37 protein-coding genes are annotated in these 49732 nt (G+C 33.8%); 19 read left to right on the top strand and 18 right to left on the bottom strand.

Annotation, left to right across the window (positions count from 1 at the left end; all coding sequences use genetic code 11):
• Positions 1 to 140: 140 nt before the first annotated feature.
• From DXU93_RS14390 to dinB, 3 genes are all read right to left on the bottom strand, one after another.
• Positions 141 to 1409 (bottom strand): T9SS type A sorting domain-containing protein, encoded by a 1269-nt coding sequence (locus tag DXU93_RS14390; protein ID WP_116882005.1) that lies wholly within the window; start codon positions 1407 to 1409, stop codon positions 141 to 143.
• 111 nt (positions 1410 to 1520) lie between these two features.
• The gene (locus DXU93_RS14395) at positions 1521 to 4478 is read right to left on the bottom strand and encodes a DNA polymerase III subunit alpha (RefSeq protein WP_116882039.1); all 2958 of its coding nucleotides are present in this window, start codon (positions 4476 to 4478) and stop codon (positions 1521 to 1523) included.
• 164 nt (positions 4479 to 4642) lie between these two features.
• Entirely contained in the window at positions 4643 to 5791 is a 1149-nt protein-coding gene (gene dinB / locus DXU93_RS14400; protein WP_116882006.1) for a DNA polymerase IV, read from the bottom strand.
• 567 nt (positions 5792 to 6358) lie between these two features.
• On the opposite strand from dinB, the gene DXU93_RS14405 reads away from it, so the two are divergent.
• The gene (locus DXU93_RS14405) at positions 6359 to 7405 is read left to right on the top strand and encodes an IS110 family RNA-guided transposase (protein ID WP_116882007.1); all 1047 of its coding nucleotides are present in this window, start codon (positions 6359 to 6361) and stop codon (positions 7403 to 7405) included.
• 132 nt (positions 7406 to 7537) lie between these two features.
• Here the strand turns inward: DXU93_RS14405 and DXU93_RS14410 are convergent, their stop codons facing one another.
• Positions 7538 to 7990, bottom strand: a complete 453-nt coding sequence (locus DXU93_RS14410; protein WP_116882008.1) for an Lrp/AsnC family transcriptional regulator — start codon at positions 7988 to 7990, stop codon at positions 7538 to 7540.
• Positions 7991 to 8138: 148 nt separating this feature from the next.
• Between DXU93_RS14410 and DXU93_RS14415 the strand changes: the two genes are divergently transcribed.
• Genes DXU93_RS14415 through DXU93_RS14425 form a run of 3 tightly spaced genes read left to right on the top strand, consistent with a single transcriptional unit; the run spans position 8139 to position 11343 of the window.
• Positions 8139 to 9533, top strand: a complete 1395-nt coding sequence (locus tag DXU93_RS14415) for a type III PLP-dependent enzyme domain-containing protein (RefSeq protein ID WP_116882009.1) — start codon at positions 8139 to 8141, stop codon at positions 9531 to 9533.
• Positions 9530 to 10375 (top strand): agmatinase, encoded by an 846-nt coding sequence (speB, locus tag DXU93_RS14420; protein WP_116882010.1) that lies wholly within the window; start codon positions 9530 to 9532, stop codon positions 10373 to 10375. The genes DXU93_RS14415 and speB overlap by 4 nt, the downstream gene beginning before the upstream one ends.
• Complete coding sequence (locus DXU93_RS14425; protein ID WP_116882011.1) at positions 10375 to 11343, top strand: deoxyhypusine synthase family protein; 969 nt, start codon at positions 10375 to 10377, stop codon at positions 11341 to 11343. The genes speB and DXU93_RS14425 overlap by 1 nt, the downstream gene beginning before the upstream one ends.
• Positions 11344 to 11438: 95 nt before the next feature.
• Here DXU93_RS14425 and DXU93_RS14430 read toward each other — a convergent pair whose 3' ends face one another.
• Together DXU93_RS14430 and DXU93_RS14435 are read right to left on the bottom strand one after the other, a co-directional pair.
• Complete coding sequence (locus tag DXU93_RS14430; RefSeq protein WP_116882012.1) at positions 11439 to 13550, bottom strand: M16 family metallopeptidase; 2112 nt, start codon at positions 13548 to 13550, stop codon at positions 11439 to 11441.
• A 36-nt stretch (positions 13551 to 13586) separates the two neighbouring features.
• Positions 13587 to 15053, bottom strand: coding sequence for a M16 family metallopeptidase (locus DXU93_RS14435; RefSeq protein WP_317126923.1), 1467 nt, complete (start codon positions 15051 to 15053; stop codon positions 13587 to 13589).
• 165 nt (positions 15054 to 15218) lie between these two features.
• Here DXU93_RS14435 and DXU93_RS14440 point away from each other — a divergent pair, with 165 nt between their 5' ends.
• Entirely contained in the window at positions 15219 to 16292 is a 1074-nt protein-coding gene (locus DXU93_RS14440) for a substrate-binding periplasmic protein (protein ID WP_116882014.1), read from the top strand.
• Positions 16293 to 16363: 71 nt separating this feature from the next.
• Here the strand turns inward: DXU93_RS14440 and DXU93_RS14445 are convergent, their stop codons facing one another.
• Together DXU93_RS14445 and recR are read right to left on the bottom strand one after the other, a co-directional pair.
• Positions 16364 to 16678 (bottom strand): HPF/RaiA family ribosome-associated protein, encoded by a 315-nt coding sequence (locus DXU93_RS14445; protein WP_116882015.1) that lies wholly within the window; start codon positions 16676 to 16678, stop codon positions 16364 to 16366.
• Between the two features lie 213 nt (positions 16679 to 16891).
• A complete protein-coding gene (recR, locus tag DXU93_RS14450; RefSeq protein ID WP_116882016.1) occupies positions 16892 to 17512 on the bottom strand; it encodes a recombination mediator RecR in 621 nt (206 codons plus the stop codon).
• 191 nt (positions 17513 to 17703) lie between these two features.
• Here recR and DXU93_RS14455 point away from each other — a divergent pair, with 191 nt between their 5' ends.
• The 3 genes from DXU93_RS14455 to DXU93_RS14465 are packed head-to-tail and all read left to right on the top strand — an operon-like array spanning position 17704 to position 19760.
• Positions 17704 to 18417: a DUF6962 family protein gene (locus DXU93_RS14455; RefSeq protein WP_116882017.1), complete on the top strand. Its 714-nt coding sequence runs from the start codon at positions 17704 to 17706 to the stop codon at positions 18415 to 18417.
• On the top strand, positions 18404 to 18865 hold the full coding sequence (smpB, locus tag DXU93_RS14460) for an SsrA-binding protein SmpB (RefSeq protein WP_116882018.1): 462 nt from the start codon (positions 18404 to 18406) through the stop codon (positions 18863 to 18865). The genes DXU93_RS14455 and smpB overlap by 14 nt, the downstream gene beginning before the upstream one ends.
• Positions 18866 to 18875: 10 nt before the next feature.
• The gene (locus DXU93_RS14465) at positions 18876 to 19760 is read left to right on the top strand and encodes a bile acid:sodium symporter family protein (RefSeq protein WP_116882019.1); all 885 of its coding nucleotides are present in this window, start codon (positions 18876 to 18878) and stop codon (positions 19758 to 19760) included.
• A gap of 10 nt (positions 19761 to 19770) precedes the next feature.
• Here DXU93_RS14465 and DXU93_RS14470 read toward each other — a convergent pair whose 3' ends face one another.
• The 4 genes from DXU93_RS14470 to DXU93_RS14485 form a co-directional block, all read right to left on the bottom strand.
• The gene (locus tag DXU93_RS14470; RefSeq protein WP_116882020.1) at positions 19771 to 20886 is read right to left on the bottom strand and encodes an SDR family oxidoreductase; all 1116 of its coding nucleotides are present in this window, start codon (positions 20884 to 20886) and stop codon (positions 19771 to 19773) included.
• A 345-nt stretch (positions 20887 to 21231) separates the two neighbouring features.
• Positions 21232 to 22842 (bottom strand): hypothetical protein, encoded by a 1611-nt coding sequence (locus DXU93_RS14475; protein ID WP_116882021.1) that lies wholly within the window; start codon positions 22840 to 22842, stop codon positions 21232 to 21234.
• A complete protein-coding gene (locus DXU93_RS14480; protein ID WP_116882022.1) occupies positions 22823 to 23965 on the bottom strand; it encodes a hypothetical protein in 1143 nt (380 codons plus the stop codon). Before DXU93_RS14480 ends, DXU93_RS14475 begins: the two co-directional genes overlap by 20 nt.
• A gap of 339 nt (positions 23966 to 24304) precedes the next feature.
• Positions 24305 to 25231, bottom strand: coding sequence for a malate dehydrogenase (locus DXU93_RS14485; protein ID WP_116882023.1), 927 nt, complete (start codon positions 25229 to 25231; stop codon positions 24305 to 24307).
• Positions 25232 to 25566: 335 nt separating this feature from the next.
• Between DXU93_RS14485 and DXU93_RS14490 the strand changes: the two genes are divergently transcribed.
• Positions 25567 to 26139, top strand: a complete 573-nt coding sequence (locus DXU93_RS14490; RefSeq protein WP_116882024.1) for an RNA polymerase sigma factor — start codon at positions 25567 to 25569, stop codon at positions 26137 to 26139.
• The gene (locus DXU93_RS14495; RefSeq protein WP_116882025.1) at positions 26129 to 27412 is read left to right on the top strand and encodes a PKD domain-containing protein; all 1284 of its coding nucleotides are present in this window, start codon (positions 26129 to 26131) and stop codon (positions 27410 to 27412) included. Before DXU93_RS14490 ends, DXU93_RS14495 begins: the two co-directional genes overlap by 11 nt.
• A gap of 180 nt (positions 27413 to 27592) precedes the next feature.
• Here the strand turns inward: DXU93_RS14495 and DXU93_RS14500 are convergent, their stop codons facing one another.
• Complete coding sequence (locus DXU93_RS14500) at positions 27593 to 28285, bottom strand: TIGR04283 family arsenosugar biosynthesis glycosyltransferase (RefSeq protein ID WP_116882026.1); 693 nt, start codon at positions 28283 to 28285, stop codon at positions 27593 to 27595.
• 24 nt (positions 28286 to 28309) lie between these two features.
• Here DXU93_RS14500 and DXU93_RS14505 point away from each other — a divergent pair, with 24 nt between their 5' ends.
• The 3 genes from DXU93_RS14505 (at position 28310) to DXU93_RS14515 (ending at position 31636) form a co-directional block, all read left to right on the top strand.
• On the top strand, positions 28310 to 29065 hold the full coding sequence (locus DXU93_RS14505; protein ID WP_116882027.1) for a DUF547 domain-containing protein: 756 nt from the start codon (positions 28310 to 28312) through the stop codon (positions 29063 to 29065).
• Between the two features lie 339 nt (positions 29066 to 29404).
• Positions 29405 to 30685 carry a polysaccharide deacetylase family protein gene (locus DXU93_RS14510; protein ID WP_116882028.1) on the top strand — a complete coding sequence of 427 codons (1281 nt, stop codon included), beginning with the start codon at positions 29405 to 29407 and terminating at the stop codon, positions 30683 to 30685.
• Positions 30686 to 30697: 12 nt separating this feature from the next.
• On the top strand, positions 30698 to 31636 hold the full coding sequence (locus tag DXU93_RS14515) for a GSCFA domain-containing protein (protein ID WP_116882029.1): 939 nt from the start codon (positions 30698 to 30700) through the stop codon (positions 31634 to 31636).
• Positions 31637 to 31956: 320 nt separating this feature from the next.
• Here the strand turns inward: DXU93_RS14515 and DXU93_RS14520 are convergent, their stop codons facing one another.
• Positions 31957 to 32490 carry an RNA methyltransferase gene (locus DXU93_RS14520; protein ID WP_116882040.1) on the bottom strand — a complete coding sequence of 178 codons (534 nt, stop codon included), beginning with the start codon at positions 32488 to 32490 and terminating at the stop codon, positions 31957 to 31959.
• A 135-nt stretch (positions 32491 to 32625) separates the two neighbouring features.
• Between DXU93_RS14520 and mutS the strand changes: the two genes are divergently transcribed.
• Complete coding sequence (gene mutS, locus DXU93_RS14525) at positions 32626 to 35205, top strand: DNA mismatch repair protein MutS (RefSeq protein WP_116882041.1); 2580 nt, start codon at positions 32626 to 32628, stop codon at positions 35203 to 35205.
• Between the two features lie 221 nt (positions 35206 to 35426).
• Here mutS and DXU93_RS14530 read toward each other — a convergent pair whose 3' ends face one another.
• A complete protein-coding gene (locus tag DXU93_RS14530; RefSeq protein ID WP_116882030.1) occupies positions 35427 to 38954 on the bottom strand; it encodes a DUF7619 domain-containing protein in 3528 nt (1175 codons plus the stop codon).
• Positions 38955 to 39121: 167 nt separating this feature from the next.
• On the opposite strand from DXU93_RS14530, the gene DXU93_RS14535 reads away from it, so the two are divergent.
• The 5 genes from DXU93_RS14535 (at position 39122) to DXU93_RS14555 (ending at position 46727) form a co-directional block, all read left to right on the top strand.
• A complete protein-coding gene (locus DXU93_RS14535; protein ID WP_165851431.1) occupies positions 39122 to 39829 on the top strand; it encodes a DUF2064 domain-containing protein in 708 nt (235 codons plus the stop codon).
• A 108-nt stretch (positions 39830 to 39937) separates the two neighbouring features.
• On the top strand, positions 39938 to 43132 hold the full coding sequence (locus DXU93_RS14540) for a SusC/RagA family TonB-linked outer membrane protein (protein WP_116882032.1): 3195 nt from the start codon (positions 39938 to 39940) through the stop codon (positions 43130 to 43132).
• Positions 43133 to 43135: 3 nt separating this feature from the next.
• The gene (locus tag DXU93_RS14545; RefSeq protein WP_116882033.1) at positions 43136 to 44554 is read left to right on the top strand and encodes a SusD/RagB family nutrient-binding outer membrane lipoprotein; all 1419 of its coding nucleotides are present in this window, start codon (positions 43136 to 43138) and stop codon (positions 44552 to 44554) included.
• Positions 44542 to 45897 (top strand): SLC5/6 family protein, encoded by a 1356-nt coding sequence (locus DXU93_RS14550; protein ID WP_240623474.1) that lies wholly within the window; start codon positions 44542 to 44544, stop codon positions 45895 to 45897. Before DXU93_RS14545 ends, DXU93_RS14550 begins: the two co-directional genes overlap by 13 nt.
• Positions 45898 to 45899: 2 nt before the next feature.
• Entirely contained in the window at positions 45900 to 46727 is an 828-nt protein-coding gene (locus tag DXU93_RS14555) for a metallophosphoesterase family protein (RefSeq protein ID WP_116882035.1), read from the top strand.
• Between the two features lie 129 nt (positions 46728 to 46856).
• Here the strand turns inward: DXU93_RS14555 and DXU93_RS14560 are convergent, their stop codons facing one another.
• The 3 genes from DXU93_RS14560 to DXU93_RS15360 form a co-directional block, all read right to left on the bottom strand.
• A complete protein-coding gene (locus DXU93_RS14560) occupies positions 46857 to 47900 on the bottom strand; it encodes a hypothetical protein (RefSeq protein ID WP_116882036.1) in 1044 nt (347 codons plus the stop codon).
• A gap of 6 nt (positions 47901 to 47906) precedes the next feature.
• On the bottom strand, positions 47907 to 48566 hold the full coding sequence (locus DXU93_RS14565; protein ID WP_116882037.1) for a hypothetical protein: 660 nt from the start codon (positions 48564 to 48566) through the stop codon (positions 47907 to 47909).
• A gap of 520 nt (positions 48567 to 49086) precedes the next feature.
• Positions 49087 to 49386: a GIY-YIG nuclease family protein gene (locus DXU93_RS15360; protein WP_116882038.1), complete on the bottom strand. Its 300-nt coding sequence runs from the start codon at positions 49384 to 49386 to the stop codon at positions 49087 to 49089.
• Between the last annotated feature and the right edge of the window lie 346 nt (positions 49387 to 49732).

A 49732-nucleotide genomic window follows, 5' to 3' on the forward strand; every position in this document is an offset into this window, starting at 1 on the left:
GCATAGACAAAACATATTAATAAGAAAACAATACAAATCAAAAAAGCTGAGTAATGACGTCATTACTCAGCTTTAATTTATAACTTTAATCCTTTAATAATCTGTATCGCTTATTTAGGACTTGACAATTGATGTTGTAATTACTTACGTACAACCAATTTGTTTGTTTTGATAACCTCACCATTTTGGTCACGAACAGTGTAGATATATACACCATTGTTTAGGTCACTAACGTTAACTTTCTTTGTTCCGTTAACAATTGAAGAGTTTACAACTTCTTGTCCAGTAACAGAGTTAATTGTAACAGTACCGTTCACTAAACCATCAACTTTAATGTTTACAAAGTTAGACGCTGGGTTAGGGTATACGTTGATCTCTTTGATTTCTTTCTCTACAGAAAGTCCACCGTCAAGTGTAATAGCGTTTGAAGCATCATATACATCATTGTATCCGTTAGCTCCTTCTACTAAAACGTAAACAACCATTTCCTCATTTGGTACGATTGCAGCCGCTTCAACAGCATTTCCAGCAGCATTTATTTTCCAGTACTCACCTGTAGCTGTAAAGTTATACGTTTGATTTGAACCATTTGGAGTGATTTGAATACCATTTGCTTTAATGAATCCAATATCGTCATTTAGTTGACTTGGTGTAACAGCAGATGTCATTGCTAAAACATAGTAACTAGATACATTTGTTTCGTCTGGTGTATCAAAAGAAACAGTTAAATCAGAACCATCCTCGTTATCAGAAACATCTGAAGCTACAATGTTTGTCGCATTTGGTGCATCAGGAATAGCAGGTCCAACTGTGATGTTATCTACAGAAATCGTAGAACCTAAAGTTAATGTAGAGGCTGCACCTTGAAGTATTTGACTTTCACTACTTGCTATAAAAATAGTGTATTCTGAAACAGATCCGATGTATTGCATGTCTACAGTAACATTTTGGAAAGTAGCTTCTGTTCCTGCGAAAGTAGCGAAACCTTGTCCAATTGCTGTTCCACCTGCATTGTATGCGTTGATAAAGACGATAGCTGTGTCATTTGCAGCTACATCGTATTTTACATCCATTGAAAAACTTTCATATTTTGTAGATGTTATGATGTCTTGTGTAGCAATTCCACCATAGTCTCCATCAGGTGCGTTTGTTGGATCTGTAGAGTTTGCAAGGTTGAACGTTGTTAATTCAATATAGCTAGACCCTTCAGTAGCACCAGTCGTTACTTCAGTAGCTGGTGTAAGTGGGTTAGTTCCATCAGTAACGTCACCAAGCGTTGTTAAAATGTTTAGTGTATTCCAATCATCTGGTTCATCATTTGTCCATGACTCAAATCCTGGATTTAAAACTTGTGCGTTAATACTTGCAGTAGCAATTAAAGCTAATGCAGAAAAGTAAATTTTTTTCATATCTATAATTTTGTTTGATTCCAAAACTAATATTTAAATAATGAATAATCTAATCTTATTAAGTTTTTAATATTTTTTATGATTGAGTGGGTGAATATGTTTATTGAACGGTTAAAATCGCTGATCATCAACTTCCTTAAGTTTAACTTGTTTGTTAACTTCTAGACTAAAATAACCAAAATCCTGGGTAACTTTTCCCTGTATCTTATAAATACCCTTTCCTCTAAATGGATATGATTTGACACTAGGAGGAAAATGAACAGTATCAAAAACATGTCCTTCGCAATCTTGAAAGGTTCCAAAATTCATTATTTCTCCTTTTTTTGTTCTTGTTGGCTTTATTGCCACTAGATATCCATAGACAATAATATGCTGACCGTCATATTTAGAAAAGTCCTTAACGGGAATGAAATTTTGAATAGGCTTTTCTAAAAGATCAAATGGTTGTCCCAATGGGAAACCTAAAAGATCTAACTCCTCAAAGGTTTGCTCTAGTTTCTCTGTTTGAAGTTGTGGTAACTGATACTGCTTGGTCTCTTGCTGAAATAATAGGGCTTGATGTTTGACTACCTTTGCTTTCTTATAAAATAAATGTGCTTGCCATTTTAAGGCTTGTTTATTGGTTGAAAGTGTTCGAAATGCACCGATTCGAATAAGTAACAATAGATTTTCCAATGTAGGATGCAACATTCTCAAATAATGATCCAATGAGTTGAAATTCCCATTTTCTGCTCTAAAACGGAGTAATCTTATTATTTCTTTACTGTCAATTCCCAAAATAAGCTGAAAACCGAGGTAAATTGTCTTTCCTTTAATTACTGTTTCCCACTTACTGTTTTGTATACAAGGTGGTTCTATGTTTGCACCTAGCCTTCTCGCTTCGTGAATGTAGAATTCTGTGGAGTAGTATCCTCCAAAATTATTGATGGTGGCAACCATATATTCTAAAGGAAAGTAGGCTTTGAGATACAAGCTTTGAAAACTTTCTACAGCATAGGAAGCCGAATGTCCTTTGGAAAAGGCATAACCTGCAAAACTTTCAATTTGTTCCCATATCGTTTGTGTGAGTTCATCAGCATAGCCTTTTGCTTTACAATTGGAGAAAAATTGATCTCGTATGGCTGTAAACTCTCCTCGGGAACGGTATTTTCCTGACATTCCTCGTCTTAAAATATCGGCTTCATCTAGTGTTAATCCTGCGAAATGATGTGCTACTTTTATCACATCTTCTTGGTAAACCATAATTCCATAAGTCTCAGGCATAATGGATAGCAAGAGCGGATGTCCAAGCTTTCTCCGTGCTTTATCTTTGTGGCGTAGAATGTATTCTTTCATCATTCCTGAACTGGAAACTCCCGGACGAATAATAGAACTCGCAGCAACTAAATCTAAATAAGTTGTTGTTTTCAATTTTTTCATGAGCATGCGCATAGCGGGAGACTCTACATAAAAACAGCCCATAGCTTCGCCGTTTTGCAACATCTTCTGAATTTTCTTGTCTTGTTTGAAAAAGACCAAGTCATGAATGTCGTGGATTTTAGCTTCGGGTTGATTGTAAGCAATGACGTCCAAACTTTCACGAATTTTACTCAATCCTCGTTGACTCAAAATGTCAAACTTGTACAGGCCAACATCTTCGGCTTCTAGCATTGAGAATTGTACTGTTGGAAAACCTTTCGGTGGTAGAAATGTAGCACTCAACCATGAAGTTGGTTTTTCACTAATGATTACTCCACCTGCATGGATACTCAAATGGGAGGGGAGTCCTTCGATGTATTTTCCATATTTTAATACCAACTGACTCATGTGGTCGAGTTCATGAAGTTGGAATTTTCCTTTGGCTAGTTTATCAATTTCTGATTTTGGAAGTCCCAATACTTTTCCTAGTTCACGTACACAACTTCTGTATTTAAAAGTGTTGTAAGTGCAAATCAAGGCTGTGTTTGGAAAACGATTAAAGATGTACTTTAAAACATCGTCGCGTTCTCTCCAAGAAAAATCAATGTCAAAATCGGGTGGATTTTTACGGTGTAGATTGATGAAGCGTTCGAAATAGAGGTCGAGTTCTAATGGATCAACATCGGTAATTCCCAATAAATAAGCGACTATACTGTTGGCTCCACTTCCTCGTCCCACATGAAAGTAAGTTTGAGATTTCGCATAATGAATAATATCCCAAGTCACAAGAAAGTATGCCATATATCCTTTTTGTTCAATGACTTTTATTTCCCTATCAATTCGCTCTGTAATTTCTTTAGCTGTTTTGTTTTCTGTTGAAAAATCAGCCCAAGGATATCGTTTAGCTCTTCCTTTTAAACATAAGGATTGAATCAATGCTTTGTCTTCTTCATGTGTTCCGGTATAAGTTTGAATGTTTTGAGGTTCAGAATTGTCATTGAATCCAAAGTCGATTTTACATTGTGCTAAAAGTTCGAAAGTTTGAGTAATTACAAAGTTTGCTGGTTCAAATTTAGCATTCAATTCTTTTAAATTGTAAAACCATTCTGTTTCAGGAGCTTGTTCCGACTTCGATAATTGAGAGAGCAACGTGTTTTCATTAATTGCGCGCAATAAACGATGTGTATTGAATTCCCTTTTTGATTGAAAAGTCATTATTGGAGCAGCCAAGAGTTTCTCTTTCGCTACATCTTTAATAAATGGCACTTTGTTGATTTCATGGGCTTGGATACCGATAAATTCATGCTCGCGTAAATACTTTGGTTTTTGACCTAAAGGATAAATAACTTTACAGTTGGCAAAGTAGGGCGCAACTTTTGGGAAATTGATGTTTTCATGTAAATGCGCTGTTAAAAACGCATTCATTTCGTGAAATCCTCTGTTGTTTTGAGCGATGATTAAATAGCAATGTTGCATTCCATTTCTGATGTCTACTCCAGCCACAATCGGAAAGTCGATTTCTTGTGCATATTTTAAACTGCTTAAAATTGCAGTAGTTGTATTGATGTCTGTTATAGCTAAACATGGAAATTCATGATTTTTTGCCCACTGAATTATTTTTTCAGGGGATTTCATGCCATAACCTATGCTGTATTTTGTGTGGATGAACATTTTTACTTTTATTTTAAATGGCTTTTTTAATTTGTTTCGAATCTTTAATAAAAATGCTTTAAAGGCAAGGCTTGTGAAGTTTTTAATTGTCACGAGTTTACTCTCGTAAATGATTGTAATTAAAAACGAGCATAACGAAGTATTTGAAGCATTCTTATTAAAGATTACTTGGAGCGGGCATACATCACGCTATCCTTCCCAAACCTATTTCTGATACGGTCCATCGCTTGATATAAGTTTGAATACTTTCCATCGTCGGTAAATAAGCTGATTTGCTGTCCACCTTGCACCAAATGACTCAAACGTACACCAACTAATCTTACCCTTACGCGACGTTGATACAATTGATTGAATAAAGTGAGTATCAAAGGAATTATTTCATGATCCGCTGCAGTGTAGGGGATTTTTCGTTGTAAGGTTTTGGTTTGAAAATCAGAATAGCGAACTTTTACTGTAACGCAGGCAGTAACTTTGTGACTTAGTCTGAGTTTGTAGGTGAGTTTTTCTCCCATTCCGCAAAGTAAAGCGCGTATACGTTGAATATCGATACTATCTTGTTCAAAAGTATGTTCTGTTGAAATAGATTTTTTTTCATTGTACTGCACAACAGGAGATGTGTCTATTCCATGTGCTTTTTTCCAGATAGCACGACCCATTTTTCCAAAAACTTGTTCCAGTAATTCAACTGGCATTTCTTGAAGCGTTTGGATTTTTTTGACACCTAATCCACAGAAGGTTTGGTATGTTTTTAATCCAACAGAAGGGATTTTTCGAATAGACAAAGGCGCTAAAAATGTACGTTCACTTCCGTAATCAACATTAATTGCATTATTTGGTTTAGCTTCTCCAGTTGCAATCTTAGAAACTGTCTTGTTTTCTGATAAACCAAATGAAATAGGAAGTCCCGATTCTCGAATAATACGTTCCCGAAGTTCTTTGGCGTATTGTAAACAACCAAAGAATTTGTCCATTCCAGAGAAATCCATATAAAACTCATCAATTGAACTTTTCTCATAAACAGGCGACGCATCCTTTACGATGTCTGTAATTAAGCGTGAGTATTTGCTGTAAGTTTCGGAATTTCCAGCAATTACAATCGCTTCGGGACAACGTCTTATGGCTAGTTTCATTGGCATGGCAGAATGAATCCCGAATTTTCGAGCTTCATAGCTACAGGAGGCGACGACACCCCGATCTGAAGAACCTCCAATTAGAATGGGTTTTCCTTCGAGTCGACTATCTGTGAGTCGTTCGCAAGAGACAAAAAATGTGTCCAAATCCATGTGGACAATAGCACGGTGTTGTTGTTGCATTTGTTCAGTTTTACGTTTGTTTAAAAGTCTTATACATCTGAACCAAAAGGTTCAAATACATGTAAAACTGCATATCGTTTTGGGTAGTAGAAATTTGTGTTTTTGGCACTTGTTTTTACGCTTACAAATGTAATAAATGTTTATTTACTAATCTATATCTTGATTAGAATTTAATCAATTTTGGTTAGATTAGGTTAGGTTAGGTTAGGTTAGGTTAGGTTAGGTTAGGTTAATTCCACGTTAATCTGCGTTATAACATATCACTCCACACTCCATCAGCGTCCACAACACCAAAGGCGGCTCTCTGCGAAATCTTAGCGTTCTCCTATGTTTGTAATTCAATATATTTGAAGATAAATAAGATGAAAAGGAATGAGAGCTAATTTGCGAACAAGCAACCTTAAAGGTATGTTCACGCGGAGAGATTGCCTCATTCCTTCTCAATTTCTTAGAGTTTGAACAGAATGTAAGGAATGCTACAATGTGGTATATCCAGAATGACCGATCAGTAGAAAAAACGGAGGGAAATGATTCATCTTATTCTAATATTAATTAAAAATTCATATTATGGATATTGTAAAACAAGCAGTAGGCATTGATGTTTCTCAAAAGGAACTAGTGGTTTGTTTAGGTAGAATGGATTCAGATTTTACACCAGAACTCTACGCTCACAAGGTGTTTAATAATACTGAACATGGCTTTAAAACATTATTGCTTTGGGTTAAAACACACACTTTAGAGTCGATTAAACTTCGTTTTGTGATGGAAGCTACTGGAGTGTATCATGAGTCTTTTGCTTACTTTCTAGATGAAAAAGGTTATGAATTAAGCGTAGTTTTACCCAATAAGATCAGTAATTATATTCGTTCGTTTAACTTAAAATCAAAAAATGATAAATCTGATTCTAGGGCTATTGCAATGTTTGGCTTGGAAAGAAAACTTGATAGCTGGCATAGACCTAAACCAATTTATAGAGAGATGAAGCAGCTTACTCGGGAACGAGATCAAGTACTTCATGAACGAACAATGGTTAAGAATCAACTACATGCAGAAAAAGTAGAAGCTCACCCTAACAAGCGTTCAATAGAGCGTTTAAACGAACGAATTAAACTTTTAAATAGTCAAGAAAAAGAAATAAAAACAGAAATAAGTGATTTAATAAAGGCGGATAATTTGATTCTTGAAATAGTTGGCATCATCTGTACCATACCAGGAATAGGCTTGGTAACCGCAGCAATTATTCTAGCTGAAACCAATGGTTTTGAATTGATCAAAAATAAAAGACAATTAGTTAGTTATGCTGGATTAGATGTAAGAGAGAGGCAGTCTGGAACCTCAATAAATGGTAAAGCTCGAATAACGAAAAGAGGGAATAAACATTTAAGAAAAGCACTATACTTTCCAGCATGGACCGCAATAAGATATGATGAAAGATTTAAATTAACCTTTAGTCGACATGTGTCAAAACACGGTGTAAAAATGAAGGTAGGAGTTGTAATACAAAGAAAACTACTAGAATTAGTGTTTGCTTTGTATAAAACGAGAAAACCTTATGATAAAGAGTATTTAAATGAATATGAAGAAGGTATGAAGAACAAAGTAGCTGTAGTATAAAAAATCAGAGGGTGGATTTATGAAAAAATCCTACCCTCTTAATAGGCTAGCTTAAAACTGCCATGAAAACAAATTTACGTAAAAAAAGCTAATGAAAATTTGTTTTCTAACACAGAATCTCCGCGGTTAACTCTAAATAATCACCTTCGTCGAATACTTCAACTCCTCTAAAACGATTTGTGATTCAATATCACTTACATTTGAAATAGATGCCACATCGTTTACCAAAAAGTCACGATACTCTTTGATACTCGAAAATCTAGCTTTGGCTAAAAAGTCATAAGAACCAGAAATGTGATAAAATTCAGTAATTGATTCTAGAGATTCCATTTGTTGGATGAATTCTGTTCGTTTCGAAACGTGATGGTCTTTCACAGTGAGATTTAAAAAAACGACAATCGATTTTCCGAGTAAATCTGCATCCAATAGGGCAACATATTGTTTTATGTATCCCGCTTTTTCTAATTTTTTAATCCTTTCGTAGATAGGAGTAGTGGTTAAAGAAAGTTCAGAAGCCATTTCTTTAGCCGTCTTTAAACAGTCGGTTTGGAGAATTTCAAGGATTCGCTTATCAATATTATCCATTTTTAGTGTTTTTATCTGTAAATATATATGATATAAGTAAAATACACTAAGTTTTACTCATTAGTATTTTATTTCACTTATTTAGATCAATTTTGCAGCGTTTTAAACTTATAAAATATAAAGTAATCAATTTTTTCTGAGGTAAAGAATGAAGAATAAGTATCAAGATTTAATAGAACAAACTTTCGATTTTCCACAAGAGGAGTTTAGTGTTGAAAATGGAGCATTGTCATATAGAGGAATAGACATGAATGCTTTAATCGCAAAGTATGGAACTCCGCTACGTTTTACCTACCTTCCAGCAATAGGAAAGCAAATTGAACGATGTCGAAATTGGTTCAATACAAGTATTCAAAAACAAAATTATAACGGGAAATATGAATATTGTTATTGCACGAAAAGTTCGCATTTCAATTTTGTATTAGAGGAGTGTACCAAACATAAAACCAATATCGAGACGAGTTCAGCTTTTGATATCGATATCTTGATTGCTTTGCACAAGAAAGGAAAATTAGCTAAAGACACTTATGTTTTGTGTAACGGATATAAAACAGAGGTTTACATTAAGAAAATCAAGGAATTATTAGAGTTAGGTTTTACGAAGGTTATTCCAGTAATTGACAACTTTCAAGAATTTGATATTCTAGATGAGCAAATTGATCATAAATTAGAGATAGGTATTCGTATTGCGTCTGAAGAGGATCCCAAATTTGAATTTTATACATCAAGATTGGGGATAGGATACAAAGATGTGGTTTCATTCTATAATTGGAAACTGAAAGACCACAAGAAATTTAAGCTCTCCATGTTGCATTTTTTTGTAAATACAGGGATACGTGATAACGCATATTATTGGAACGAATTACACAAATTCTTAAGTGTTTATGAAAACTTGATTAAGAATAACGCTGATATTACTTACTTGAATGTGGGAGGAGGATTTCCTGTGAAGAACTCTTTGGCATTCGAATTCGATTATGAATATTTGATAGAAGAAATTATAGGTCAAATTAAATTATCGGCAGATCATGTGAGTGCATGTCATCCAGATATTTTTACAGAATTTGGTTCATTTACTATTGCGGAAGCAGGAGGGATGATTTACACTATATTGGATCAGAAGAAGCAGAATGATAGAGAGAAGTGGAACATGATTAACAGTTCTTTTATGACTACTTTGCCTGATTCATGGGCAATTAGTAAGCGTTTCATTATGTTACCGATTAACCGTTGGAATGAGAAATATGAACGTGTGTTTTTGGGTGGCTTAACATGTGATAGTGATGATTACTATAATTCTGAACAACATGTCAATGCAATTTATTTACCTGTTTTCAATAAAAGGAAACCAATGCATGTCGGTTTTTTTAATTGCGGTGCATATCAAGAATCAATTTCTGGATATGGAGGAATTAAACATTGCTTAATCCCCAGTCCAAAACATATTTTAATAAATCAGGATGAAAATGGAGAAGTGATAGATGAACTATTTGCTCCACAACAAACAAGTGAAGAAATGCTTAAAATTTTAGGATACTCATGAGAACATTTGCAGGAATCCCCGAAGAGTTAGGGAAATTAGAAAACGCAGCAGTCGTAATTATTCCTGTGCCTTACGATGGTACTTCTACCTACGGGAAAGGAGCCGACATAGGATTTGAAGCGTTAATGGATGCTTCTGAAAATATGGAGTTGTACGATATTGAGACCAATACAGTGGTTTATGAAAAAGGAATCTTTATTACGTCAGCGGTAACAGAGGAGTCTTCACCAGAAGCTATGTGTGAGGCAGTAGAGAAAACAACAGATGAATATATCGAAACAGGGAAGTTTGTATGTCTTTTTGGAGGGGAGCATTCTATTTCAATTGGAGCGATTCGTTCATTTAAAAAGAAGTACGAGAATCTTTCCGTTTTACAATTGGATGCGCATTCCGATTTAAGACCAGAATATAATGGTTCGGCTTGTAATCATGCATGTGCTTTACATGAAGCTTCAAAAAACACGAATCTTGTTCAAGTAGGAATTCGCAGTATGGATGCAGTTGAATTACCATTCGTAAAAAAGGAGAATTTCTTCGATATGTACCGCATTAATTCAACTTCAAACTGGATGGATGAGGTGATTAATCAACTGGGAGATGAAGTTTACTTGACAATTGATTTAGATATTTTTGATCCATCAATTATGCCGTCAACAGGAACACCTGAACCGGGAGGCTTGTATTGGTATGATGTAATCACTTTGGTGAGAAGAGTAGTAGAAGAGAAAAGCTTAGTTGGTTTTGATATTGTTGAACTGGCTCCTGTGAATGGAGTGCCAGCGCCAGATTTTATGGCAGCGAAATTATTATATAAAATATTATCCTATAAATTTAATTCATAATGGGAAAAGTTAGAGAATTTATTGAGTACAATTACAGACATTTTAATTCAGCGGCACTTGTCGATGCCGCAAAGGGGTACGAAAAACACCTTGCAGAAGGAAAGAAAATGTTGGTTTCACTTGCTGGTGCAATGAGTACAGCAGAATTAGGGATATCATTGGCGGAAATGATTCGTCAAGACAAAATTCACATGATATCAACAACAGGTGCGAACTTGGAAGAGGATTTAATGAATTTAGTTGCTCACAACAGTTATGAGCGTGTGCCACATTATCGTGATTTAACAGCGGAAGACGAGTGGACATTGTTGGGAAGAGGTTTAAATCGTGTTACAGACACATGTATCCCAGAAGAAGAGGCATTCCGTCGTTTACAACAACATGTATTTGACATTTGGAAAGAAGCAGAAGACAAAGGAGAGCGTTATTTCCCACATGAATTTTTGTATAAATTGATTTTATCTGGTGTTTTAGAGCAGTATTACGAGATTGACCCTAAAAATTCTTGGATGATTGCAGCAGCAGAGAAAAACCTACCGATTATCGTTCCAGGTTGGGAAGATTCAACTTTAGGAAATATTTTTGCTTCTTACTGCATAACGGGAGATTTAAAGCCTTCTACAATAAAGTCAGGAATAGAGTATATGATGTGGTTAGCCGATTACTATTCAAATAATGCAGGTGAAGAAGGAATTGGTTTTTTCCAAATTGGTGGAGGAATCGCAGGAGACTTTCCAATTTGTGTTGTTCCAATGTTATCGCAAGATTTAGAGCGTGAAGACACCCCATTTTGGAGTTATTTTTGTCAGGTTTCCGACTCTACAACAAGTTATGGATCTTATTCTGGAGCAGTTCCAAACGAGAAAATTACATGGGGCAAATTAGGAATCGATACGCCAAAATTCATTATTGAATCAGATGCAACAATAGTAGTACCATTGGTGTTTGCTATTCTCTTAGATCAGTAGTAAGATTGAGCTTAAATGAAAGTTGTATAAATATAGAAACATAAAAAATGCGACCCTAAAAAGAGTCGCATTTTATAATTTGATTTAGATTGGAATTATTTCACCTCAAATTTTGAATCGTCAATTTTTTTATTGACTTCAACTTCGTTAAGTGTTGCAGTCATACCAACTGATTCAACAACTTGTGAAGTCTTTTTAGGGAATAAGAATCCTTGGTAATCTGTAAATTCACTATAGATTAAAACAACGGATTGTGGTCCTTCTTCAGTAACTTCTAGGGTTTCAGAATATTCTTTCAATCCATTTTCTGTATTGAAGTATGATTTAGTTGTTGTTTTTCCGATTGTATATTCAACAACGTACATATCTATTCCATCTCTATTTTCAATACCTAATAGCTGATAGTCCTCTTCGTTACAAAGTAGGCTATATTCTGGTATAAATGATGCTGTACGCGCATGGTCTTCGATTTGTTCATCAGTCATTTTTTCTTCATCAAAACCACCTTGTTGACTCATTCTTTTTGTCATTCCATTTTTACCATCGAATCTTTCTTCCTGAATAACCATTCCGTTAAATTCCATTTTAGAAGCAGACATATTAGGAGCTTTGAAGTAAGTTGTCATTTTCAACTCCATTGGTGCTTGATTAGGAACAATAACAGCTTTTTTAGTCATTGTTTTTACCTTTTCAATTTTCTTAACAGCTTTCTTCATTTTTGAAGTTTGTGTTACAGCCATTACGTATTTTTCAAAAACTTCCTTTTTAGAAATATCAGCAGGTTTAAGTGTAACTTCAACTTTAGGATTACCAAAAGCGTCAAGAATTTCGATATTTCCATCAGCGTCAAATTGTTTAAGGTTTTCCAATACTTCCTCGTTACCAACAACAATAATGTTAAGGTTGTTTGGTTTGATATATTTCTTTCCCATTTCTAGAATGTCTGCTTGAGAAACATTACTAAGTTTTTGAAGATAAGTTTGGTAATAATCTTTTGGCAAGTCATTTCTGTACGTTCTTAATGCAAAGTTTGCAATTGTACGTGGTGATTCTAAAGTTCTAGCGAAACTTCCTGCCATCGAAGCTTTGTTTAAAGATAATTCATCTTCAGTAACTAATTCCTGTGTAATTCTATTGAATTCATAAAGGAATTGTGTGATTGAAGAATCAGAAACTTCGTTACGGAAACTTCCCTGCGCATTGATATAACTACCTTTACGATTTACATTCATTCTTGAATATGCTCCATAAGTATAGGCTTTATCTTCACGTAAGTTTTGCATTAAACGAGTTCCAAAACCTCCACCACCAAACAATTTGTTCAATGTAGATAGTTTAATTTGATCTTCATCACCAGGCACCATATTGATTGGGAATGAAACACTAATTACAGACTGAACTGCTCCTGGTTTTTCAACAAAAATAACACGATTTCCTTCAGGTATAACTCCGCGACTATAAGCTTTTTCATAAGGAACGCCTCCTTCCCAGTCAGCAAATCTTTCGTTTGCAACTTTCTTTGCTTCAGCCTCAGTAATATCTCCTACAATAACTAAATAACTTCCAGCGGGAGTATATTGTTTATTGTAGAAATCAATTACGTCTTCACGCGTAATATTCGCCAAAGTTTCTTCAGTCATCACTTCACCATAAGGATGTTGATCTGTAAAGAGTACTTTTTGCATTGCATTGGCCATCATTGAACTTGGATCTGTTTTTATTGAATATAATCCAGATTCGTATTGTTTTTTAATACGTTCAAATTCATCTTGAGGGAAGTTGGCATTCTTCATGACATCAGTCATTAAATCCAATCCTTTATCCATGTGTTTTGTTAATACACTTAAGTAGATATTCGAACTGTTTGCTGATAAATAAGCTCCGATAAAATCTTTTTCATTATCAATTTCATCTTTGGTTCTATTATCAGTACCAGACATTAATAAATCTCCTGCAACATCAGAAAGTCCAGCCTTGTTTCCTTCTAATCTTGGATCAGAACCCATGACTAAGTTGAAAGAAACTTTTGGAATTTTATCATTTGGCGAAAGGATTACTTTCATTCCATTGTCTAAGTCAAAAACAACAGGTTGAGGTATATTTATTTCTGGAGCAGGTCCAGGAATAGGTGCTTTAGAACGATCAACTTGTCCAAATGCAAATACAGAAGTAAGTGCAAGTGCTGATCCTAAAATTAAATTTTTCATTTTCAATGTATTTTAAATGTTGTAATTAGACTTCAATTATTTCTTTGGTAAGTAATACAATACCAATCGTGCATCTTCTGTGAAATACTTTTTTGCAACTGCCATTAGGTCCTCACGAGTAATGTTGTCATAAACACTTAATTGCTCGTTAATCAAGTTTGTGTTGTCAAAGTATACATAATTGTTAGCTAAAGACTCTGCTTTACCAGCAACTGAACTGTTTGAAGAATAAAAGTCATTTTCAAATTGGTTTTTTACTTTTTCAAATTCTACTTCTGAAACCAATTCGTTTTTGACTTTATTGATTTCAACTTCTAATGCTTCTTTTAAGCTATCAATTTCAACATCTTTAGCTGCAATTCCAGCAAATAAAGCTATTCCTGGATCTTCCAATGGAAAAGCGAAAGAGAACGCAGAGACTGCTAATTCTTTTTCTTCTACAATGTTTTTATTCATTCTTGCACTTGTTCCTCCAGAAATAACAGCGTTTAACATTTCAAGAGCATACGCCTCTTTTGTGTTTTGCCTAGGAGAGTGATAACCGATAAAAACAGCTGGCAATTGAATATTGTCATAAACAGTGTCAACGATTTCTTTTTCTAACTTTGGTTCAACGATATCAGGACGAGGAATAACAGTTTCTTTTTTCTTATATTCGTTAATCAACCACATACCATCTTTAGATGTTGTGTTGAAAAAGTCCTTTTCATTAAAGATTGCTTTACCTTTTCCATACTTTGCAGTAAATGCGTCATTGTCTAAATTTAAATAATCACGGTAAAGGTTGATTGCTTGACCTTTTGGGATTGAACCAAAATATTTATCGATTAGAATTTTAGCCTCTTCTATGTCAATATCTCCAGCAATTGAAAGTGTTGCGTTAGAAGGAACGTAGAACGTTTTATAAAAGTTGATAAAATCTTCTTCTTGAGCAGCATCCAAGTGTTCCATAGATCCAATTGGAGTCCATTGATAAGGATGTTTATCGTACAATAAATCAAAAGCAGAAGCCATAAAAGAACCATAAGGTTGGTTGTCTACACGTTGTCTTTTCTCTTCTTTTACGACTTCACGTTGTGTTTCGATTCCTACGTTATCCACTTTTGCGTGTAATAATCTTTCAGACTCTAGCCACAGACCTAATTCTAAATTATTTGATGAAAAAATCTCGTAGTAATAAGTTCTATCTTGAGAAGTATTGGCGTTTAATGTTCCTCCATTTCTCTCAATGTATTGATCAAATTCTCCACGATCTATATTTTCACTTCCTTCAAACATTAAATGCTCAAAAAAGTGAGCAAAGCCAGTTCTATCTGGGCTTTCATTTTTTGATCCTACATGATAAAGTACTGAAACAGCAACAATAGGAGTAGAGTTGTCTTCATGTAAGATTACATGCATTCCATTGTCTAGGTCGTATTCAACGAAGTCGACATTACCTTTTTGAGCATGTAAGCCAAACGCACAAGTTGCGGCTAAAGCTGCAGAAAATATTCTTTTCATCATTTGTTAATTTATTATTCTTTTCAAAGAAACGTAAAATTTCTTAACAGCCTAATTGTTAAATGATAAAATGAGTTTTAAATAGATGAGTGGTATAAATTCAATATTTGGGTTAATTTATTTAGATTTGCTTGTCATGAAATATTAACTAAAAACGTCAATTTTATGCGTATAAATTTCTCGATTCTAGTACTTTTCTTTGTCCTTTTTTGTCAAGAATTTGCATATGCTCAAGACTCTTTGAAAGTGGGATATGTAAATTCTGCACCTTTTATTTTTAAGGAGAATAATAGATTGCAAGGACCGATAAGTTGGTTGTGGTATAATATTGCTGAAGAAAATAACTACCATTGCGAATATGTTCAAATGAATTCGAAAGAGCTTGTAAATAGCTTGAAAAATGGTGAAGTTGATTTGGCACTTTATCCTATGTCTATCACGAGTAGTAGGGCAAAAGAGATTGATTTTTCTGTACCTTTTTATTTAGCCCATAGTGGAATTGTAACCAATAAATCCTCCTCCTGGAAAAGTACTTTATTATTCATTAAATCTTTTTTTTCATTGAATTTCTTCCGTGCATTAGGTTCGTTATTCTTGATTTTGATGGTTTTTGGATTTTTGACATGGAGATTTGAAAGAAAAGGAAATGCCGAAGAGTTTGGAGATGGCCTTAAAGGATTATGGAGTGGGTTTTGGTGGGCAGCCGTTACGATGACGACTGTAGGATATGGTGATAAATCTCCTAAAACCACCGGAGGAAGAGCAATAGCATTGGTCTGGATGTTTACTGCAATAATCATCATTTCTGGATTAACTGCGAGTATAGCATCTTCTTTAACGGTCACGGAATTAGAGAGTCGAACAAATAATATTAATAATTTTAAAAAGAAAAAGTTGGCAACCGTTAACTTATCAAGTACTGATGACTGGCTAAAAGACAATTTTTACAATAATGTTATCTTGCTAGATAAACAGGATGATTTATTATCAAAACTTCGAGGAGATGAGGTGGACGCTGTTGTTTTTGATTTGCCTTTGTTAAAGAATATGGTTAAAAACGATACCTTAAACGAATATGAGGTTTTACCCTATAAATTTAATCCACAATATTATGCTTTAGGAATGAATCCTGTACTTGATGATAATTTATTGAAAGATATTAATACTAGTTTACTAGAACTAACAGAGGGCTTAGAATGGAAGGTCGTATTAGCAGAGTATAATTTGAATACAAATTAAGTTTGAAATTATTTTTACAATAAAAAAAGAGACGTCAATTGACGTCTCTTTTGCTTTAAACGATAAATTATTTAGTGTTTTTGTAGTTTTCCAATTAATGTATTTAAACTACTTGTCATTTTTTTCGTTGCACTGCTGATGGCTTTTTCGATAGATTCATCATGGCTAGTCACGGCAACAGGTTTTAGACCTTGTGGACGTACTTCTAGAACACATTTTTTATCTTTATTTCCCCCTTTGTCTCCATTTTCGTCAGATAGATGAACTTCTACACGCGTCACTTTATCTTCAAAACGGGTTAAATCTTCTTTTATCTTGTTAGAAAAGTAGGCTTCAATTCTTTCTTTTCCTTCTATGTTGTTGTCAGTGTTAAATAATACTTCCATGTTATTATATTTTATGAATGAAAAAATCATTCGGTTAGTAAATAAGGTAAATGGTCTTACCCACGAATCGATAACACAATATAAGGTTTTATGTTAATATAATACTGAATTAACGCGAAAATTATAAAATTTTATATTTCATAATTAATAATCTAATCTCAGACCTTTTGAAGATCAAAAAAACTATGCAAAAGTTAAGGTATTGATTTATCCTTATTTAGATTTAAATGTAGATTCAAATGGAAGTCTTTGTAGAATTGAACGACCTAAGGTTAATTCATCAGCATAATGTAATTCTGAACCAATAGAAACACCTCTTGATAATGTAGTTACTTTTATGTTTGTAGGAGATATTTTTTTATAAATATAAAAATTAGTGGTATCACCTTCCATTGTTGAGCTTAAAGCAAAAATGATTTCATCTACTTTACCATTTTCAACTTTGTCTAATAATGTAGGAATGTTTAAATCCTCAGGTCCTTGACCGTCCATTGGTGAAATAACACCTCCTAGGACATGGTAGATTCCTTGGTAGCTTCTTGTTGCCTCGATCGCCAAAATATCACGAATATCTTCAACCACACAAACAGTTCTGTGCTCCCGAGATGGATTAGCACAAATCACACAAATTTTATCATCAGAAATGTTACCACAATTGATACAATAATTAATGTTGTCTTTGATGTTTTGTACGGCGTTTGAGAAACGGTCTATTTGTTCTGGAGATCTTTTAAGTAAATCCAAAACTAATCTTAAAGCACTTCTTTTTCCAATACTTGGTAATGAGGCAAATTGCTCAACAGCTTCGTTTAAATATTTTGAAGGTAAATCCACGAATACAAAAGTAATGAGCTTTTTGAGATTAGAATAAAAATTATGCGTTTTTGATGAAATTATAGACTTGAATTATTCCTCAAAGCTTCAATTTATCGCTGGATATAGCCTTTGCTTTTAAAATGAGTATAAGCCAAATAACTTATTGGTATTAATATTTTATTAATTAATTTTGCAGCATTATTGATCGTATGGAAAATTTATGTGGAATCCCAGCAGAAAAACTACCGTTTGAGTTTATGGGACTGTGTTTGCAAGAGCCTATGGCGATGGTTACCAATCTTTTGATTGCCATAACTTGTTTTGTGATTTATTCAAAAATGAAAATTACTGAAACTAACTTCCAGAAAAACTGGAAATGGTTTTACTTCTTTTTTGGATTGAGTACGTTTTTTAGTGGGTTTGGACACATGTTCTTTAATTACACTGGTTTTTATGGGAAGTTTCCAACATGGACTTTAGGGCTTATTTCTGCATTTTACGCAGGGAAGGCAATGATTAGTTTAAATGTTATTTCTCCAAAGTTGTATAAAGGGCTAATCCGTTTCTTAACTCTGAAATTATTTGTTTTTGCAATTCTTGCTATTTATCAAAAATCATTTGTTTTTGTTATGGCTGATGCCGCAATTACTTACCTTTTCTTCTGTATGGGATTTGGAATCTATTATTGGAGAAAAGGGTTAACATCATTTAAATATACGGTTTATGCTGTTTTGATTTTAATTCCTTCGATTTTTATCTTTACATTGCAATTAAATCCCCATTTATGGTTTAATAAAGAAGATTTAAGTCATGTAATTATGGTAACCACAGTAATTTTCTTTTATTATGGGGTAATAAGACTCAATCAAATTGATTTGGATCAACTAATTTCATCAAGGGAAATAAAATATGTCAACAAATAATAACAGGATAAATATAGTTAATAAACGTGCTCGTTTTGAGTATCAGTTACTGGATAAATATGTAGCTGGAATTCAACTTGGAGGAACAGAAATCAAAAGTATTCGACTAGGAAAAGCGAGTATTTTAGAAGCTTTCTGTGTCATTGAAGAAGGTGAGGTTTACTTGCGAAACATGCACATCGCAGAGTATGGAAATGCTTCTTTTTATCAGCATAAAGCTAAAGCCGATCGAAAGTTATTGTTGAATAGAAAAGAGATAAATAAGCTAGATAAAAAGATGAAAACCAAAGGATTTACAATTGTTCCTTTGCGACTTTTTATTAGCGACAAAGGTTATGCTAAGGTAGAAATTGCTTTGGCACAGGGAAAGAAGCTCTATGACAAACGTCAGGATTTAAAAGCAAAAGATGATCAAAGAGCAATGGATAGAATTAAAAAAGCATACTAATCATATTTGAATGGAAGCCTTTCTAGACTATTTATTACCATTTTCAATTGCCGTAATAATGTTTGGAATTGGTCTAGGTTTAACAATCAGTGATTTTAAACGTGTTCTTGTAGCTCCAAAAGCAGTTGTATTTGGGTTGTTTGGTCAATTGATCATGATGCCTTTAATTGGTTTTGGAATTGCATTTGCTTTTGACTTAGATCCCATTTATCAATTAGGAGTTGTCTTAATTGCAGCATGTCCAGGAGGAACTTCTTCAAACATTGTAACTTTTATGTTGAAAGGTAGGGTTGCTTTATCTGTTTCCATGACTGCTTTCAATAGTTTCCTCATTATTCTTACGATTCCTTTAATTCTCGATTTAGCATTTAATTTATTTTGGACTTCCACCAAGGAGATTAGTTTATCGATGTTAGATACTTTTAAGGAGGTGACATTTACTGTTTTCCTTCCTGTTTTGGTTGGTTTGGTTGTGCGACATTATTATCCGAATTTCGTACAAAAGTTGAGAATACCTTTGAGGTATATTTTACCAGGAATAATGTTTTTGGTTTTTTTGTTGGTACTCATTAACGAACAGGGGAGTGGAGATAAATCTGTTTTGGAGTATTGGGAGCTCTTACTTCCAGCCTTGTGCTTAAATGTATTGGTGATGATGGTTGGGTTTATTACTTCAGGTTTTGCTAGAATCGACCATGCAGGAAAATACACCATTGCCATTGAAATGGGGTTACAAAATTCTGCTTTGGCTATTTTTTTGGCAAATAATGTAATTCAAATAGATGGACTTTCTTTAATCGCGGTATTGTATGGCGGTTTTTCTTTCTTCACAACACTAATTATCGGTTGGTTATTGAAAAAGTATGCGCAAAAAAGGGAGATAATCTCAGGGTAAATTACTGTTTCTAATAGCTCTTTTTAAACTTTTTCTCTACAGAAAAATCGATCAGATTCATAAAGTTTTCGTGTACACCTAAATTGATATCTAATTTCAATTGTTCTATTACTTTTAAAATTAAATCTGGCTTAAATTGTAAATCAGGAATCGAAACGTATTTTTCAAATAAACCGCCAAGCGTTTTGTAATACAATAGCTCAAAAGTGTTTTGGTTTTCTGGTTTTTCCTCAACGTAATTGTATTTATGGATATCAAAAGACTCTAATACATATCCTACATAATCTTTATGTAAAATCTGCTTCGGATTTACGATGTTGAGTTCTTCAATTTCTGGATTCGATAAAGCATACAATATTGCTTTTGATACAAAATCCACTGGAACTATATTTAATCCACTCTTTTTGTCAATCCAAATTCTAAAATTATCGATTGATTTATTGGCATATTTATCTAAGAAAATCGGCCACGAATAAAAAACATCGTATTTTGGTGTTTCAAAAAGTGGCTGCTCAATTAAACGACCACAAATGATGCTGGGTCTGAGAATTTGAGATTTAATATTCTTTTGTAAACAAATTTCCTTTACATAACGTTCACTTTCATATTTTGATTGTTCATAAGGATTTCTAAATTCTTTGATATCATAACTTTCTATGGCATCATTTACTTTGTTGTTTTGGATTCCAAAAGAATATGCTGTACTGATGTAAAGGAAACGATTAACTGATTTAGGCAATTGTTCTAACAGGTTTTTCGTTACCAAATAGTTCTGATTGTGTACTTTAGATTTAGACTCATTTGATTTTAAAAGACTAGTTGAACCCGCACAATGAATTACGGTTTCAAAGTTAAAATGACGAAGTGTTTCATTGCTAATTGAAGATAAGTCTTCTGGAATAACGGTTATTTTCTCTAAGCATTCATCAATAGAAAATTGGTCTAAAAATGCAGGTCGAGAAGCGTCTTGTAATATGTCAATTAAACGTTGTTGAGCCGATTTTTCATTATTTCTAATCACAACATAAAGGTGATTAACCGACCTTTCAATAATGGCTTTATGAATCCATTCAAATATAATATGACTTCCTACAATTCCTGATCCACCAGTTAACAAACAATTCATTTCGTAATAATGATTTAAATTTTGAACTTAACACCTTAGTTTTTTTGCTGGATTCAAGTTTTAAATCAAATTCAACGGTACAAAAATACTTTATTAATCATACAAATGATTGGGATGGATTAATACTCAATAAAAAATGGTCAATATTCACATTTCTAAAAATTTATTTTCTACCCTTCTTCCTCAATAATTAGACTATTCGCTAAATTTCTAACGATTATTTCATTATGTGAAATCCTTGATAGCATTTTGAGGTGAAATTGAAGAAGAAAAACTAAGAGGTGTTAGGACAAAATAAGATTCATATCCGTTAAATTACATCCAAATATTTTAATAAAATTATTATCAATAGTTTTCCATACGTTTCACTTCCTTTTGAATATCTGCTAAACTGGTTTCACTTAATATTCCATTATTTTTCAAAATGAAAAAACGATCTCCGATGACTTCAAAATCGAGTACAATTCCTTCGTTTAATATGGGGTAAAATATATTGCCTGATTGAAATATTAACCCTTCTCCAAACCAATGATTGCTTTGTTCATTAGAGCATATTTGTAATTGTCTGTTGTCATTAATTTGAGGTTGCATTGTGTTGGCTCTGAAATTCCCTGAAATAATCATATTTTGACCTATCATTTTGCTATTTGAGTAGAATTGACTTCCATATGGATACTGTTTAGGAGTGACCATGTTTTGCATGTGAACTGTTTGCTCAATGGGTTGACTGTATTTGTAATATCCACCAATACTGATCGACGAAATATATAAAGTGTCTTCTTGTACGTCTAAATCGTAATGCTTTATATATTGATGATATTTGATACTCGACAAATATTGTATGCTGTCATTTTTGAATTTGTAGATTCCTCCATGCTGAATGAAATACATTGTCGTTTGACCGGCGATCATTTCACTATAATTTCTACTATTTAATCCATAAGCCTCAAACTTAGAAAATTCATTTCCATCAAAACAGGCCAAATTAGTGAGTGGTTTATCATTTATGTGATTAAAACTTCCTAGAATGTACATTTTAGAATTAAAGACTTCGATGTTTTTTATATTTCCATTAAAGTGAGCTGTTTTCTCGAAGGTCTTTCTTTTTAACTTTAAGAGTTGATGTGGGAAATTTTCAAAAGGAAGTAAAACTGAAATGTAAAGTTCATTTTTGAAAAAATGAATACCTAGAATATCACCATTAATTTCATTACCAACTTGGGACCATTCATTAGACAAAACATTGAAGCGCATTACTTGATGTGCTAATCCATTTTGATCAGCATTTGAAATGGCATAAAGCACATTGTTTTCTTCATCTTTAATGATTTTATCAAATGTGTTAGATTGATTATTACTTTCTGTCCATTTCACTTGACTCTCTGCAGCACAAACCATTATAGGTGGTCCATAAGTTGGTTGTATTAAAGCCAGTTCAAATAACGTTAATCCACTTGTTTTTTGCCATTTAATTAAGTCTGGATGTTGTATTTCATGAAGGTAACTGAACAGTTGATTTGTTGCAATCTCACGACTTATCTTTTCTAAACCATTTTCTTTAATGATGTATCCAACAGCACAGAAAACATCATTTCTATCAATGAAAATTGGGACTCTTGAGTTTTGGAAATCATTGGAAGGAAATGTTCCTTGTAGCGTATATTCTTTTAATATTTTAATATTGGATTGACGCGCTATTTGTAGCTTTTCACTTAGATGTTCAGTGTTTTTATTTTCTAAATAAGCGATCACATTCTTCAAGTGAAGCGCAACCAACTTTTGTTCTGTTTGAGGAGTTTGTGTAAATACAATTTCATGTTTGAGATTTTTCCAATTCGAATTGACGCTCAACAGCAAATTAAAAGTTGATTCTTGTGGAGACTTCCCGAATGTTGCAACGGAAATAAGTGTCAAAAGCACTGCTAAAATCCAATTTTTATTTCCTTTCTGTTCCATCTTCGTTGTAATATTTAATGTTGTATTGACTGTCAAACTTTTCCTCCATTTTTAACTTTCCTGTTGGATAGTAAATCAAACGTTTTTTTAATTTGTTTTTGAGTATTCCGTCATCGCTGTGGTAAACATTTAAAAGGATTAAATTTTGTTCTTCATTGTAATTGTATTCTTTTAATTCAGCTGAATAAGGCTGGTGAATACGTGTAAACTCTGATTTTAATAGTCCATTCTTGAAATATACTTTTATTGTTGTGTTATAATTTCGCTGTTGGAAAGTATAAACCTCTTTCAATTTCTTTGGATTGAACCATTCGTAGGATTCCAGCAAAACTGAGGACCAAAATTCATGTTTGTACTTGTTTTCGTTTTGGAAATACTCCCAATAGCCATACTTATTATTGCTGTTTTGAGTCCAATTTCCTAGGTTTATTTGTGGACCTTGTGGATGTTTATATGCTGTAATCAATCTGAATCCTTGCGCAAATTTGCTTGGATTGATGGAGTCAAATTCTTGTACATAAATTAATGGAAAGTTTTTAGTTACCAAGAAGTATTTGACGCTTACATTTCCATTCTTGAAATAGGCTGTACTGTCTAATTTTAATTTGATTTTATGTTCTTGAAAATTATAGGAATTGAAATGCGGAAGTTCACTCTTTTTGAGTGTTTGAAAAGTCTTCATTTTTTCTAGTTGATATTTCCCTTTCTTAAAATCAAGAATAAGTTGGGCGTCTTTTTCAAGCTTTTTGATTGAAATAACCATTGAATCCTGAATATTTAAATTAAATCCATCTTGCTTGATGATCTTTAATTGATAGTTCTGATCACTTTTTAAGCTTAATCTACCAGATTGTATTTTGTGATTTTCCTTTGGAAACACATCACTGGTATCTTTTGATTTTAGCAAAATGTAGATTCTACTGTAATAGGTGCTTGTACTAAAAACAGTGCGTATTTTATAATTTTTGGAGGTCGGATAATTATTGGATACGATTAAAGGATAAGTTATACCATCGTGAACTAACTTTATGTGTAATTGGGAAGTGTTGTCGTTTTGACCAAAACTTATATCTGGATGGAGCATTAAAGCTACCAATAAAATTAATGTAATTCTATAAATCATATTCAAATGTACAGTTAAAGAAAGAATCGGTTCAATAAAAAGGAAATAAAATTTAAGTCGTTATGATGCAAATGTTTAATCGTTCCATCGTTCGCGTCCTGGATAGTCATGGAAATCCTTTTTCTGTTTAGCGTTAACAATTTTCGTAGCCAAAAAGCAACCAACGGAAGCTCTTTTGGGAAGTTATAATTGTAGGCTAAACAGCAAAAGATTGGAATAGATAGCCAGCTTTGACGCCCTGAAAAAAAACTTAAAAGTAGAGTAGGAGTAAAAATTGGATCAAAAAAAATGGTTGTTGAATTCCTCCAACAACCATTTTATTTCAAGTAATTTTATCTCTTAAAGTTCTAAAGCTCCGTTTGTGTCACGTACTTTGTCAGCCGCGGCATTAAATTTAGCTTTTTCGTCGTCAGACAATTCGATTTCAACGATTTCTTCAACACCGTTTCTACCGATCAATGCAGGAACTCCCATACAAATATCATTTTGTCCGTACTCACCTTCTAGGTAAAGTGAACAAGGGTACATTTTCTTTTGGTCACAAGCAATGGCTTGAACCAAACCTGATACTGCAGCACCTGGAGCATACCAAGCAGAAGTACCTAATAATTTAGTTAAAGTTGCACCACCAACACGTGTTTCTTGTTCAACAGACTCTAATTTAGCGTTGTCTAAGAATTGGTTAACAGGAACTCCATTTCTTGAAGCCAATCTTGTTAATGGAACCATTCCAGTATCACTATGTGCACCGATTACCATTCCGTCAACGTCAGAAATTGGAGATTCTAAAGCCTCAGCCAATCTGTATTTGAAACGAGCGCTATCTAACGCACCACCCATTCCTATAATTCTGTTTTTAGGAATATCAGTAGACTTATGTACCAAGTAAGTCATTGTATCCATTGGGTTACTTACCACGATAATGATTACGTTTGGTGAATTAGCAACCAATTGCTCAACAACAGTTTTTACGATGTTTGCATTTGTACCGATTAATTCTTCTCTCGTCATTCCTGGTTTTCTTGGAATACCAGAAGTAATTACTGCGATATCAGAATTAGCTGTTTTTGAATAATCATTTGTTGAACCCACAATTTGCGTGTCGAATCCATTTAATGATGCAGTTTGCATTAAATCCATTGCTTTACCTTCAGCAAAACCTTCTTTGATATCTAAAAGGCAAACCTCTGATGCGAAATCTTTCATCGCGATGTATTCAGCACAACTTGCACCTACTGCACCTGCTCCAACAACTGTAACTTTCATTGTAATATAATTTTATTTTTTAATAGAATATTCTGTTGCCGAAATTAAGAATTTTCTTAAAAAAGGGGTTAATAGTTATGGATTAATTCCATTTTATTGATGGTTTTTATATTTTTTGGTAAAAAAGTAATGTTTTCTGTGAAACTTGTAAGTAGTGAAGTACGTTTTTAAACCTAAACTTCTTGACTAAAATAGGGTAGAAGTAGAAGTATTTTAATATTATTGAAACATAGAATATGAAATGTAAAAATTAGGGTTTAGTTCTCTTTTCTAGAGAAAGAAAATTAAAAAAGGCAACCCTTAAAAAGTTTATTCGTTTTTAAAATGAAACAAAAGTGGAAGACGATCAACTCAAGGAAATAATAGAACGTTGTGCAGCACAAGATAGAAGTGCTCAGGAACAGCTATTTAAACTATTCTACGGGAAGATGTTAGGGGTTTGTATGCGATATACAAAAGATCATGACAGGGCCCAAGAAGTCGTTCAAGAGAGTTTTATAAAGGTCTTTGATAAGTTAGGAGAATTTGATTTTAAAGGTTCATTTGAAGGATGGGTACGAAGAATTATGGTTAATGCTTCAATAGATGCGATTCGTAAGAGAAATCGTCAGCCATTTTCTACAGATGAAGAATATGTCTTTAACGAAAGAAGCAGTGTTCAAGAACATGATTTCGATGAAGATATTACTAAAATTAAAGCTGAGTATGCCATGGAAGCAATTCAAGAATTGTCACCTGCATATCGTACTGTTTTTAACCTATTTGTAATTGAAAATTATTCGCATAAAGAAATTGCACAAATTTTGGATATTACTGAGGGAACTTCAAAATCAAACCTAGCGAAAGCAAAGCAGAATTTAAGAAAGATATTAAGTGAGAAATTTGTCAATATAGACCATGAAAGATAATTTAGAAAAAGCATTCAAGGAAAGTCTCGAGTCGTATGAAGCACCATACGATGAAGCGGCTTGGAGCGCGATGAATGCCAAATTAAATGCAAGATCAGCCGCAAAAGGTACTGGTCTAGCTAGCGTTTACAAATGGGGGCTTTCGATTATTCTCCTCAGTGCAGTGATTACGGGTTCATATTTCCTCATTGATAAGGAGGATGAAGTGAAACCTCAACAAGCTGAAGCGGTCACTACTGAAAAAGTAACGCCACAAACGGAAACGAATAATGAAGAGAAGAAAACTTCAATCTTTGAAGAAACTTCAAAAGAAGTAGAAAAGAAGGATGATGTTGAAAGTTCAATTAAAATAGAGGATAAAAAACCTGAATTGAATGAAAAAGAGGTGGAAACACAATCTGAAGTTTCAGATTCAGAGCCGGTTAAAGACAATACTAATGATCCTCAAAAAGATAAACTTGAAAAGAAAAATGAACCTCAAATGCTAATGGAACCTGCTGAAGTGACTGAGCAATATGTTGCTGGTTTAATTTCAAATACAACGATATGTACTGGAGAATCCATTGAAATAAGAAATGATTCAAAAGATGAATTGGTTCGTTTTAGCCTAGGAAACAATTGGGTTGTTTTAAAAGCTGGCGAAAACTATAATTTTAAACCAACTGAGCATTTGGTAGTTGCATTTGTAAATCAAGATTTAGAAGTTATTGCAGAAGAAAAAATAACGGTGAATGCTTTGCCTTCAATTGACTTTAAAATGGAAGCTAATATTTTCGAAGAAGGTATGCCAGTTGTAAATGTTGAATCTTATGGAGATTACAAAGCATATAATTGGTCTTTTGATGGCGAGTCAACAGTAAATGGAGCATCAGCTAAACATCACTTTTTCAACAAAGGAGACTATGACATTACATTAAATGTTACGGATTTAAATGGTTGTAAAAACTCAATTTCGAAATCTGTTCACATTAGAGATAAGTTCAACTTAATGGCTGTAGATGCGTTTAAACCAACAGGTTCTGATATTCGTAATAAAACCTTCATGCCATATTCTTTAACAGAAAGAGAAGTGCAATTTAAATTGACGATTATTGATCCTGTAGATAATGGAATCGTGTTTACATCCACTGATGCTACAAATGCATGGGACGGAACAGATCAGAGAACAGGAAAACTAACAGAAAGCAATAAGTCCTTCATTTGGAAAGTACAGATATTTAATCCTGCACCAAACGAAAGACCGATATACGCAGGTACAGTTGTACATAATTAGACATAACTAACCAATACCAAATAATCCGGTAGATAGTTTTACTATTTATCGGATTTTTTTTGGAGACTTCCTAGTAAATATTGACTTCGACAGGTTCTTTGACGGGTGGATCTTCGGTGACTGAGCCTATCGAAGTCACCGAATAAGGACGTTTTAAAAAACATTATTACTATTATTCACTCAATCAAACTTTAACCACGTTTTGTAGTTTTCTTTGATTTTAGCAGGGGATTTTCCTAACATAAAACTCCAGTAACTATATAAGTTTACCATATTGACTTTAAAATAGGAGTTGAGTTTGTATTTTCGTGCAGAAACGACTACATCTTTAGGAATGATTTTAAACTTAAATTGTTTTCTGGCTCTTCTAATAAAATCAAAATCTTCCATGATGATGTAATCTTCATCAAAACCATTTAACTTTTCAAAAATATCTTTCGTGACAAATAAGGTTTGATCTCCACCGCGACAAAACATAAAGTCGAAGCGCGTCCACCAAGCATTAAACTTGAGCATGACTGTATTTTTGTCAAACACAAAACGATAACATCCAAGATCTCCACCTTTTGCCAAAGTTTGCTCAATATCAGACTCAAAAGTCACAGGAGGAATAACATCTGCATGAATAAAATAGTAAAGTTCTCCAGTTGCAGATTCCGCACCTTTGTTGAGTTGTAATGCTCTAGAAGCTTGTTCTGTTTGAATTAATTTTACATTTGAAAACTTTTTAACGAGTTCAAGTGTTTTATCTTTACTTCCTCCGTCAACAACAATTATTTCAGAGGAGTGTAGTGCATGCTTTGTTAGAAAGTCTAGTAGCTGTGCAATTTTATTTTCCTCGTTTAATGTTGGAATAATAATTGAATGTTTCATTAATACAAATGTAAAATACTTATTATGTTAAGACTCAAATTTTTGCTTTATTTATTTTTAACAACAGCTATAGTTTTTTGTTCAAGTGTATCTGCTCAGGATAATTTCCACAAACATCAAAAATGGGATGCCTTAACTAAAGAGTATGTTACAAAAGACGGATTTGTTCGTTACAAAGGATTTATCAAAGATTCAACAAAACTGAATGCATATCTTGAGGAGTTAGCAGAAAATCATCCGAATGACAAATGGACCTCAGCACAAAAGAAAGCCTATTGGATAAATGCCTACAATGCCTTTACAATTCAATTAATCATCAGAAATTATCCGGTGAAATCGATTAAAGATCTAGGTGGTTCTATTTATAGGGTAAATACAGCTTGGGACATAAAGTTTATTCACTTAGGAGATGAAACCTACGATTTAAATAACATTGAACACAATATTCTAAGAAAAGAGTGGGAAGATGCCAGAGTTCATGCAGTGGTGAATTGTGCTTCTGTTTCTTGTCCGGCTTTACGTCAGGGAGCTTTTACAGCAAAGAATCTTGAAGCCCAAATGGATGAACAAATGCGAAAATTCATCAACGATAAAACGAAGAATACCATTTCAGAAGATAAAGCTAAAGTGTCTTCATTATTTACATGGTTTGCAGGAGATTTTAAAGATAACGCTCCGTCAGTGATAGCATACATCAACAAGTTTTCAGATGTAAAAATCAAACCAGATGCTGAAATCACTTATCAGGATTATGATTGGAGTTTGAATGATGTGAAATAGTCTTTACAAGAAATCTTCAAATACTGCGTTTAGTTTACTTCGACAAGCTCTGCACAGGTGTTTTAATTGGAATTAGTTCTCTCATCGTTCCGATATCGAGATGACGTTGTTTTTGTGGCTAGGATTGAAAAAAGGCAGGGAGATGCCGGAACTCCCCGACTTTTATTTGCCTTTTTTCATTGATTTTTCCATTAAACATGTCATCTCGAACAACTTTGTTGGAGAGATCTTTGAAAAGACACTGTGAAAATTCCCTCTAAACAATTTCAAAATTAATTTCAACACAAATTTTAATCGAAAACTCAATCATATTTCAAAAAATAAGTAGTTTAGCATACTATGATACTTACGGTATACGCTGAACAAATTTCAAAACGACTAAAATATGTACTGTCGATAGTTTTTGATATTCGTGAAATTGACTTTCGATTGGTTAATGATATATACGAATATCAGCAAGCGGCATTCCCAAAATTTGCCTATTCAGATAATCCTTTATTTGAAGAAAATGTTCGAATCTCTCCGTCAAGTTTGTTGTTTGAAGAAGAACTCTTGCCTGTACTTGTTGAAAAGGATATGTGGAATAATCATGAGGTGCTTAAAATTGAAGGCGTTTCAGATATTTTAGCGAGTATTTTCTATGTAATTACATTGTATGATGATACCTTGCAAGAAGAAACGGATGAACACGATAGAAATATTGGAGCGAAATCAATTTTATATAAGTATGGATGGCTCGATCAACTGATCGTTGAACGTTGGTCTGAACAACTCATTGATTTTATTGAAAAACACAACAATTACAGATTAGAAACAAAAGTAATTCCATTCAACATTATCCCGACTTTTGATATTGATAACGTATATGCTTATCGGTTAAAAACGGGATGGAGAAAATTGATGAGTATTGGAAGAGATGTATTGAAATTTGATAAATTCCGTTTAAAAGAACGTAAAGATGTCCTTTCAGGATTACAAAAGGATCCATATGATACTTATCATATTATTGAATCAATTGCTAAAAAGGGATTTGATGTTAAGGTGTTTTGGTTATTGGGAGACTATGCTACTTTTGACCGAAATGTAAATTATGAAGACCTAGATCATCAAAAAATAATAAAGGAAGTTAATGAATATGCTGAAGTGAACCTGCATCCAAGTTATCGTTCTAATCAAGCAATTACCAATATTCGAGAGGAAAAAACAAGGCTCGAAACTATAATAGGTCAGGAAGTGACTCATTCAAGGCAACACTTCCTAAAAGTTAAAGTACCTTATACTTTTAGAGAATTATCAAAAGTTGGTTTTACGGATGATTATTCCTTGGGCTATGCAGATAAAATTGGTTTTAGAGCTGGAGTGGCTAGATCTTTTCCATTTTATGATTTAAAAGTGAATCATGTGACTAATTTAATACTTCACCCGATTTCTTATATGGATGGTACTTTAAATGAATACATGAAATTGTCTATCGATGAAGCCATTGAAGTTGTTCAAGGTTTAAAAAAAGAAGTGCAAACATACGGTGGTGATTTTGTAGCATTATGGCACAATGAAACCATTGGAGACTACGGAAAGTGGAAAGGTTGGAGTAGGGTGCTTAATGAAACTTTGAAATAAAGGAATTAAAAAATGCAAAAAACGAGTGTGAAAATACCGAAGGTTGAAAGTGTAGATTATGCTTCTCACTATTCATTTTTAGGAAGTTGTTTTTCAGAACATCTATCTGCTAAAATGAAGGAAAATGGTTTTACCGTTTCTGCGAACCCTTTTGGTGTGATTTTTAATCCAATTTCTTTGGCAGATTTACTTCTTGGAGACGATGAAGTACTCGAAGATTCCGTTTTTGAAAGAGATGGAGTGGCTTTGTCTTGGTTGGCCAATAGTACCTGTTTTACGTATGCTGAAAAGACTTTAAAAACACAACTCGTTGAATTAAGAAAAGAGTTTTTAAATAGCTTGTCTTCTTCTAAAATATTATTTGTCACTTTTGGAACCGCTTGGGTTTATGAAAAGAATTCCACGCATCAAATTGTTGCAAATTGTCATAAAGTTCCCAATAAGAATTTTACAAAACGCCTATTGACAGTAGAAGAAATCACAGAAAAATGGAGTCAGCTTATTGAAAAACTAAATTTAGAAAGTGATCTTAAACTCATTTTTACGGTCAGTCCAGTTCGACATGTTAAAGACGGCTTAGTAGAAAATGCACGTAGTAAAGCTGTTTTATTGAATGCAGTTCATAAATTAAATGACAAATATTCGAATGTTGGTTATTTCCCCGCTTATGAATTGATGCTTGATGAAATGCGAGATTATGCATTTTACAAAAAAGATGGCCTTCATCCTAACGAAATAGCGGTTGATGAAATTTGGAAGCGATTTAAGGAAGCTTATTTTACTGAACAAACAGACAGTATTTGTAAAGAATATGAAAAAATTCGAATGTTATTTGCGCATCGGTCATTACATCCAGCATCAGAAAAGGCGAAGGAGTTTGAATTGAATCGGGAGAAGAAGTTGGAAGATTTTAAACTGCGATTTCCAAGTTTTAACCGCGGAGGTCGCTAAGAAGTCGCAAAGGTCGCAGATTTGAAGTACTGATTTTATACTTTTTTCTTTGTGAAACTCCGCGTAAACCTCCGCTATCTTTGCGGTTACATTTCTAAAGTTCTCACGAAGAGAGAGGTGGCAATTACCTCCGATTAAACACCTAACTCTATATTTAGGCTTTTAAATGCAATAGTATTTGTATCTTTCTTCTTCTCCGTGACCCTCTGTGAAAACCTCTTTGATCTCTGTGTAAAATCAAATGTTACAGGCGCTCTTTGTGACCAGTAAACTGTACAGCACTCTGCGAAACTACGCGTAAACCTCCGCTATCTTTGCGGTTAAGCACCCAAAACCCGCACAAACTCCCACATCACAACACCTGCACAAACACTCACATTCAAACTGTGTTTCGTTCCAAATTGAGGGATCTCTAAAACCACATCTGCCAAATCAATAATTTCTTGTTGAACACCATCGACTTCATTACCAAAGACCAACACATGTTTTTCTTCGCTTTTCACCACTACATCTTGTAATAGCAGTGTTTCCTCAGCTTGTTCTACAGCATAAACTTTATATCCGTCTGCTTGATATTCCTTCAACAAGTCAATCAAATTTTCATGGTGTTCCCAATCAATAGATTCCGTAGCTCCAAGTGCCGTCTTTTGAATTTCTCGATGCGGTGGTTGAGCTGTAATTCCACCTAAAATAACCTTAGAAACATTAAACGCATCGGCAGTCCTAAAAAAGGTACCTACATTTGCCAAACTTCTAATATTGTCCAAAACAACTACTAAAGGAAACTTTTCTTTTTCCTTAAATTCTTCTACCGTTGGGCGATTTAACTCCCATAATTTTAACTTTCTGTTCATAAAAATTGATAACTGAATCCTGTATTGAGTTGGACTTTCCAACGAAACTTGTATGTTTACGATTTGCAAATTAACACAAACATTTTCATTTTGGCTAAAACAAAGAAAGAAAAAAAGGCTACAGAGACTCCACTGATGAAACAATACAATCAGATAAAGTCTAAACATCCAACTGCAATGTTGTTATTTCGTGTGGGTGATTTTTATGAAACCTTTGGAGAAGATGCTGTGAAGGCGTCTAGAATTTTAGGGATTGTCTTAACCAAAAGAAAAAATGGAAGTGCTTCTCATATTGAATTGGCTGGGTTTCCACACCATTCATTACAAACTTATTTGCCCAAATTAGTAAGAGCTGGAGAACGTGTTGCCATTTGTGATCAATTGGAAGATCCTAAACTAACCAAGAAAATTGTAAAACGTGGCGTCACGGAATTGGTAACTCCAGGTGTAGCATTAAACGATCAAGTACTTGAACACAATAAAAATAATTTCTTGGCTTCGGTTTTTCTTGGTAAAAAAGAACATGGTGTAGCATTTTTGGATATTTCCACGGGAGAATTCTTAATTGCCCAAGGAGATTCAGAATATATCGATAAATTACTGCAAGGTTTCGAACCAAGTGAAGTCTTATATTCTCGTCAGCAAAATCAAAAGTTTAAAGATTTATTTGGAGAACGATTCTATACATTCCGTCAGGAAGACTGGGTATTTACTGAAGATTTTGGACGTGAATCACTGAATAAACATTTTCAAACAAAAAATCTAAAAGGATTTGGTGTTGAAGAAATGACGGAAGGAATTATTGCAGCGGGGTCAATTTTACAATACATTTCAGATGCGCAACACAAAGATTTAGGACATATTTCTAAAATCAGTCGTATTGAAGAAGATAAATATGTTTGGTTGGATCGTTTCACCACACGAAACTTAGAATTGATTCACTCACCTCATGAAAATGGAGCAACTTTACTTTCTGTTTTAGACCGTTCCGTTACTCCAATGGGAGGTCGAATGATGAAACGTTGGATGGTTTTACCATTGAAAGATTTAAAATCTATTGAAGCAAGATTAGATGCTGTAGATGCTTTAATTAAAAATGAAGAGGTGGCTTTTGAATTGAGTCAGCGCTTAAGTAATATCTATGATTTAGAACGTTTGGCTTCTAAAATTGCCGTTGGAAAAGTAAATCCAAAAGAGGTGAATCAATTAAAGAACACTTTACTGGAGATTGAACCTATTCAGCAATTGTTAAAAAGCACAGATTCAAAGGCTTTGTTGAGTATTGCTGATAGAATGAATCCATGTGAACAATTAATGACTTTGATTAACACACAATTGCACGATGATCCTGCGATTCAGGTGGGGAAAGGAAAAGTAATTGCGGATGGATTTAACGATGAATTGGATGAGTTGAGAAGATTGTCTAATTCTGGTAGAACATTTTTAGAAGATTTGCAAAAGCGTGAAGCCGAAAGAACAGGAATTCCAAGTTTAAAAGTGGCATTCAATAATGTGTTTGGTTACTATCTTGAAGTTCGAAATACACACAAAGATAAAGTTCCGGAAGAATGGATTCGTAAACAAACCTTGGTGAGTGCAGAGCGATATATCACCGAAGAATTGAAAGAATACGAAACGAAAATTCTAGGAGCAGAAGAAAAAATAGATGTAATTGAAAGAAAACTGTTTTTAGAACTTGTTTTATCAATGGCTGATTACATTACACCGATTCAATTTAACGCCTTTTTAATTGGACAATTGGATTGTTTCTCTTCTTTTGCAAAAGTTTCAAAGGCTAATAATTACAATAGACCAACGATTGACGAAGGATATGCACTAGACATTAAAGAAGGTCGCCATCCTGTAATTGAAAAACAAATGGGAATAGGCGAGGAGTATATTCCAAATGATGTTTTTCTAGACAACGAAACACAACAAATCATTATGATTACCGGACCGAATATGTCTGGTAAAAGTGCAATTTTGAGACAAACGGCATTGATTTCATTAATGGCGCAGATGGGATGTTTTGTTCCTGCAAAATCGGCGCAACTTGGTTTAGTCGACAAAGTATTTACCCGTGTTGGAGCTTCAGATAATATTTCTTCAGGAGAATCTACTTTTATGGTAGAAATGAACGAAACAGCGAGTATTTTGAATAATCTTTCGCCGCGTAGTTTGGTTTTATTAGATGAAATTGGTCGTGGAACAAGTACTTATGATGGAATTTCTATCGCTTGGGCTATTGCAGAATACATTCACCAACATCCACAAGCGCATTGTAAAACGCTGTTTGCAACGCATTACCACGAATTGAACGAGATGACAAACAAGTTTCCTCGTATTAAAAATTACACTGTTTCTGTTAAAGAAGTTGGGACAAAAATTCTCTTTTTGCGTAAACTAATAGAAGGAGGAAGTGAGCACAGTTTTGGTATTCACGTGGCTAAATTGGCTGGAATGCCGAATCCTGTTGTAGAGCGAGCTTCAAAAATGCTGAAAGAATTAGAGACATCGAACCGAGGGTCGGAAAAAGAAAAAGTGAAGGAAGCAGGAAATGCTGCAGATATGCAATTGAGTTTCTTCCAATTGGACGATCCAATTTTGGAAAGTATCAGAGAAGAAGTAGCCAATATGGACATTGATACATTGACACCAGTGGAAGCGTTGTTTAAGCTGAATGAGATTAAGAAGAAAGTAGGGAAGGGGAAATAATTACGAATAGGGGAATTACGATTTACGAATTTTTTGTAGAAAGCAGATTTCTAGTCAGTTCAAGTGATCCAATAGCATTAGGATTACGTAATGAAGTGAAGAAATTTGTATTGAGAACAACGAGGACTCACTTAAGGAGTCAGCACTCTTCTCGATACGCTTTTGTTTCACTACAGTACTTGAAATGACGTGAATAAAAAGTTTCGTTTCTTTGAATTTCTTTAATTCGATTTGACGATCCGAATTGTTTCCTCAGTTGTATTATTTTTTAACTTTAAAATATAGATGCCTGGACTTAAGTCTTTTGTGTTAATAAGTCCTTCTCCTTGATGATTTGTACTTTCATTCATTATTTTTTGCCCAATACTTGAGTATAATGTTAACTGACCTTTTCCATAAAATGATTTAATTTTTAGTTCATCATTAAATGGATTTGGGTAAACCAATGACTTCTGAAGTTTCTCTGTTTGTTCAAGTGAAGCAAAACAGTTCAAACTACTCAAATCACCATCATATATGGTGTTTTTTACCGAATTTGTAAGAACTGGTGGATTGAAATCAAAGTAAATATCCGATTCATTAGAAATAACAGTACCGTGTGGAAGATTGGGTTTAGGTTCTATTTCAAAAATGAGATAACCATTACTTTCAATTTCATTTGTAAAACTATCAATTAAATGAATATCGTCAAAAACGAAGTTTACAATATTATTTCCAAGAATTTCTGTTTTCATATCATGGCTACTTCCGATAACATGAAATGTGTTCATATCAAGGTTATTATCAATGGTATCAATTACATTAATGTTTATAGCCTCTGAATTCCCTGTATTTTGAAAACGAATTTTGTAGGTTAGTTTTTGATCTTGTGTTATATAATTGGGAATACATTTACCAGAAGGGTAAACCTGTTTGTCATTAGGATCAAATCCATTAACTACAGGAACACAATAAGTTTTTACATTATTGGTAGTGTCATGATCACCTGGAATAGGGGTGATAATTAATTCCAAACATACAGTATCACCAATTTGTGCTTGGTTAATAGTGTGGACATTTATAAATGGGTTGAAATGTGTTGAAAAGTAGTCCATAGCTGAGAAGTCCCAAACTAGAGTGTCACCAGAAAAGGTGGCTTGTGGATATGAACTATTCACTAATACATTATTGTCAAGAACGAGTTTAAGTTGTCCATTGGTAGGTTGACATCCGTTATTGAATGCATTTAACCACACTTTAGAGTCAAAACCAGGTCTAAATTCTGAGTAAACAAGATTAGCGTTTAGATCAAATGAGCTTCCTGTTGATGTTGGCCCCTCAATATAGCTACCAACTGTTGCGGTACAGTTATTAGTGTCAGTAATTTCGCATATATAGGCTCCACCTGAAGAAACTTGTAAGGAAGAACTCGTTCCTGAACTTCCAACTGTCCAGTTATAAGAATAAGGAGAGGCTCCATTAATTCCATTAATTGAAAGCCCTCCATCACTTGTACAAGATACAAGAGAATCTATTGTAATATATCCGTCAATATATGCACAAGTATCATAAGGAGCATCATTGATTATTCGTGTAATTCCATTTTTTAGGAATGAAGTATTTAAATTGTTAAAACCTCCTGTTAGTAGAATGTCGTTTTGTTGGTTAAACGTCATGTTTTGAGCTAAATGTGCTTCATAAGACTCACTTGCTGAGCCAAAAATATTCTCATCGAAAGTCCCATCATAGTTATATCTTCTAATTCCATTACTGTATTGCCAACCATAAGTTACAGATGTTTTATAGGTATCCAAAGTAACTAGTTTACCATCACTTTGCATTTTTAACTTAAAATCATCTGCAGTGGATAAGCTGTTATCATAATTAGGATCAATTGTATATGAAGGAAGTAGAATCCTTTTTTTCTCATGTAAGCTAGTACCGAATTTTGCGACAATTATAAGGTCTCCATTATGATCAAAAATAATATCTTTAAAGTAACTGAAATTTAAATTAAGATTGGCAAAACTTGAATTTACACTACCATTTGGATTTAGAGCTAATATGTCACCAGATTCTCTTGCAACGTAAATATCACCATTTGTGGCGCACAAGATTTTAAGAATTCTACCAACATTGTTAGGGGAGTAAATACTTGTTCCATTAAAACTATAATCAATTGAACCATCAGTGTTTAGACGATAGAGTCTATTCTCTGTCACACCAGCCTGCGTCAGAGTAGAGACTCCTAACATTATTTTACCATTGTCTTGGATGGTCATTTTTAAATATCGATCCGAAGTGTATATACTGTTATCCAACTGAAAAGTACTGTCTACACTTCCATCTGGATGGAACCTAAGTAAATGTTCATATTGACTACTATTGACATCAAATGTGGCACATACCAGTATTTTTCCATCATCTTGAACAACAAAATCTCCTATATAATGCACATGTCCATTGTGTGTATTAATATTTAATGAAAAAGTAGAATCTAATTGTCCATCGGGCAATAATCTTAATATTGGACTTTCTATTATTGAGGAATTGTAGAAATTTATCACCTTTCCATTGTTACCAACAAGTAACTTTCCATTGGGTAATACTTCTACTTGTGATAATTCTTTAGTTCCATTACCTATATTGTATTGTGGGTCTGGCTCACAACTTGGTAGATCTATTTTATAAACCCCTGTAAACCCTGTAACATACATTGTAGTTCCATCATATGCCATACTATAAATTGAATGAGGTCCCGAATTACCTGGTATTTCATCTCCGTTATACATTCGACTCTCTAATGGGGTGGAAGAACCACCTGCAAAATAAATTTCACTATTAATTTCCTCAAGCACTGTTGGAGGTTGAACCTCTGGATAAAAATCAAGAGAAGGATCTAAGATTCCATCGGCAGTAAATCTTGCTAAGTACTTAATGTTGTTATTTCCTTGAATAGATGTGAATTGACCTCCTATATATAATTTCGAGTTTGGTGCTTCATAAATAAGTGAAATTCCTACATTCGTACCTGTACCTATGTTAAAGCCAGTGTCATGAGTACCATCTTGATTTAGCCTTATAATTTTGTTGATTCCTGAAGAATTGTAGTCAGTGAAATTACCACGAACAATTAACTTACCATTTGATTGTAAATGAATTTCATTTAAAGAATAATTAAAACCTGCTGCTACAATAAATGTATTATCAAACGTACCATTACTATTTACTTTCACGATGTCATGAACTGGGTTTCCGTTATAGGATGTAAAATCTCCAGCAATAAAGATATCCCCATTTGGTGAAATTTCAATAGATTTTACATTTTGAAATCCTCCAGTAATTCCAGTACCTACATTAAAACTATTATCGATACTTCCATCACTCAATAACCTAACAATTCCAGTTGCTGGAATTCCATTGAAAGTATCGAAAACTCCGCCAACTAAAATCTTTCCATCACTTTGAATCTTAATATCGAATATAAAACCGTTAAATCCAGTTCCAACGTTAAATGACTGGTCAAGAGATCCGTCCGGGTTTAATCGTGCAATATAATTTATACTTTCTCCATTATAAGATGTAATGTCTCCTCCGATAATTAATTTGCCATCACTTTGTAAAGCAGTTGCTTGAACATTATCAACTCCTGTCATATCTCCAAATGAAAGGTCATCCACAGTATTGAATGTTAAATCTATTTGACCTAATTGATTATATGCAGAAAAAGAAAAGAATAAAGTCAGTAGTGTAAGTAAGTATTTTGTCATAAGTAAAATCTTCTAATTAAATTCAAATTTAAACAAAAAAAGTATTTATACAATATACTCATACTCGTTGTTGAAATGTTATTTTAAACCTTTTTACATTTCTCTTGTTTTAATCAAATAATAATGGTGATATTCACCTTTTTAAGGATTAGAATCGAATCTATAATTTGAGAGAAATCAAAAAAATAGCAGTATTACTTTTTGTGCGAAATGCATACGAAGAATTGAAGCACAAAGCTTTGATTAAAGGCGAGAGTAGTAAAAATGTTCTGCTGTTTAAGTACCTCAATAAAAGAATCGTCAATACCGTAAAAGATACAGATTACAATTATTTTATCATTGATTCGTCTCAACAACATGGCCGAACCTTTGCCGAACGATTTAAAAATGCGTTTAAAAGTATTTTTCAAGCTGGATACGATGCGGTAATTAGTTTGGGAAATGACACTCCACAGGTCAATAGTAAAACTTTACATGATGTAGTAGATCACTTTGAACATAACGATGTCGTTGTAGGGAAAACCAATTTAGGCGGTGCTTATACGATTGGATTAACCAAGTATGCATTTTCAAAATGTTCATTCGAAGCAGTCGATTGGCGCACGAGTCATGTGGTTGAATCTATTGAAGAACGGGCCATTTTTCAAGGAAGTTCATTTGTTCAACTCGATGAGGTTTACACAGAATTGAGTACGCACAACGACTTAAATCTATTCCTTCAGCAACTTTTAACGAAGCATATTAGACTAGAAGACGATACTTTCTTCTTAAGTCTTATTTCAAAACCAAATCATTTCGATAATTATCCTCAACTTCAAATGGACATCATTCTTCATGGTGTTACAGAAATTCGAGGTTCTCCTTCATTTATTTAGTTAAAACAAATACTTTTTTATTCAAAAGAAATTTTGACTTTTTAGTTAAAGTCAATTGGATATTCTATGCATTTAATACGCTTATTTTTTAACTAAATAACATTATTTATGAAATTATTTTACACCGTCATCTTCGTGATGATAGGATTAGTTGGATTGTCACAAAAGACAATTCAAGGTGTGGTTTCCAACGAAAAAAATGAAACTATTCCTTACGTTAAAGTAAAAATTATTAATAAAAATCAGGGAACTGAGACAGATGAAAATGGGGCCTTCAAATTGATGGTAAACGCATCAGATTCAATACGTTTTTCTGCAATAGGCTATGAAAACCAAACACTTTCTGTTCAAAACAGTATAGATTGGAACATTACATTAGTTTCAGCTGTAAATGAACTCGATGAGGTTGTTGTAACAGCGCTTGGTTTAAAGCGAAATAAACGCGATTTAGGTTATGCTGTTCAAACCTTGAAAGGAGAGGAAATTACTGAAGTTAGACATCCAAATTTGGTGAATGCATTGGCTGGTCGAGTGGCTGGAGTTCAAACCACCAACGGTTCTTCTGGAGTAGGATCATCTTCTCGTGTAATTATTCGTGGAGAAACTTCACTTTCTGGAAATAATCAACCGCTATTTGTGGTAGATGGTGTTCCGGTGAGTAACGAATTCATTGCCAACAATACTGAAAATTTAGAATCTGGTTTTCATGAGGTAGATTATGGAAATGGAATTGGTGACTTGAGTCCAGATGATATCGCTTCCATAAATGTCTTAAAAGGCCCAAGTGCTGCTGCACTTTATGGTGCACGTGCAGCTGGTGGTGTTATTGTCATTGAAACCAAAGAAGGGAAAGCGAGTGATGGAATTGGAGTAAGTATTAATTCAAGTGTTACTTTTGAAGAAATTGCTTTTTTACCTCAATTTCAAAATAGGTATGGTCAAGGTGCTGGAGGTGTTTTTGCTTATGAAGATGGCTTAGGTAGTGGGATTGGTGATGGTGGATTGGTGAGTTTTGGTCCTGAAATGAATGGCCAATTGATTACGCAATACGATGGTCCTTCCTACGATGAAAATGGAAATCCGGTGCGCGGTGGAGATGTGATTGCAAGAAATGGAAATCCAATTACTCCTACAGCATGGAATGCAAATCCAGATAACGTTAGAGACTTTTTTCAAACTGGGGTAACCAGTCAACAAAACATTGCTTTATCTGGAGCTAATGATAACGGTAGTTTCCGACTTTCATATACAAGATTGGATAATCAAGGAACCTTACCAAACTCAGATTTTATCAGAAATAATGTGGCTTTAACAAGTACCTATAATTTCACCGATCGTTTGAGTGTTAGAACACATGCTACATTCATCAACTCTTCTTCAAATCACCGACCAGGTTTAGGTTATGGAAGTGAAAATGTGATGTATTCTTTCCTTTGGATGGGACGACAAGTAGACCTTACAGCAGCTGAAGATTATTGGCAAGCTGGACAAGAAGGATTTAAGCAATATACTTACAATAGTCAATGGCTTGACAATCCTTATTTTAATGTCTATGAAAACCGCAATGGATTTGAAAAGAATAGATTACTCGGAAATGCTATGTTTAAATATGAAATTTCTGAACATTTAAACTTAAGATTTCGTTCAGGAGTTGATACCTATTCAGATTTAAGAACTTCACGTAGAGCCTTTAGTACTCAGCGTTTCCCTATTGGAGCTTACAGAGAAGATGATGTCTCTTTTACTGAGTTAAACACTGATTTAATGTTGGCTTATGATAATAATTTTGGTGAAAAACTAAAATTTAATGCAGCCATTGGAGCCAATAACTTTACGCAAGAAACGCGCTACAAAAGTTTATTGGCAGGTCAATTGTCTGTTCCAGGAATCTATAATTTTGAAAACTCTAAAATTCCATTAGAAGCCTCTCAATTTAATGCCCAAAAGCAAATCAATTCTGTTTATGGTTTAACAGGTATTGCTTATGATCGCTTTTTATTCTTAGATGTAACATTGAGAAATGATTGGTCAACGACTTTACCTGTTGAAAGCAATTCATTTGCTTACTATTCTGTAAACGGAGCTTTTGTTTTTACAGAAAAATTAAATACACCTGACTGGTTTTCATATGGAAAGTTAAGGGTGAGTACATCGAGTGTAGGTTCTGATACAGATCCTTTCCAACTGCGAAATACTTACGCATTTAACCAAAATTATGGGAGTTATCCTTTACTTACCAATAGTTCAATTTTGTTGAATGAAAATCTAAAACCTGAGCGAATTAATGCTTTAGAAGCGGGTACTGAATTGTATTTCTTTGATGAACGCATCGGTTTAGATGTTACCGTTTATCAAAATACAGCGAAAAACCAGATCATTACTTTACCGACTTCTTCATCTAGTGGATATGCAGGTCAAGTAATTAATGGTGGAGTTATTCAAAGTCGAGGAGTAGAGGTTATGCTAACCACAACGAATATCAAAAAAGAAAACTTCAGCTGGTCAACTTATGTGAACTTCAGTAAAGGCGCTAGTTATGTTGAAGAGTTACCAGAAGGAATAGATCAATATACAACAGGTTTTGCACGTTTATACACAACCGCAGAAAATACTGTTTTTTATATTGCTGATTCTGATGGTGGACGAATTGGAGATATGTATGGAACAGGATTTCAAAAAACCGAAGATGGAAGAATAATTTATGGTGCCAACGGATTACCTTTACGTGACAATGAGTTACGTTATTTAGGGAATTACAATCCTGATTTTATTCTTGGTATTGGAAATCAATTTGAGTACAAAGGATTTAAGCTAAATGTACTTTTAGACTGGAGACATGGGGGTGAAATAATATCCCGTACAAGAGCGGTAGGTTCTACATCTGGAGTTTTAGCAGAGACCATTGATGGAAGAGAAGATGGAATTATTGGTGATGGAGTTGTTAATGTAGGAACAGAAAGTAACCCAATTTATGAAGAAAATACAACAGCAGTTTCCGCTTCAGAATACTATAATCAATTTTATAATCGTGCAAATGAAGAAAGTTCAGTTTATGATGCTTCTTATTTAAAAATTCGCGAAATAGGACTTTCGTATACATTTCCAGACCGTTGGGTTTCAAAATTCAATATAGAGGCCTTTAAAGTTGGTTTCATAGCACGTAATTTATTCACTTGGACAGAGAATCCACATTTTGATCCAGAATTGAGTGCCATGCAAGGAACGTCTCAAATATATGGAGTGGAAGATTTATCTTATCCATCTTCAAGAAGTTATGGAATTCAAGTTCAATTTAAATTTTAAATCATGAAAAATATAATAATATATATCGTAGTCGCCTTATTTTTCTTTGGCTGTAAAAAGTTTGATGAATCGAATATCAATCAAAATGCTCCAGAAAATGTAAATCCGCAGTTTTTACTTTCCAATGTTTTGGCAGAGGCTTCAAATAATCAAGCCTATTGGGGCTGGCATGCAGGGAATTTACTTGCGCAACATTCCTCCAATTTGGAGTTTTTGCCGGTTGACAGATACAACTTGGGTTCAAATGAAGGATTATGGACCGCAACCTATCGTTTGATGAAAGACTTAAAAGACATTAAAAACAGTGAACAAGGAAACGAAGCTTATACAGCTGTTGCAGATGTTTTAACGGCGCATCAAGCGAGTCTGTTGACAGATTTATGGACAAATGTTCCATTTTATGAAGCGTTGAATGGTCAAGATGAAGGAAACTTTACGCCAGCTTTCGATACTCAGGAAGAGATTTATACTGGCGAAGGCGGAATTCTAGATTTGCTAGAAAATGCAGTAAATACCCTTCAAAATACGACAGATCGAATCGAAGGAGACTTAATGTATCAAGGAAACTTAAATCAATGGATTGCTTTTGCAAATAGTTTAAGAGTGCGATATTTGGTTAGAATCAGTAACAAAGTAAATGTGTCAACTGAACTACAAGATATTGTTGATAATAGTGTTCTATTTCAAAGTGTGATGGAAGAAGCTGATGTTCCATACTTGTCAGCATCACCAAATCAGTGGGTTATTTTCACGGAGCGTGAAGGACGATATGTAGATGTGCGAATGAGTAAAACTGCTGAAGATATTCTTACGCCACTCAATGATCCAAGGATGGCACATTATTATAAACCAACGGCAAATTCAACAGCTGGAAACGAGCAATATTTAGGATTACCCAATGGATTGAGTCGACAAAGTCAAAACAATTATGATTTAAGCGATATTTCATTGATGGGGAGTTTTTTGAGAGATGAGCCAGATGCCGTAAAAGCATCTTTTATGACCTACTCAGAATTGCAATTTTGTTTGGCAGAAGCGGCTCAAAAAGGATTGATTAGCGGAAGCTCATCAACCTATTATGAAAATGGAATTCAAGCTTCTTTTGATCATTTGGGATTACAAATGCCAAGTGGATATTTAACCCAAATGAATGTCCCATTAGGTTCTGGAAATGAATTAGAGAAGATTATGACTCAAAAATGGATTGCTTCCTTTTTAAACGGCTTTGAAGCTTGGTTTGATTTCAGAAGAACAGGTTTCCCTGACTTACCAATGCCTCAAGACAATTTAAACAATAATGTATTTCCTGTTCGTTATGCTTATCCCTCCACGGAACAAGCAGTGAATGGTTCAAATTATTCTCAAGCCGCTGGAGCGATAGGAGGTGATAATTATAATAGCAAAGGTTGGTGGGAACAATAGAAGAAAATTTTAGTTTTTGGCAATGGACATTGGTAATTGCTACCAGTGTCCTTTTGATTGTGTTTTCTCCATTAGCGAAAAATGCAAAACAATTTTTTAATGCCCAAACCAAAGGGAAAAGTCCCAATTTTGGAATGCTCACTGGAAGTTTGGTCATTTCTTGGGTGTTTGCTAAATCAATTGCTGTAGCCTCAGATTTAGGTTTTGAACATGGTTTTACCGGAGGATTAGCGTATGCCTCTTATTACGGTTCCTTTTTAGTTGCTGGAGTTGTGATTTACAGAATGAGAACAATAGGTGGCTTTACTAGTATTCATTCTTTTTTAGGACAGAAATTTGGACAAAAGGCCTTGCAATTGTTTTCTGTTGTCATCGCGATTCGGTTATTCAACGAAGTTTGGTCAAACACCATGGTAATTGGTTACTACTTCGGAGATTATGGAAGTACGCCATTTTTTGCTTCGGTGATTGTTTTTACGGTATTAACTTTGATTTATTCCTTAAAAGGAGGATTGAGTAGTTCTATCTTTTCCGATCTAATTCAAATTGGGTTATTCGGAATTTTACTGATTTCCATTTTGGTGATTTTCGGAGGTCAAAGTGAATCCAGTTTAGGAGAAGTGGTAACCGAAGGAGATTTTTCATTCGACAATGGCGTGAATCTGATTTTGGTTGGTTTACTCCATAGTTTTTCCTATCCATTTCACGACCCTGTGATGACAGATAGAGGATTTATTTCAAAACCCAAAACAACATTGTGGAGTTTTATCTTTGCAGGAATTCTAGGAGGCTTGTTAATCTTTACATTTAGTTTGGTTGGAATTTATGGCCGACTAAATGGCGCTGATTCTAGTGATTTAACTTCATTTGGAGCTTTGTTTGGTCCGTTGATGTTGTTGCTGATTAACTTCATTATGATTGTTTCAGCATCTTCGACATTAGACTCTTCTTTTTCTTCCGCTTCAAAATTAATTGCTGTTGATTTAAAAAAAGGTGAGACCCTAAAAGTGGGACGATGGTCGATGCTTATTTTCACGATAGCAGGCTCTATTCCCTTGTTTTTCGATCCTGCGATTTTATCTGCTACAACAATCAGTGGAGTAATGGTAATTGGTTTAACCCCCATTTTCTTATTTTGGAAAATTCCCGCTCCAAAATTGAGTTTCTTTTTGAGTGTACTTTCAGGAATTGGATTTGGATTGCTCGCTGTACTAGATTTATTTCCAAAATCGTTAGTTATAACAGATGGTCCTTATAGTGATTTACTGTGGATCACAATTTTTGGAATAATTGTTTGTTTTATTGTTTACTTTATACCGATTGGGTTAAAATCCAAAAAATAAATATGGAAAACACTGATTTACATCTCTTCTTTGGAGGTTCTTATAGTAACCTTCATGCTTTGAAAGCCTTGCAAATTGAAGCAAAGCGTTTAAATATTTCATCGCGTAAAATTTACCATACAGGTGACGTTGTGGGCTATTGTGCATTTCCAAACGAAACATTAAACTTGGTTAGAGATTGGGGAATAAATGCTATTGCTGGAAATGTAGAAGTACAACTGCGAGAAGATGAAGAAGATTGTGGCTGTAACTTTGATGAAGGTACTCGCTGTGCAAACTTTTCTACCCTTTGGTATCCTTATGCAAAAATGAATGTTTCATTGGAAAATAAAGCTTGGTTAAAAGATTTATCAACGCATTCTAAATTTGAAATTGACGGTGTGAAAATCGGAATGATCCATGGAGGATTAACTGATATTTCACAATTTATTTTTAAAAGTACACCTCAGTCTATAAAGGAAGAAATAGCCAAAGAATTGGAAGTAGATGTCGTTATTGCTGGTCATTCAGGTTTGCCCTTTATGCAAACATTGGATGATTTTACTTGGATTAACCCTGGAGTAATTGGAATGCCAGCAAACGATGGAACACCGCGTGTTTGGTATACTTTATACAATGCTAAAACCAAAACATTTTCTTCACATTCATTATCTTACGATCATCAAGCAGCAAGTGAAGCTATGACAAAAAATCAACTTCCACCAGAATATGCCAAAACCTTAATTGATGGTTTGTGGGACAATTGTGAGATACTGCCAGATGCGGAAACCAGTGAAAGAGGAATTCGGATAGTACCAGCTGAGTTATGCTTGGGAGTGGCAGTGAAGTAGGTTTAGTGTTTGTTGGATTAAGAAATATTTGTAATTTTAAAGTTGGTGATAGTTAGGATTCAGACTACCACGAGAAGAAAATCGTGGTAGCGAGGGTATTTTCAGCCATACTATTGGAGAAAGAAAATTCTATCTTTTCTTGCCTAGGTCCTTAAGGTTGTTTTTTAGGAAGTCAATTTGGAAACTTATTCCAGCTTGAGCCATTATATTTATATTGTACAACATTCCAGGAAGATATGCTAAGCTATACTCAAAGGCGAAGTTACTTTCTTTGTTATAGAATCGTTGATAAAATTCGAATCCAAAATTTAAAAATTGATTTTCTGGTGATATTTGATATTTTTCATAATAAGTCATATCATCTTTGTTCGGGTAATACTCTCCTAAATAAACATCTTCGAATTCATTTTGAAGCGCGTATAATACGTTAAACCCAGTGACATTGATTTTCGATTCACCATTTTCACCAAACTTTTCGAAATTCTTCCTAACGTTAATGATTTTTTGCTTTTGATAACCAATTTTGATATGTTGATAATTTTGAACCGTTGACATAGGACCTAAATCAACTGATCTAGTGATATCATATTCCTCATTGTATAGTTGCAAATTATTTACATTTAAGTGGTGCCAAGTATAGCCTTGTTTAACACCTACTGTAACACCATGCTTTGTGATGTATTTAGTTTTAAAGTTTGAATAAAATGTTGTTTTAGTATTGTAACTTTTTTTAGTTTTTAAATAGATACTTGTATTCTCTATTGTTTCGTAATCTGCAAAGAAAAAAGTAGCTTCTGCATTAAATGTTTGTGCATTTTTGGGATGGTAGAAAGGTATAACATTATCTACTCGAACGTATTCATCTCCTTGTAAGGATGTTTTGTTTACCTTATCTCCTAAAGCATAATTGTAAGATATCCTTCCATTTACAGGTCCTTTACCAATGTATTGCAGACTAGCCTTTAAATCATAAGCTGATGTATTGATTGGTGATAAACTTCCATGGTAAATAGGAATATTTAAGGTGAACATACTCAGTTGTGATGGAGCGTCAAATATATTTGTATAAAAAACAGTGTCATCTTCTGATATATCAAGATCTTGTGCATTTAAAGTATTAAAATAACAAGTAGGAATAAGTAAACCTAGAAGGTAAATAATTTTAAATTTCATAGTAGTTTAGTTTTCGTTTAATTGCCCTTCAAAATCAACACGACCATATTGTGATTGTTCTTTAAGGCTTAATTCACAAAATGAAATATGGAATTTACCTGATGATTTATTTAGGTGAACCCTGTTTATATTTTCATTACTCTCTGAATTAAGGTCAGATTCAAAATATAAAACCTCAGGAGAATTGTATGGAGGTGGTAAAGGACTTACTTCAAGTCGAGCATTGATATAAACCTCTTCCATAACAATAGACGATTCTATGGTTGGGTTATAAGATTTAAAAAACATGGTATCATATTCAGGAAAGGTAAAAGTTATAGAATCTCCATTGCTATTTGAAGCTATAGCAATAAAGTTATCACCTATAACTTGAGCGCTTACTTCATCGAAAGTAACTATCCCCATGCTTGTTGTTATTTGTTTTTCGTCAAAATCATATAAAGTAAAACATCCACCATTGTTAGAAAATTCACACGGTTCACATAGTGCTCCACAATCTATTCCTTCTTCATTACCATCCATTATACCGTTATCACAAGAAAGCAAACTTCCTAATTCACCATTTTTAGGTAAAGTATTGGGCTCTTGTTTGCGACAAGAAATACAAAAAAATAGAGGGAGTATGAATAATAGTGACGTAAGTTGAAAATAGTTTTTTTGCATCATAAGCATTTTTTAGTAGTATCTTGTAAAAGAGACAAATTTATAATAAATTTTAACTTTTTTTAATTTTATAAGTAAAAAAGAATGGGGATTTTTTAATTCAGCTGATTTGGGATCAATCTTCTCTAATTATTGAGATTGATCCAATATTTGTATGGAATTCCACTATAAAATTATAAAGCAAAAAAAACAAGATGCCGCGAGATTAAGCGAAGCTTCTCGTGGCCTTGGGTCTCCAAACACATACTTCAGTCTAAAAAGCGGATAAAAAACATTATTCGATACAATATGATTGAATATTGTTCATTAACTTATTTAGTATTAACCCAATAAACCTCAATCAAAATAAGTGGAATATAATGCCTAAACTCCAATAATTAGTCTTGGGTCCTAATTAGTTATGATGCTTATTTTTATGGTGTGAGTGTGAGAGAAGAGTGCAAAAGAAAAAAAACCAGAGGATAAAGTTCGCTTTCGCTCTCATTATCACTCTGGTTTTCGTACCCGGAGCGGGTGCCGATAGCTATCGGCATGAACCCGCTTTATATTTGTCAATTAATTTTTCCATAATCTCACTATATTTGACAAGATTACTATAATAAATTCTTGATTTCATATTCTTTATATGCTGTTCAATCTTTCTAGCTATTTGGTAATCTAGATTTTCATATGAGTAGAACAAAATCCAATCATTGGCTTTACCAGTAAATGCATTTTTATAAATCTTATTATTATGTTCCCACAATCGCTGTGTAAGATTATTACAACTTCCAATATAGAATTTATCAATTTCCTTAGAAAAAAGTATGTATACGGAAGCCATAGTTTTATTTAGTTTGAATCAGTTGATTAAAACTAAAAGATAAACAAAAATACTAACAGATTATTATATTAAGAAAGAGAAAAGTCTAAAACCAAAAAATCCCCAACATTTCTGTTGAGGATTTTGTACCCGGAGCGGGTGCCGATAGCTATCGGCATGAACCCGCACTATATTTAATGATTAACTTTTTAATAAAGTCTTAGTACCTGATGAGATTATCTGGAATTCCTACTAATTTTGTGACAAATTTTATCAAGCCACTTTATTAATTTTCCCTCTTAACTTAATTTCCATTTCTAGAGGGGAAACATACCCTAGAGATGAATGTAATCTTTCTGTATTGTAC

Origin of the sequence: Brumimicrobium aurantiacum, assembly GCF_003402975.1 — a bacterium.
Classification (GTDB): Bacteria; Bacteroidota; Bacteroidia; order Flavobacteriales_D; family Crocinitomicaceae; genus Brumimicrobium; species Brumimicrobium aurantiacum.

Coding starts and splice junctions, on each gene's coding strand:
- DXU93_RS14390 (WP_116882005.1), bottom strand. CDS start 1,409: ATGAAAAAAATTTACTTTTCTGCATTAGCTTTAATTGCTACTGCAAGT.
- DXU93_RS14395 (WP_116882039.1), bottom strand. CDS start 4,478: ATGTTCATCCACACAAAATACAGCATAGGTTATGGCATGAAATCCCCT.
- dinB (WP_116882006.1), bottom strand. CDS start 5,791: ATGCAACAACAACACCGTGCTATTGTCCACATGGATTTGGACACATTT.
- DXU93_RS14405 (WP_116882007.1), top strand. CDS start 6,359: ATGGATATTGTAAAACAAGCAGTAGGCATTGATGTTTCTCAAAAGGAA.
- DXU93_RS14410 (WP_116882008.1), bottom strand. CDS start 7,990: ATGGATAATATTGATAAGCGAATCCTTGAAATTCTCCAAACCGACTGT.
- DXU93_RS14415 (WP_116882009.1), top strand. CDS start 8,139: ATGAAGAATAAGTATCAAGATTTAATAGAACAAACTTTCGATTTTCCA.
- speB (WP_116882010.1), top strand. CDS start 9,530: ATGAGAACATTTGCAGGAATCCCCGAAGAGTTAGGGAAATTAGAAAAC.
- DXU93_RS14425 (WP_116882011.1), top strand. CDS start 10,375: ATGGGAAAAGTTAGAGAATTTATTGAGTACAATTACAGACATTTTAAT.
- DXU93_RS14430 (WP_116882012.1), bottom strand. CDS start 13,550: ATGAAAAATTTAATTTTAGGATCAGCACTTGCACTTACTTCTGTATTT.
- DXU93_RS14435 (WP_317126923.1), bottom strand. CDS start 15,053: ATGAAAAGAATATTTTCTGCAGCTTTAGCCGCAACTTGTGCGTTTGGC.
- DXU93_RS14440 (WP_116882014.1), top strand. CDS start 15,219: ATGCGTATAAATTTCTCGATTCTAGTACTTTTCTTTGTCCTTTTTTGT.
- DXU93_RS14445 (WP_116882015.1), bottom strand. CDS start 16,678: ATGGAAGTATTATTTAACACTGACAACAACATAGAAGGAAAAGAAAGA.
- DXU93_RS14455 (WP_116882017.1), top strand. CDS start 17,704: ATGGAAAATTTATGTGGAATCCCAGCAGAAAAACTACCGTTTGAGTTT.
- smpB (WP_116882018.1), top strand. CDS start 18,404: ATGTCAACAAATAATAACAGGATAAATATAGTTAATAAACGTGCTCGT.
- DXU93_RS14465 (WP_116882019.1), top strand. CDS start 18,876: ATGGAAGCCTTTCTAGACTATTTATTACCATTTTCAATTGCCGTAATA.
- DXU93_RS14470 (WP_116882020.1), bottom strand. CDS start 20,886: ATGAATTGTTTGTTAACTGGTGGATCAGGAATTGTAGGAAGTCATATT.
- DXU93_RS14475 (WP_116882021.1), bottom strand. CDS start 22,842: ATGGAACAGAAAGGAAATAAAAATTGGATTTTAGCAGTGCTTTTGACA.
- DXU93_RS14480 (WP_116882022.1), bottom strand. CDS start 23,965: ATGATTTATAGAATTACATTAATTTTATTGGTAGCTTTAATGCTCCAT.
- DXU93_RS14485 (WP_116882023.1), bottom strand. CDS start 25,231: ATGAAAGTTACAGTTGTTGGAGCAGGTGCAGTAGGTGCAAGTTGTGCT.
- DXU93_RS14495 (WP_116882025.1), top strand. CDS start 26,129: ATGAAAGATAATTTAGAAAAAGCATTCAAGGAAAGTCTCGAGTCGTAT.
- DXU93_RS14500 (WP_116882026.1), bottom strand. CDS start 28,285: ATGAAACATTCAATTATTATTCCAACATTAAACGAGGAAAATAAAATT.
- DXU93_RS14505 (WP_116882027.1), top strand. CDS start 28,310: ATGTTAAGACTCAAATTTTTGCTTTATTTATTTTTAACAACAGCTATA.
- DXU93_RS14510 (WP_116882028.1), top strand. CDS start 29,405: ATGATACTTACGGTATACGCTGAACAAATTTCAAAACGACTAAAATAT.
- DXU93_RS14515 (WP_116882029.1), top strand. CDS start 30,698: ATGCAAAAAACGAGTGTGAAAATACCGAAGGTTGAAAGTGTAGATTAT.
- DXU93_RS14520 (WP_116882040.1), bottom strand. CDS start 32,490: ATGAACAGAAAGTTAAAATTATGGGAGTTAAATCGCCCAACGGTAGAA.
- mutS (WP_116882041.1), top strand. CDS start 32,626: ATGAAACAATACAATCAGATAAAGTCTAAACATCCAACTGCAATGTTG.
- DXU93_RS14530 (WP_116882030.1), bottom strand. CDS start 38,954: ATGACAAAATACTTACTTACACTACTGACTTTATTCTTTTCTTTTTCT.
- DXU93_RS14540 (WP_116882032.1), top strand. CDS start 39,938: ATGAAATTATTTTACACCGTCATCTTCGTGATGATAGGATTAGTTGGA.
- DXU93_RS14545 (WP_116882033.1), top strand. CDS start 43,136: ATGAAAAATATAATAATATATATCGTAGTCGCCTTATTTTTCTTTGGC.
- DXU93_RS14555 (WP_116882035.1), top strand. CDS start 45,900: ATGGAAAACACTGATTTACATCTCTTCTTTGGAGGTTCTTATAGTAAC.
- DXU93_RS14560 (WP_116882036.1), bottom strand. CDS start 47,900: ATGAAATTTAAAATTATTTACCTTCTAGGTTTACTTATTCCTACTTGT.
- DXU93_RS14565 (WP_116882037.1), bottom strand. CDS start 48,566: ATGATGCAAAAAAACTATTTTCAACTTACGTCACTATTATTCATACTC.
- DXU93_RS15360 (WP_116882038.1), bottom strand. CDS start 49,386: ATGGCTTCCGTATACATACTTTTTTCTAAGGAAATTGATAAATTCTAT.